Annotated in this window: 53 protein-coding genes and 1 tRNA gene (1 of these 54 running past the window's edge); 16 read left to right on the top strand and 38 right to left on the bottom strand. The window is 64.9% G+C overall.

The window, feature by feature from the left end; genetic code table 11:
- The 5 genes from DFK10_RS07320 to DFK10_RS07300 all read right to left on the bottom strand — a co-directional run.
- A protein-coding gene (locus DFK10_RS07320; protein WP_109388152.1) for a DMT family transporter crosses the window boundary here: on the bottom strand, window positions 1-796 show its 5' portion. The gene continues 107 nt to the left of window position 1, outside the view; 796 of the gene's 903 nt are visible here — the first part of the coding sequence; it begins with the start codon at window positions 794-796; its stop codon lies beyond the left edge, outside the window.
- Window positions 793-1,701: a hypothetical protein gene (locus tag DFK10_RS07315; RefSeq protein WP_109388150.1), complete on the bottom strand. Its 909-nt coding sequence runs from the start codon at window positions 1,699-1,701 to the stop codon at window positions 793-795. The genes DFK10_RS07320 and DFK10_RS07315 overlap by 4 nt, the downstream gene beginning before the upstream one ends.
- Window positions 1,698-2,648: a hypothetical protein gene (locus tag DFK10_RS07310; protein ID WP_109388148.1), complete on the bottom strand. Its 951-nt coding sequence runs from the start codon at window positions 2,646-2,648 to the stop codon at window positions 1,698-1,700. Before DFK10_RS07310 ends, DFK10_RS07315 begins: the two co-directional genes overlap by 4 nt.
- Window positions 2,645-4,021: a signal recognition particle-docking protein FtsY gene (ftsY, locus tag DFK10_RS07305; RefSeq protein WP_109388146.1), complete on the bottom strand. Its 1,377-nt coding sequence runs from the start codon at window positions 4,019-4,021 to the stop codon at window positions 2,645-2,647. Before ftsY ends, DFK10_RS07310 begins: the two co-directional genes overlap by 4 nt.
- A 65-nt stretch (window positions 4,022-4,086) precedes the next feature.
- Entirely contained in the window at window positions 4,087-4,722 is a 636-nt protein-coding gene (locus DFK10_RS07300) for a lysoplasmalogenase (protein ID WP_235866791.1), read from the bottom strand.
- Window positions 4,723-4,818: 96 nt separating this feature from the next.
- Between DFK10_RS07300 and DFK10_RS07295 the strand changes: the two genes are divergently transcribed.
- Both DFK10_RS07295 and DFK10_RS07290 read left to right on the top strand, forming a co-directional pair.
- Window positions 4,819-5,865, top strand: a complete 1,047-nt coding sequence (locus tag DFK10_RS07295) for an alkane 1-monooxygenase (RefSeq protein WP_235866790.1) — start codon at window positions 4,819-4,821, stop codon at window positions 5,863-5,865.
- A 5-nt stretch (window positions 5,866-5,870) separates the two neighbouring features.
- A complete protein-coding gene (locus DFK10_RS07290) occupies window positions 5,871-6,254 on the top strand; it encodes a hypothetical protein (protein ID WP_109388142.1) in 384 nt (127 codons plus the stop codon).
- 11 nt (window positions 6,255-6,265) lie between these two features.
- Here DFK10_RS07290 and xseA read toward each other — a convergent pair whose 3' ends face one another.
- Window positions 6,266-7,819 (bottom strand): exodeoxyribonuclease VII large subunit, encoded by a 1,554-nt coding sequence (xseA, locus tag DFK10_RS07285; RefSeq protein ID WP_109388140.1) that lies wholly within the window; start codon window positions 7,817-7,819, stop codon window positions 6,266-6,268.
- A 63-nt stretch (window positions 7,820-7,882) separates the two neighbouring features.
- Between xseA and purD the strand changes: the two genes are divergently transcribed.
- The gene (gene purD / locus DFK10_RS07280; RefSeq protein WP_109388138.1) at window positions 7,883-9,148 is read left to right on the top strand and encodes a phosphoribosylamine--glycine ligase; all 1,266 of its coding nucleotides are present in this window, start codon (window positions 7,883-7,885) and stop codon (window positions 9,146-9,148) included.
- Between the two features lie 78 nt (window positions 9,149-9,226).
- Here purD and DFK10_RS07275 read toward each other — a convergent pair whose 3' ends face one another.
- The 7 genes from DFK10_RS07275 to DFK10_RS07255 form a co-directional block, all read right to left on the bottom strand.
- Window positions 9,227-9,730, bottom strand: a complete 504-nt coding sequence (locus DFK10_RS07275; RefSeq protein WP_109388136.1) for a CarD family transcriptional regulator — start codon at window positions 9,728-9,730, stop codon at window positions 9,227-9,229.
- A gap of 259 nt (window positions 9,731-9,989) precedes the next feature.
- The gene (gene fdxA / locus DFK10_RS07270) at window positions 9,990-10,325 is read right to left on the bottom strand and encodes a ferredoxin FdxA (protein WP_109388134.1); all 336 of its coding nucleotides are present in this window, start codon (window positions 10,323-10,325) and stop codon (window positions 9,990-9,992) included.
- A gap of 61 nt (window positions 10,326-10,386) precedes the next feature.
- Window positions 10,387-10,758 carry an RNA-binding S4 domain-containing protein gene (locus DFK10_RS07265; protein WP_109388132.1) on the bottom strand — a complete coding sequence of 124 codons (372 nt, stop codon included), beginning with the start codon at window positions 10,756-10,758 and terminating at the stop codon, window positions 10,387-10,389.
- Complete coding sequence (locus DFK10_RS16215) at window positions 10,755-11,192, bottom strand: PIN domain-containing protein (RefSeq protein WP_146193241.1); 438 nt, start codon at window positions 11,190-11,192, stop codon at window positions 10,755-10,757. Before DFK10_RS16215 ends, DFK10_RS07265 begins: the two co-directional genes overlap by 4 nt.
- 34 nt (window positions 11,193-11,226) lie before the next feature.
- Window positions 11,227-11,529: a hypothetical protein gene (locus tag DFK10_RS16210; protein WP_146193240.1), complete on the bottom strand. Its 303-nt coding sequence runs from the start codon at window positions 11,527-11,529 to the stop codon at window positions 11,227-11,229.
- A gap of 27 nt (window positions 11,530-11,556) precedes the next feature.
- Window positions 11,557-14,388: a helicase-related protein gene (locus DFK10_RS07260; protein ID WP_109388130.1), complete on the bottom strand. Its 2,832-nt coding sequence runs from the start codon at window positions 14,386-14,388 to the stop codon at window positions 11,557-11,559.
- Between the two features lie 27 nt (window positions 14,389-14,415).
- Window positions 14,416-14,874, bottom strand: coding sequence for a tetratricopeptide repeat protein (locus tag DFK10_RS07255; protein WP_235866789.1), 459 nt, complete (start codon window positions 14,872-14,874; stop codon window positions 14,416-14,418).
- 176 nt (window positions 14,875-15,050) lie between these two features.
- Here DFK10_RS07255 and DFK10_RS07250 point away from each other — a divergent pair, with 176 nt between their 5' ends.
- From DFK10_RS07250 to DFK10_RS07230, 5 genes are all read left to right on the top strand, one after another.
- Complete coding sequence (locus DFK10_RS07250) at window positions 15,051-15,341, top strand: SCP2 sterol-binding domain-containing protein (RefSeq protein WP_109388126.1); 291 nt, start codon at window positions 15,051-15,053, stop codon at window positions 15,339-15,341.
- A gap of 6 nt (window positions 15,342-15,347) precedes the next feature.
- Window positions 15,348-16,292: an alpha/beta fold hydrolase gene (locus DFK10_RS07245; protein ID WP_109388124.1), complete on the top strand. Its 945-nt coding sequence runs from the start codon at window positions 15,348-15,350 to the stop codon at window positions 16,290-16,292.
- A 39-nt stretch (window positions 16,293-16,331) separates the two neighbouring features.
- Window positions 16,332-17,342 (top strand): ligase-associated DNA damage response exonuclease, encoded by a 1,011-nt coding sequence (locus DFK10_RS07240; RefSeq protein ID WP_109388122.1) that lies wholly within the window; start codon window positions 16,332-16,334, stop codon window positions 17,340-17,342.
- On the top strand, window positions 17,339-18,925 hold the full coding sequence (locus tag DFK10_RS07235; RefSeq protein WP_109388120.1) for an ATP-dependent DNA ligase: 1,587 nt from the start codon (window positions 17,339-17,341) through the stop codon (window positions 18,923-18,925). The genes DFK10_RS07240 and DFK10_RS07235 overlap by 4 nt, the downstream gene beginning before the upstream one ends.
- Before the next feature lie 61 nt (window positions 18,926-18,986).
- Window positions 18,987-20,801: a M3 family oligoendopeptidase gene (locus tag DFK10_RS07230; protein WP_109388118.1), complete on the top strand. Its 1,815-nt coding sequence runs from the start codon at window positions 18,987-18,989 to the stop codon at window positions 20,799-20,801.
- Between the two features lie 138 nt (window positions 20,802-20,939).
- Here the strand turns inward: DFK10_RS07230 and DFK10_RS07225 are convergent, their stop codons facing one another.
- The 8 genes from DFK10_RS07225 to DFK10_RS07190 form a co-directional block, all read right to left on the bottom strand.
- On the bottom strand, window positions 20,940-21,209 hold the full coding sequence (locus DFK10_RS07225; protein WP_109388116.1) for a DksA/TraR family C4-type zinc finger protein: 270 nt from the start codon (window positions 21,207-21,209) through the stop codon (window positions 20,940-20,942).
- Window positions 21,209-22,039 carry a TolB family protein gene (locus DFK10_RS07220; RefSeq protein ID WP_109388114.1) on the bottom strand — a complete coding sequence of 277 codons (831 nt, stop codon included), beginning with the start codon at window positions 22,037-22,039 and terminating at the stop codon, window positions 21,209-21,211. The genes DFK10_RS07225 and DFK10_RS07220 overlap by 1 nt, the downstream gene beginning before the upstream one ends.
- The gene (locus DFK10_RS07215; RefSeq protein WP_109388112.1) at window positions 22,036-22,491 is read right to left on the bottom strand and encodes a VOC family protein; all 456 of its coding nucleotides are present in this window, start codon (window positions 22,489-22,491) and stop codon (window positions 22,036-22,038) included. The genes DFK10_RS07220 and DFK10_RS07215 overlap by 4 nt, the downstream gene beginning before the upstream one ends.
- Window positions 22,491-22,805 (bottom strand): DUF4389 domain-containing protein, encoded by a 315-nt coding sequence (locus tag DFK10_RS07210; protein ID WP_109388110.1) that lies wholly within the window; start codon window positions 22,803-22,805, stop codon window positions 22,491-22,493. The genes DFK10_RS07215 and DFK10_RS07210 overlap by 1 nt, the downstream gene beginning before the upstream one ends.
- A gap of 24 nt (window positions 22,806-22,829) precedes the next feature.
- Window positions 22,830-23,804 (bottom strand): Gfo/Idh/MocA family protein, encoded by a 975-nt coding sequence (locus DFK10_RS07205; RefSeq protein ID WP_109388108.1) that lies wholly within the window; start codon window positions 23,802-23,804, stop codon window positions 22,830-22,832.
- A gap of 226 nt (window positions 23,805-24,030) precedes the next feature.
- The gene (gene rpoH / locus DFK10_RS07200) at window positions 24,031-24,927 is read right to left on the bottom strand and encodes an RNA polymerase sigma factor RpoH (RefSeq protein ID WP_109388431.1); all 897 of its coding nucleotides are present in this window, start codon (window positions 24,925-24,927) and stop codon (window positions 24,031-24,033) included.
- 218 nt (window positions 24,928-25,145) lie between these two features.
- Window positions 25,146-26,177: an RluA family pseudouridine synthase gene (locus tag DFK10_RS07195; protein ID WP_109388106.1), complete on the bottom strand. Its 1,032-nt coding sequence runs from the start codon at window positions 26,175-26,177 to the stop codon at window positions 25,146-25,148.
- A gap of 72 nt (window positions 26,178-26,249) precedes the next feature.
- Window positions 26,250-26,326: transfer RNA gene (locus tag DFK10_RS07190), tRNA-His, on the bottom strand.
- A gap of 139 nt (window positions 26,327-26,465) precedes the next feature.
- Between DFK10_RS07190 and DFK10_RS07185 the strand changes: the two genes are divergently transcribed.
- Window positions 26,466-26,654: a DUF6324 family protein gene (locus DFK10_RS07185; RefSeq protein ID WP_109388104.1), complete on the top strand. Its 189-nt coding sequence runs from the start codon at window positions 26,466-26,468 to the stop codon at window positions 26,652-26,654.
- 9 nt (window positions 26,655-26,663) lie between these two features.
- Here DFK10_RS07185 and DFK10_RS07180 read toward each other — a convergent pair whose 3' ends face one another.
- Window positions 26,664-27,266 (bottom strand): riboflavin synthase, encoded by a 603-nt coding sequence (locus DFK10_RS07180; RefSeq protein WP_109388102.1) that lies wholly within the window; start codon window positions 27,264-27,266, stop codon window positions 26,664-26,666.
- 124 nt (window positions 27,267-27,390) lie between these two features.
- Between DFK10_RS07180 and DFK10_RS07175 the strand changes: the two genes are divergently transcribed.
- The 3 genes from DFK10_RS07175 (at window position 27,391) to DFK10_RS07165 (ending at window position 32,067) form a co-directional block, all read left to right on the top strand.
- The gene (locus tag DFK10_RS07175; protein WP_109388100.1) at window positions 27,391-28,698 is read left to right on the top strand and encodes a capsule biosynthesis protein; all 1,308 of its coding nucleotides are present in this window, start codon (window positions 27,391-27,393) and stop codon (window positions 28,696-28,698) included.
- A gap of 203 nt (window positions 28,699-28,901) precedes the next feature.
- The gene (locus DFK10_RS07170; protein ID WP_109388098.1) at window positions 28,902-30,038 is read left to right on the top strand and encodes a polysaccharide biosynthesis/export family protein; all 1,137 of its coding nucleotides are present in this window, start codon (window positions 28,902-28,904) and stop codon (window positions 30,036-30,038) included.
- Between the two features lies 1 nt (window position 30,039).
- On the top strand, window positions 30,040-32,067 hold the full coding sequence (locus DFK10_RS07165; RefSeq protein ID WP_109388096.1) for a capsular polysaccharide biosynthesis protein: 2,028 nt from the start codon (window positions 30,040-30,042) through the stop codon (window positions 32,065-32,067).
- Here DFK10_RS07165 and ribD read toward each other — a convergent pair.
- The 5 genes from ribD to DFK10_RS07140 all read right to left on the bottom strand — a co-directional run bounded on the left by ribD (window position 32,046) and on the right by DFK10_RS07140 (window position 36,228).
- A complete protein-coding gene (gene ribD, locus DFK10_RS07160; RefSeq protein WP_109388429.1) occupies window positions 32,046-33,128 on the bottom strand; it encodes a bifunctional diaminohydroxyphosphoribosylaminopyrimidine deaminase/5-amino-6-(5-phosphoribosylamino)uracil reductase RibD in 1,083 nt (360 codons plus the stop codon). The genes DFK10_RS07165 and ribD overlap by 22 nt on opposite strands.
- A gap of 23 nt (window positions 33,129-33,151) precedes the next feature.
- A complete protein-coding gene (nrdR, locus tag DFK10_RS07155) occupies window positions 33,152-33,631 on the bottom strand; it encodes a transcriptional regulator NrdR (RefSeq protein ID WP_109388094.1) in 480 nt (159 codons plus the stop codon).
- A gap of 136 nt (window positions 33,632-33,767) precedes the next feature.
- Entirely contained in the window at window positions 33,768-34,256 is a 489-nt protein-coding gene (locus tag DFK10_RS07150; protein ID WP_217810095.1) for a hypothetical protein, read from the bottom strand.
- A 20-nt stretch (window positions 34,257-34,276) separates the two neighbouring features.
- Window positions 34,277-35,821 (bottom strand): zinc-binding metallopeptidase family protein, encoded by a 1,545-nt coding sequence (locus tag DFK10_RS07145; RefSeq protein ID WP_109388090.1) that lies wholly within the window; start codon window positions 35,819-35,821, stop codon window positions 34,277-34,279.
- Window positions 35,818-36,228, bottom strand: a complete 411-nt coding sequence (locus DFK10_RS07140; protein WP_109388088.1) for a secondary thiamine-phosphate synthase enzyme YjbQ — start codon at window positions 36,226-36,228, stop codon at window positions 35,818-35,820. The genes DFK10_RS07145 and DFK10_RS07140 overlap by 4 nt, the downstream gene beginning before the upstream one ends.
- Window positions 36,229-36,333: 105 nt before the next feature.
- Between DFK10_RS07140 and DFK10_RS07135 the strand changes: the two genes are divergently transcribed.
- Window positions 36,334-37,887, top strand: coding sequence for a tetratricopeptide repeat-containing sulfotransferase family protein (locus DFK10_RS07135; RefSeq protein WP_109388086.1), 1,554 nt, complete (start codon window positions 36,334-36,336; stop codon window positions 37,885-37,887).
- A 32-nt stretch (window positions 37,888-37,919) separates the two neighbouring features.
- Here DFK10_RS07135 and rpoD read toward each other — a convergent pair whose 3' ends face one another.
- The 5 genes from rpoD to DFK10_RS07110 all read right to left on the bottom strand — a co-directional run bounded on the left by rpoD (window position 37,920) and on the right by DFK10_RS07110 (window position 44,650).
- Window positions 37,920-39,914 (bottom strand): RNA polymerase sigma factor RpoD, encoded by a 1,995-nt coding sequence (gene rpoD, locus DFK10_RS07130; protein WP_109388084.1) that lies wholly within the window; start codon window positions 39,912-39,914, stop codon window positions 37,920-37,922.
- A gap of 134 nt (window positions 39,915-40,048) precedes the next feature.
- A complete protein-coding gene (gene dnaG / locus DFK10_RS07125) occupies window positions 40,049-42,019 on the bottom strand; it encodes a DNA primase (RefSeq protein ID WP_109388082.1) in 1,971 nt (656 codons plus the stop codon).
- Window positions 42,020-42,061: 42 nt separating this feature from the next.
- Window positions 42,062-42,958: a DMT family transporter gene (locus DFK10_RS07120; RefSeq protein ID WP_235866788.1), complete on the bottom strand. Its 897-nt coding sequence runs from the start codon at window positions 42,956-42,958 to the stop codon at window positions 42,062-42,064.
- Window positions 42,959-43,148: 190 nt separating this feature from the next.
- Window positions 43,149-43,754, bottom strand: a complete 606-nt coding sequence (locus DFK10_RS07115; protein ID WP_109388425.1) for a LysE/ArgO family amino acid transporter — start codon at window positions 43,752-43,754, stop codon at window positions 43,149-43,151.
- A 146-nt stretch (window positions 43,755-43,900) separates the two neighbouring features.
- Window positions 43,901-44,650: a YebC/PmpR family DNA-binding transcriptional regulator gene (locus tag DFK10_RS07110; RefSeq protein WP_109388080.1), complete on the bottom strand. Its 750-nt coding sequence runs from the start codon at window positions 44,648-44,650 to the stop codon at window positions 43,901-43,903.
- Window positions 44,651-44,835: 185 nt separating this feature from the next.
- On the opposite strand from DFK10_RS07110, the gene DFK10_RS07105 reads away from it, so the two are divergent.
- The 3 genes from DFK10_RS07105 to DFK10_RS07095 are packed head-to-tail and all read left to right on the top strand — an operon-like array spanning window position 44,836 to window position 48,146.
- Window positions 44,836-45,582, top strand: coding sequence for a 1-(5-phosphoribosyl)-5-[(5-phosphoribosylamino)methylideneamino]imidazole-4-carboxamide isomerase (locus DFK10_RS07105; protein ID WP_109388423.1), 747 nt, complete (start codon window positions 44,836-44,838; stop codon window positions 45,580-45,582).
- 53 nt (window positions 45,583-45,635) lie between these two features.
- The gene (locus DFK10_RS07100) at window positions 45,636-47,414 is read left to right on the top strand and encodes an SLC13 family permease (RefSeq protein WP_109388078.1); all 1,779 of its coding nucleotides are present in this window, start codon (window positions 45,636-45,638) and stop codon (window positions 47,412-47,414) included.
- 3 nt (window positions 47,415-47,417) lie between these two features.
- Complete coding sequence (locus tag DFK10_RS07095; RefSeq protein ID WP_109388076.1) at window positions 47,418-48,146, top strand: glutamine amidotransferase; 729 nt, start codon at window positions 47,418-47,420, stop codon at window positions 48,144-48,146.
- On the opposite strand, the gene DFK10_RS07090 is transcribed toward DFK10_RS07095, so the two are convergent.
- From DFK10_RS07090 to DFK10_RS07065, 6 genes are all read right to left on the bottom strand, one after another.
- Window positions 48,143-49,030: a DMT family transporter gene (locus tag DFK10_RS07090; RefSeq protein WP_217810094.1), complete on the bottom strand. Its 888-nt coding sequence runs from the start codon at window positions 49,028-49,030 to the stop codon at window positions 48,143-48,145. The genes DFK10_RS07095 and DFK10_RS07090 overlap by 4 nt on opposite strands.
- Before the next feature lie 11 nt (window positions 49,031-49,041).
- Entirely contained in the window at window positions 49,042-50,823 is a 1,782-nt protein-coding gene (locus DFK10_RS07085; protein WP_109388072.1) for an SLC13 family permease, read from the bottom strand.
- Window positions 50,820-51,767, bottom strand: a complete 948-nt coding sequence (locus DFK10_RS07080) for a DMT family transporter (protein WP_109388069.1) — start codon at window positions 51,765-51,767, stop codon at window positions 50,820-50,822. The genes DFK10_RS07085 and DFK10_RS07080 overlap by 4 nt, the downstream gene beginning before the upstream one ends.
- Window positions 51,764-52,579: a TIGR00282 family metallophosphoesterase gene (locus tag DFK10_RS07075; protein ID WP_109388067.1), complete on the bottom strand. Its 816-nt coding sequence runs from the start codon at window positions 52,577-52,579 to the stop codon at window positions 51,764-51,766. The genes DFK10_RS07080 and DFK10_RS07075 overlap by 4 nt, the downstream gene beginning before the upstream one ends.
- Window positions 52,580-52,760: 181 nt before the next feature.
- A complete protein-coding gene (locus tag DFK10_RS07070; RefSeq protein WP_109388065.1) occupies window positions 52,761-55,466 on the bottom strand; it encodes a restriction endonuclease in 2,706 nt (901 codons plus the stop codon).
- A 4-nt stretch (window positions 55,467-55,470) separates the two neighbouring features.
- Window positions 55,471-56,013, bottom strand: a complete 543-nt coding sequence (locus tag DFK10_RS07065; protein WP_109388063.1) for a hypothetical protein — start codon at window positions 56,011-56,013, stop codon at window positions 55,471-55,473.
- Window positions 56,014-56,207: the final 194 nt, after the last annotated feature.

The raw sequence follows: 56,207 nt of genomic DNA, 5'->3' as shown, positions 1-56,207 counted from the left end.
CCCAGACCGTCGAGGTTTCGCGCAGAACCGCCGCCTCGCCCACCTTGTCCAACCGCGTGGCCAGCATGACGCCGCCGAAGCTGATCCAAGCGATCACCGCCCCCGCAAAGCCGCGCCGCAAAAGCGATGCTACCCCGCCCGGCGCGCCGAGGCGGCGATAGCGGACCCAGGCCAGGATCGGGAAATCCAGCGCGGTGATGAAGAAGAACCAGGCCAGGAAGGTGAAGGGATCCGCCGATTGCCGGATGCCCCAGGCGTCGTAGACGGTATAAAGCGCCACGGTCAGCCCGCCGATCAGGGCCCAGACCAGCCCGCGCCGAACGCCCTCGGGATCCACGGCATCGGCGGCCATGTTGCGCAGCGCCAGAAGGGCCATTCCCCCCGAAAGGCAGGCCACGCCCAACCACTGAACCGCGGTAAAATGCTCCTGAAACAGCAGGCTGGCGGCGATCACCGTGACGAGCGGCCCGGTGCCGCGGATCATTGGATAGACCACCGTATAGGCCGCCCGTTCATAGGCCAGCGCCACGCTCAGCTTGTAGAAGAAGTGGATGCCCAGCGCCCCCGCCAGGATCGCGAAGGTCTGCGTCGTGGGCCAGGGCACGAGGAAAAGCGCAACCGGGGCGGAGATCACCACCAGCCAGCCGTCAATCGCCCCACGCATCATCCACGGATCGTGGCGGCCCTTCTGCAAGGCTCCGAAGCCGGCATGGGCGATGGCCGAAACCAGCGCCAGAATCGACGCCCAGAACGCCCCCTGCGGCGTTCCGGCGATGGAGAGAATCCAGTCGCTCACTCGGTCTGGTTCGGGTCGGGCGTCCAGATCACATCAACGTGGACCCCGTCCAACAGCGCCGTCGCGGGATCGGCGGTGTCGAGGGCGCGACCGAAAAGGAACAGCGCGCCGACCCCGGAAAACATCATCCCGCTATCCGAGCGCAGGCCCAGTTCGAGCGTGCCGCGCGGCGCGGGCAAGGCGTCGAGAAAGGCATCGAGGTTTGCCCGTGCGGCCGTGTCGAACAGGTGGCCGGGCAGCAGGTCGATCCCGTCGCGAACCATCCGCCGCACGGCCTGTGGGTCGCCCTCGATCTCGAGACTCGGAAGAACCCGGTTTTCCACCCAGCCATTGAGCGTCGCGCGGGCATTCAGGCGGCCAAGGGCCACGCTGCCCAAGCTGACCTGGGCCATCGCCGCGGAACTGAAATCGACGCGTTCAAAGACGGCGGTCAGGAACAGTTCGTCGCCCGCATCGGACCCGATCCGCAGGCTTTCGAGGATCAGTTGGCGGCTGTCCTGAACATGGCGCAGCGAAAGGGTCGCGTCCACCGGTGCCGGGCGCCGGGTGGCGCCGCGCGTCAGCGGATCGCCGGGTTCGGTCCGCCAATCCTCGATGCGGATTTCCAGTGCCTCGGGCGGGCGGCCCTCGACCATCAGCCGCGAAATACCCTCGGCCCGCCAATCCAGCGTGGCGAAGGGCGCGCCGCCAAGCATCGGGTCATCCCCGAACAGGCGGCACCAGCCATCGGCGGTGACGACGTGGCGCGCATTATCGGCGGCGTAGATGTCGGCCTGGTCCAGCCCGATGGCCGCCGCCCCGGCCGACAGCGCATCGCGACAGTCGCTGCGCGGCATCCTTTCATAAGCCTGTGCCGGGAAGGCCAGCACCAAACCGACAAGCCCGGCCAGCGCCGCCCTTATCATTCTGCGCCCCTCTGGGGCGACCAGTTCACGCCCAGCCGCAGCTGTTCGAGGTGACCGACAAGCACGTCCGACAGGGCGTCCTGCGGCGGCATGGCAAGCGCAGACGCCACAATCTTCCCGATGGGAAGCGGCTCTTGCGCCTGCATCTGGACCCGCAGGGTGCCGCGTGGGCGCGGCAGGCTGTCCAGCGCCGCCTCAAGCGCGGTCCTTGAGCGCGGCGGCAGCAGGCTCTCGTTCAGATCGGCCAGACGCGCCTTGGCCGAGGCGATCAGCCTTGCCACCTGCGCCTCGGGCGGCGGTCCCTCGGGGTCCAGAAACGCCTCTGCCAAGGGAACCGCAAGATAGCGTTCGGGGAAACCGTTCGCCGTCACCTCCAGGGTGACGGTCTCCAGCGCCACGCTCGCCGTGCTGCGCATCATCGCCTCGCGGTCGGAGAGGTCCACCCCCGACGCCCGCGCGTTGAGTTTCAGGGCGCCCAGGTCGCCGAAATCCAGGCTCAAGTCCTGCAGGGTCAGCGCTTTGGCAACCCCGTCCCATTGCAGACGGAGCGCTGCCGACCCTTCGAATTGCGGGCCTTGCAGGCGATAGGCGTAATTGCGCACCGCGTTGCCGATATCTGGCCAGGTCGCGACGCGGCCGACTTTCACCTCGATCGACCGTGGCGGCAGACCCTCTTCGATCAGCCGGGCCGGATCGCCCAGCCGCCAGCGCAGGTCGGTCAGCTGCACCTCCAGGGCGAAGGCCCCGGTCCAGCGCAGATCGGCAATGCCGCACCAGCCGTCATCGGTCGCGCGGGGGGCATCGTGGCGGATGACCTCATCCGACCAGGCGGCGGCATCAGACAGAAGTGTCCAGCTGGCCGCACAGGTGTCGGTGCTCATCCGGTCCTGCGCGGCGGCCGGGCCGGTCAGCCCAATGGCCAGAAATGCGGCGGCCAGGGCCCTCATCGGTCCAGCCCCGTCAGGGCGGCGGCGAACTCCTCGGGGTCGAAGGGCGCAAGGTCGTCGATCTGTTCCCCCACGCCGATGGCATGGATGGGCAAACCGAACTTGTCGGCCAGCGCAACCAGAACGCCGCCCTTCGCGGTGCCATCGAGCTTGGTCATGACAAGTCCCGACACATCCGCCAATTCCTGGAAGGTCTTGACCTGGCTGAGGGCGTTCTGCCCCGTGGTCGCATCCAGCACCAGCAGGGTGTTATGCGGCGCGTCCGGGTCCTTCTTGCGGATCACACGGACGATCTTGGCCAACTCCTCCATGAGGTCGGCGCGGTTTTGCAGGCGGCCAGCCGTGTCGATCATCAAGAGATCGGCGCCGTCCTTCTGGGCCTGCTCCATCGCGTCCCAGGCGAGGCTGGCGGGGTCCGATCCCTCGGGCGCGGTCAGCACGGGCACGCCCGCCCGCTCGCCCCAGACCTGCAATTGTTCGACAGCCGCCGCGCGGAAGGTATCGCCAGCGGCGATCACCACCGATTTGCCGGCGGCACGGAACTGGCTGGCCAACTTGCCGATGGTCGTGGTCTTGCCGGACCCGTTGACGCCCACGACCAGCACCACCTGCGGCTTGGACGGATAGAGCGGCATGGGCCGGGCCACCGGCTCCATGATGCGCGTGACTTCGGCGGCCAGCAATTCCTTGATTTCCTGCGTCGACAGCTTCTTGCCGAAACGGCCCTCGGCCATGTTCGCGGTAACGCGCAGGGCCGTATCCACGCCCATGTCGGCGGTGATCAGCAATTCCTCGAGCTGTTCGAGCATGTCGTCGTCCAACTCGCGCCGGATGACGGTTTTCTTGTCGCCGCGGCCCAGCAGGCGGCCGAGGAACCCCGGCTTGCCTGTTGGTTCCAGTGTTTCGGTGGCGGTCGCGACATCCATCGCCTGTGGCATCTCGGGCGGCGTGCTGTCGGGCAGTTCGACCGGGGCCGGCTCGGGCGTGGGGGCCGGTGCCTGCGGCACTTCCTGCGGCGGGGCGGGCGGTGCCGGCTCGGGATCGCGCACCGGCACCTCCTGAGGGGCCGGGTCGGGTTGGGGATCGGGCTGCGGTGCAGGTTGTGGATCGGGCACGGGAACCGGCTCGGGTTCCGGTTCCGGCACGGGCTCTGGCTCTGGTTCGGGCTCAGGCTCAGGCTCTGGCTGCGGCTCCGGTTCCGGCGCGGGCACAGGGTCCGGCTCCGGGGTTGGTGCAGGCTCCGGCTGCGGCTCAGGCTCTGCCGCTGCAACCTCTTCCGCAACCCCGCCATCCTCGACGATGGCGTCCAGCCCTTCCTCGATCTTGGAAGAGGATTTGAAAAGGCGGTCCTTGAGTTTCTTGAAAAAGGCCATCGGGCGCTCCACACGTCTTCGACCCACACTTAATCACATGTGCGCCAAAGGTTAAGGGCGCGTGATCAATTGATTGCACCATGGGTCAGCCCCCAGAGCAGCCCCGCCTGCGCCAGCCAGTATGTCGGCCAGACAAGGAATGGCAGAACGCGCCGTGCCGGATGGACCTGCGGCACAAGGAACAACTCGGTCGCCAGAAAGCTGTCGGAAACGACGAAAAGAAGTGCCGCCAGCGTGACGAGCCGCGACCAGGGTGCATCGCCAAGCGCGAGGGCCACGACCCCCATGGCCAGGATCACCGCGACATAGGCGAGAACCGGCCCGCGCAGCGCCCCCGCCCGGCGCCAAAGCAGCCACGCCATGAAAGCCCCGAACAGACCAAGCACGATCATGGCGGGCCAGCGTCCGGGCAAAGCGACCCCGTCGAGCATCAGCACGGTATAGGCCAGATGCGCGGCGCCAAAGGCCGCCATCCCCGCGAGGAACCAGCGTGCCCCGACACGGGACAGGCAGAAATCGCCCAACGCGCCAAGGGCCAGCGCGGTAGCCAGCATCGGCAAACCCTGCCCCGCTGCGGCCAGCGCGAGCACTGCGACCGACCCGGTCTTGATGGCGCTTCTGGGCCAGCTGGGGCCGCGCCAACAGTAAGCCCCCCAAAAGACGAGGGCCAGGCCGGCGCCGATCATGGTCAGGACCTGCACGGGTTTCTCCTCTGCCGGGTCTTATGTCTGGTTGATTGCCTTGCTAAAGTGTCGCCAGAACGCAGTTTGCAGGCAAGCCTTCCCATGCGGCATCCGATGATCCTCTTCGCCCTGGCAACGCTGGCTGCCCCGATCCTGCCGGGGCTGGGCGCTTTATGGGGCGGGGCCTGGATATATCTCGGGCTGGCCTGGATAACCCTCCTCGCGGCGGTGCTGGACGAGGCGGTGGCGCTGACGCTGCCCGCAGAAGAAGAGGCCGCCGAGTTTCCCCGCGCCGATGCCTTGTCCATCGCGCTGGTGGTCGCCCAGTTGGCGTTGCTGGCGCTGGTCGTGGCCATCCTGGGCCGGGGGGCGTTGTCCTGGGCCGAGACGCTGGCGCTGGCGCTCGGCACGGGCCTGTTCCTGGGGCAGGTCGGCAATTCCAACGCCCATGAACTGATCCACCGCTCGTCGCGGCTGCTGCACCGGGCCGGTGTTCTGGCCTACCTGTCGGTGCTCTACGGGCAACACGTCTCGGGCCACCTCTTGGTGCATCATGTCCATGTGGGCACAAAGGCCGACCCGAATTCCGCCCGCTGGGGCGAGGGGCTCTACCGGTTCCTGCTGCGGGCCTGGCCGGGCGAGCTGCGCCGCGCCTTCGCCGCCGAACGGGCCCGCAACCGGACCTCGGGCCGGCCGGCCTGGCGCAATCCCTTCGTGACCTATGCCCTCGGCGGGCTGGCCTTCTGCTTGGCCGCACACGCCCTTGGCGGCCCTGCCGGGTTGGCCTGGTTCCTCGGGCTGGCCATCTTTGCGCAACTGCAAATGCTGACTTCGGATTACGTGCAGCATTACGGGCTGCGCCGCAGCACCGGCCAAAGCGGCAAGCCCGAACCGGTGCGCTCCGCCCATTCCTGGAACGCGCCCCACTGGTTCAGCTCGGCTCTCATGCTGAACGCCCCGCGACATTCCGACCACCACGCCCACCCGACCCGGCCCTACCCGGCCCTGCGGCTGGACGAGGACATGCCCCGCCTTCCCTACTCCCTGCCAGTCATGGCCTGCATCGCCCTGTGGCCACGGCATTGGCGGCGGTTGATGGACCCGTTGGCCACGAGCTGGCAAAACCGGATGGACGAACGCCCCGACCATCTGCCAGACTGAGCCTCATGAGACGGATCGCAGCCGCCCTAGCCTTTCTGCCAATGTCCGCATTGGCCGAAACACCGATGACCGGCGACGAGTTCGACGCCTACATGACCGGCAAGACCCTGACCTTTTCCGCCAATGGCCTGCCCTACGGGATCGAGTATTACGCCCCTTCGCGCCGGGTGATCTGGTCCTTCATCGACGGCGATTGCGTGATGGGGGAATGGTATGAAGCCGATGGTGCGATCTGCTTTGTCTACGAGAACGACCCCGAGCCGAAATGCTGGGAAGTCTTTCGCGACCCCGGCGGCATCCGCGCCGAGTTCCTCGATGGCCCCGGCGCCTCGGTGATCTACGAGGTCGAGGAGAGTGAGCCGTTGATCTGCGACAACATGGGGGCCTGAGGCCGGCCCGGTTAGAACAGGCTGCCCTGATCCGGCGGCGGGGTCTTGGGCTTGGCCTTCTTCGGCCTTGGCGCATCGCCCTTGCCCACAGCCAGCTTCCCATCGGCGAATTCCAGTTCCAGCGACCCGGCCTTGCCCGCCGCTTTGGCGGTCATAACCACGTCGCCATCACCCCGCACCACGGCATATCCGCGCTTGAGCGTTTCGGTATAGCCCAGCGTCCGGCGCAGACTGTCCAGCGCCTCGAGCCGGGCCTGCCGCCGGTCCTGCGCCGTGCGCGCGACCAGCCGCAGCCGGTCCAGCCGCGCCCGCACATCGTCACGCCCCTTTGAAATCGCCCGTTCGATCTGGACCGGACTCAACCGTCCGGCCTGATGAGCAAAGGCCGTGCGCTTGTCCCGCGCGGCGCGGGCCAGCGCCGGCGCCAGCCGCGCAGACCACCCGGTCTGCCGCTCGCGGGCGCGGTCCAGCCGCCCCTGCAACAGACCCGGCCGCAGGCTGCCCGCCGCCCGGCTGAGGCGCAGTTCCCCGGCGCTGACACGCCCCTTCAGGGCCAGGTCCAGCCGTTCCGACCAGTAATCGAACCGCTGCCGGGCATCTTCGACCAGCATGTCGGGCCTGGGCAGAAGCCGCGCCAGGTCACTGACGCGTTGCTTGCGCCCCCGCACGCCTTCGGTCACCGCCCGGGACAGGCGGCTGTCCAGTTGGTCAACGTCGTTGATCAGTTCAAGCCGCACGGGCACCGCGATTTCCGCTGCCGCCGAGGGCGTGGGCGCGCGTCTGTCCGCCACGAAGTCAATCAGCGTCGTGTCGGTTTCGTGCCCCACCGCCGAGATCAGCGGGATCATGCTGGCCGCGGCCGCGCGCGCCACCTCTTCCTCGTTGAAGCCCCACAGATCCTCGATCGACCCGCCACCCCGCGCCACGATCAGCAGGTCGGGCCGGGGCAACGCGCCGCCCGGCGTCATCGCGTTGAAGCCCGCGATGGCCCGCGCCACCTGCGGCGCGCAGTCCTTGCCCTGCACCGCGACGGGCCAGACCAGCACCTTGCGCGGGAACCGGTCACGCAGCCGGTGCAGGATGTCGCGGATCACCGCGCCCTGCGCCGAGGTCACGACGCCGATCACGTCCGGCAGGAAAGGCAGCGCCTGCTTGCGTTCGGGCGCAAAAAGCCCCTCGGCCTGCAACGCCTTCTTGCGCTTTTCCAGCATCGCCATCAGCGCGCCGACCCCCGCCACGGCCACCTCGACCGCGTTCAGCTGGTATTTCGACTGGCTGCCGAAGGTGGTCATCCGACCATGGGCCACGACCTCCATGCCTTCCTCGGGGATTACGCTCAGCCCCGGGATCTGGCCTTTCCAAGTGGTGCAGGCCAGCACGTTGCGGTCATCCTTGAGGTCGAAATAGAGGTGCCCCGATCGTGCCCGGACGACCCGGCCCACCTCGCCCTTGACCCGGACATGACCGAATTCTCCCTCGATGGCGCGCTTGACCGCCCCCGACAGCTCGCTGACGGTGAATTCCGGCGTGTTGCCCGCCTTTTCCGGCTCGTCGATGAGGTCCATGGGCTGCCCTTGTGCTGTGTTTCCTGCGACCATAAAAGGCCGCAAGCGAAAGGAAAAGCGACCATGAACATCCTGATCCTCGGAAGCGGTGGACGTGAACATGCCCTGGCCTGGGCCGTCCTTCAGAACCCCAAATGCGACCGGCTGATCGTGGCCCCCGGCAATGCCGGCATCGCCCAGATTGCCGAATGCCCCTCGCTCGATATTCTCGACGGCGATGCGGTGGCGGGGTTCTGCGCCGAAAACGCGGTGGATCTGGTCATCATCGGCCCCGAGGCGCCCCTGGCGGCCGGGGTTGCCGACACGCTGCGCGCCGCCGGGATTGCGGCTTTCGGACCTTCGGCTGCCGCCGCACGCCTGGAAGCGTCGAAATCTTTCACAAAAGAGATCTGCGACGCGTGCAACGCGCCCACGGCCGGTTATGCCCATTTCACCGATGCCGAGGCCGCCAAGGTCCATATCCGCGCCGAGGGGGCACCCATCGTGGTCAAGGCGGACGGGCTGGCCGCGGGCAAGGGCGTGATCGTCGCCATGAATGAAGCCACGGCACTGGCCGCAATCGACGACATGTTCTCTGGGGAATTCGGCGCCGCCGGGGCCGAGGTCGTGATCGAGGAGTTCATGACCGGCGAAGAGGCCTCGTTCTTCGTCCTGTGTGATGGGGAAACCGCACTGCCCGTGGGCACCGCCCAGGATCACAAACGCGCCTTCGACGGCGACGAGGGCCCCAATACAGGCGGCATGGGCGCCTATTCCCCGGCCCCCGTGCTGACAGACGCGATCGCGCAGAAGACGATGGACGAGATCGTGAACCCCACGATTGTGGAAATGGCGCGGCGCGGCACCCCTTATCAGGGCGTGCTATATGTGGGCCTGATGATCGAGAACGGCCAACCGCGCCTGGTGGAATACAATGTCCGTTTCGGCGACCCGGAATGCCAAGTCCTGATGATGCGGCTTGGCGCCCAGGCGCTGGACCTGATGCAAGCCTGCGCCGAGGGCCGCCTGGACGAAATGCAGGTGAATTGGGCCAATGATCATGCCATGACCGTGGTGATGGCCGCCAAAGGCTATCCCGGCCCATACGAAAAAGGCAGCGTGATCAATGGGCTGGACGATCTGCCCGAGGACAGCGCACACATGGTCTTTCACGCGGGCACGACGGAACGCGATGGCCGGATCACCGCCAGCGGCGGCCGGGTCCTGAACGTTACAGCCCGCGGCGCGACCCTGGCCGAGGCCCGCGACCGCGCCTATGCCATGATCGACCGGATCGATTGGCCCGAGGGGTTCAATCGATCCGATATCGGCTGGCGGGCGCTGACCTGACGGCCCACCCCACCAAGAAATGAGAAAGCCCCGTTCGGCGGAACGCGGCTTTCACGATTGTTTTCCGGCTGGCCGTAATCAGGCGGCGCGGCTGATCAGAACCTCGTCGATTTCCTTGGCCGCGTCGGTCTCGTCACCATTGTTCACGGCAGCGATCTCGCGGGTCAGGCGTTCCAGCGCAGCCTCGTAGAGCTGACGTTCGGAATAGCTCTGCTCGCGCTGGTCATCGGCGCGGTGCAGGTCGCGCACGACCTCGGCGATGGCAATCAGATCGCCGGAGTTGATCTTCTGTTCATATTCCTGCGCCCGGCGGGACCACATGGCCTTCTTGACCTTGGCCTTGCCCTTGAGCGTTTTCATCGCGTCGGCCACCACGTCCGGGCTGGACAGGGACCGCATGCCGACCTCGTCGGCCTTGTTGGTGGGCACGCGAAGGGTCATCTTGTCTTTCTCGAAGGAAATCACGAACAGCTCCAGTTCGAAGCCTGCGACCTCCTGCTTTTCAATCGACACGATCTTGCCCACTCCATGGGCTGGGTACACCACGAATTGGTTTGGTTTGTATTGCGCTTTCTTGCTCATGGCATCCTTCCAAAGCGCCACCGGACCCGCTTTGCGCGGGCAAGGTGGCTGAACACAGGCGACAGAAAACCCGCCGAAACCCGGAAGGTTCCGTCGGGCAATCAGTCATATCTCGGGTCAACACTTCTGCAGCATCAACAATTTTATAACACAAAAAACACATTCACGGAAGCGCCGCAGCGCAGCACACATCACCGCCCCTTTTTTCAAAGGCAAAGGCGGCGTTTCGCAGGCGTCAAACGGCGGCGCGAATCAGCGCCTAGCCGCCTTCGCCGGGCTTTTCCGAGAACAGGTCGATCTTGCCCGGCTTTCCGTCCATCTCCTCGGCGTCCGGCAGAGGATCTTTCTTGGTGATGATGACCGGCCACATCTCGGAATACTTGCGGTTGAACTCGACCCATTTTTCCATGTCCGGCTCGGTATCGGGCCGGATCGCGTCGGCGGGGCATTCAGGCTCGCAGACACCGCAATCGATGCATTCATCGGGGTGGATCACAAGCATGTTCTCACCCTCGTAGAAGCAATCCACGGGGCAGACCTCGACGCAATCGGTGTATTTGCAGGCGATGCAGTTGTCGTTGACGATATAGGTCATGGGTCGGTCCGAAACTTGTCCTGAGCCCTAGCTAGTCCACCGGCGAGCCATCCGCAAGCGGTCAGGACCCGATGTCGCGCAGGAAAGCCGCGCGGTTCTCGCGGTCGCGTCGCGAGGGGCGCCCCTTCCCGTCAAAGCGCGGCGTTTTGGGAGATTTTTCTTCCGCCGGAGTCAGATCCTCGTAGAGGCCCTGCGCCTCGGGGGCCGGGCCCCTTCGCTCGCCCAGCGCCACGATCCTGACCACCCTGACCCGGTCGGCCTGGGGAAAGGTCAGAACGATGCCCGGCCCGACGGCGCGGGCCGGCTTGGAGACAGGGGTGCCGTCCACCCGAACCTTTCCCGACTGGACCACCCTGGCGGCCAGGCTGCGTGTCTTGAAAAACCGCGCTTGCCAAAGCCACTTGTCCAAACGGATCGTATTCGCGGGACTCAACGTTCAGGTGTCCTCCAATGCATGATGTTCACACAATCCACATCAAAACTACAAAGCCTTCCATGTAATTCGTAGTCTTGGGTGAAGACGCGGACGCGTTGTTCCAACAGTCTTGGTGTGCAAGCGATTATTGAGGCATCGGTTAGTCCGACACTGGGGTATTCGGGACGTGCAACCACTTCCTCACTAGGATGAAATATTTCCTCGACCTTGGAGATATATGCAGAAAGTGCCTCTGCGGCATGAGGAACGGCAACTTGTTTGCCCGAACCAAGATGATTGGACGCTTCTGACAGAACGTTGGGAAGAGAGACATGTGCACTAGCGCTGTCCAACTCCAACTTGAGACGTTGGAACATTTGCAGGTTGTGTTGCTTAGTCTTTCCTGTTCCGATCAAATCTGGTCGTAAAGCGCCCGCCAAGAAGAGGACCAATGGGCCACTATCCAACAAAACACGATACAATGAATTAGCTCATACGCAGAAATTCGCCTTCTTCACCCAAATGAAAGTGGCGTACTTCTCGAACTGTTTTCGTCGTTTTCTGACCAAATCCGCTAAGGGCCGCCATAGCCCCAGTCGAGGACGGTTCGCTGATCTCCTGACGTTTACCATCGAACCCAATGGAAACCAGCCATCCTTCATCAGTAGGTTCCAGCTGTTCTAGCAAGACGTTTGAAAGATTGGTGTCTCTTTGCACGAAACGCGCAAATAAGGCAAAAGCACGCTCGATCGCTTCATCAGCAGTTAATTTTGCTTTAGAGTCGGTCAAAATGAGCTCCTTTGAATTGGCTCCAAACTATTTCCCTGACTTGAGCCCCGCAAGCGCCTGCGCAAAGGGGTTGTCCGGGTCGATCTGCTTTTCCTTGCGGGGCGGCTTGGCCTCGAAGCGCTGGCCCTTGCCGCCGCCCTTGCCGCCCTGCGGCTTGCCACGCTTGCCCTTTGGGCCGCCCGCCTTGCCTTGCGGCTTGCGGTTCTGCTGGTTGCCCCGGCGGCCCCCGCCCCATGTGAAGGTGTAATAGACCTCGACCTCGGGTTCGGCGACACCCGCATCGGGCGCCTCGCCCACCGGCGTTTCTCCCTCGGATGCAGCCGGGATATCGGGCGCCACCTCGGCGGTCTCGGGGGCGGTTTCGGCCACGGGGGCGACGCCCTCATCGGGGATTTCCTCGGCCTTGTCCGCCGCGGTTTCAGCGGGCAGGTCCGCCTTGGCCACAACATCCGGCGCTTCGGCCACGGCCTGATCGACCGGCTTGACCTTTTCGCGTTCACCGCGCTCCGCCTTGTAGCCGAGGCCCTGCATCAGCCCGGCGAATTGTTCCAGCGTCATGCCCGTGATCGACAGCATATCGGCGGTTGCCTCGAAGCCGCCGCGCGTATCCTGATCTCGCAGCATATCGGCAAGGCGTTCCAGCATGTCGATCCGGATCGCCCGTTCGCCCGCGGCGCGGTAGCCGGACATCGCATAGGTGCCCGGTGCCGCGCCTTCGACCGTGGGAACGGTCACAAGCCCCGGCGGCGGGGATTCGGGGAAGGTGTCGAGCCCCTTGGCCAGAGACCACAGCACCAGCCGCAGCCGCGTCGGCGCCGGCTTCAACAACAGCGGCATGAAGATGGTGAACTGACCGAAGCGAACGCCGTGCTTGCGCAAGGCGCCACGCGCCTCCTGGTCCAGCGCCTTCACGTCCTGTGCAACCTCGCCACGCGGGATCACGCCAAAGCCTTCGACCATGCGGAAGGCAAAGCCCTTTGCCAGCCCGGTCAGCGTCTCGTCCTTCTGCATCGCCAGCATCGGCTCGAAGAGGGCGGCGATCTTGCGGTCGATGAAATGCTGCAAGCGGCGCTGGACCTTCTGGGCCACGTCCGGCCCGGCCTCGTCATCCACGAAGGCCTCGACGCGCGGCTTGAGCGGCTCCTCGCCGGCCACCAGCTTGCCCACGGCCTGCTCGCCCCACATCAGTCCGCCCTGCTCGGTGAAATCAAGCTCGGTATCGGGCGCATTGTAGAACCGGTCGGCGCGCAGGCTGAATTGCGGCTGAAGCGCCTGCAGCGACGCCTGCCGGAGGGTCTTGGCCTCGTCGGGACTGGCGCTCTGGTCCTGGCGGAACCGGAAGCCTTCCAGTTTGCCCACAAACTGCCCCTCGACAGTCACTTCACCCTGTTCGTTCACGTCGGCCACAAGGCCCTCCTTCTGCTTGAGCCGGCGAAGCAAGACAGATGTCCGCCGGTCCACAAATCTTTGGGTCAGCGCATCGTGCAACGCGTCTGACAGGCGATCTTCTACAGCGCGCGTCGCGTCGCGCCAATGAGATTCGTCGGCAACCCAGCCCTTGCGCTGCGCCACGTAGGTCCATGTGCGGATATATGCCAAGCGCTTCGACAACGTGTCGATATCGCCGGTCGTGCGGTCGATTCGCTTGACCTGGCGCGCCATCCAGTCGTCGGGCACCCGGCCACTTTCGTGCAGGAAGCCGTAGATCTGGGTCAGCATCTGGGCATGCTCGGCATGGCTGATCCCCCGGAAGTCGGGGATGCGGCAGACATCCCACAGCAACCGGACGGACTGGCCATCGCTGGCCCGCGCCTGCACTTCTGCATCCTGGGCCAGCGACTTCAGCGCCAGCAGGTCGTCGCTGTCGCGCACGCGGGTCAGCCACTCGTCCTCGGTGCGTTGTTCCAGCGACCGGATCAGCCGATCGGGCGAGCCGAAATCCAGCCGCGCGTTGCGCCATTGCAGTTTCTTGACGGGCCGGAACTGGTGGTTGGTGATCGCGTCGACAACCGGTTCGTCGATCTCGGGCGCCTCTCCGGTCACGCCGAACGTGCCGTGGTTCATGTGCCGCCCGGCCCGGCCCGCGATCTGGGCCAACTCGTCGGGTTGCAGGTGGCGCATGCGGCGTCCATCGAATTTCGTCAGCGACGAGAACGCCACATGGTCGATATCGAGGTTCAACCCCATCCCGATCGCATCCGTGGCGACAAGGTAGTCCACGTCGCCGTTCTGATACATCGCCACCTGGGCGTTGCGGGTGCGCGGGCTGAGCGCCCCCATCACCACCGCCGCCCCGCCCTTCTGGCGGCGCAGCAGCTCGGCAATCGCATAGACATTATCGACCGAGAACCCCACGATGGCCGACCGTCCGGGCATCCGGCTTATCTTTTTCGAACCTGAATAGGTCAGCTCGGAGAACCGTTCCCGTTTCATGAATTGCGCCCGCGGCACCATCGCGGCGATGGCCCCGCGCATGGTCTCCGAACCCATGAAAAGCGTTTCGTTCAGCCCGCGTGCCCGCAGCAGGCGGTCGGTAAAGACATGGCCACGTTCGGGGTCGTTGCACAGCTGGATCTCGTCCACCGCCAGGAAATCGCAGCCCATCCCCTCGGGCATGGCCTCGACCGTGCAGACCCAGTATTGCGCCCGGTCCGGCACGATGCGCTCCTCGCCGGTGATCAGCGCCACGACCGACGGGCCGCGCACCGCGACGATGCGGTCATAAACCTCGCGCGCCAGAAGGCGCAGCGGCAGGCCGATGATGCCGGTCCGGTGCGCCAGCATCCGTTCGATGGCGTAATGGGTCTTGCCGGTATTGGTCGGGCCAAGGACCGCCGTGATCCGGGCAGGCTCGGGCATGAATTGGCCCCCTTGAATGGGACGGGTCTAGATCGAGGATCCGTCCAATTGCATTTCCAGCTGTTCGATCGCTGGCGCCAGGTCCGGCGAATTGGGACTTATCTGTTCGATCCGCCGATAAACCTCAAGCGCCTGTCTCGGACGTTCCAACTCCTGAAGGATGACCGCAAAGCCGGTCAGCGCCCCGAAATGGCGCGGGTTGAGAACCAAGGCTTGCCGCAGATCGTCCAGGGCGGGGCCGTAGAGCTCCAGCGCGAAATGGGCACTGGCGCGCGCGTGATAGGCCTCTGCGAAATCCGGCGCATGGTCGATAAGCGCGGTCAGGTGTTCAGCCGCGACCTGCGGCTCGCCAGCCTCCAGCGCCTCTTCGCCCCGGCGCAGCAACAGGTCCATCGCGGGCGAGCCGCTTTTCGACCATTCAGAACGAATCTGCCCTTCGAGCCGGGCGGCCTGCTGCGTATCCGCCCCCTTCAACTCATCGAACAAGCGGTCGAGCCGATCGCTTTGCGCCGCGCAAGGTGTGGAAAACCCGACTGCGAGAGCAAATGCCGCAACGATATGTTTGAAGCTGTTTCTGTCCGTGGCCATATTCTCAATGTAACCCAGAGTGCGCCCGATACCAGAGGCGGGTGATCACAAACGAGCAAAAGGACCCGACAGACATGAGCGACGTAATCTCCGAAGCCGTCACCGCGCTGAATGCCAAGATGGACGGCGCCGATTTCGACGGCACCGCCAAATTCGTCATCGAGGACGAAGGGGCCGTGATGATCGATTCGGACGGTGCCCGCGCCGCCGATGACGAGGCCGACGTGACCCTGACCGCCAGCGCCGAGACCTTCAAGGCGATTTTGGAAGGCGACGAGAACCCGACCGCCGCCTTCATGACCGGCAAGCTGTCCGTGGATGGCGATATGGGCATGGCCATGAAGCTGGCGGGTGTGCTGGGCTAAACAGGGATGGAGCAGGCCCCGTATAATGGGCGCACGGCGCGCAACGAAAGCGGTATCGCCCACTGGGTGATGACGCCGGACGGCGTGCGCCTGCGCATCGGCCATTGGCCCGTCGACGGTGCACGGGGGACGGTGATCATGTTCCCCGGCCGCACGGAATACGTGGAAAAATACGGGCCTGCCGCCGCCGATTTCGCCACGCGTGGCTATGCCTCTCTTGCGATCGACTGGCGCGGTCAGGGGTTGGCAGACCGGCTGCACAAGAACCCGGCCGTCGGCCATGTCGGCAGGTTCAGCGACTACCAGATCGATGCCCGTGCCGCCGTGGCCCATGCCCGGACGCTTGGCTTGCCGGAACCCTTTCACCTGCTGGCCCATTCCATGGGCGGGGCGATCGGCCTCAGGGCGCTTTACGAAGACTACCCCGTTGAAACCGCGGCTTTTTCCGCCCCGATGTGGGGGATTTCCATCGCTCCCTACCTGCGGCCGCTGGCCTGGGGACTGAGCACCGTCAGCCGCCCCTTGGGGTTTTCGCATGTCTTCGCGCCGGGCCAGCAGGCCGAAACCTACGTGCTGCGCGAAGGCTTCGAGACGAACACCCTGACCAACGACCCGGAGATGTTCGCCCTCCTCAAGGAACAGATCGAGGCCGAGCCGGGCCTCGCCCTTGGCGGTCCGTCCCTGCACTGGCTGAACGAAGCCCTGCGCGAAGCCCGCAACCTGGCGCAGCGGCCATCGCCTGCCGTGCCTTGCCTGTGCTTTCTCGGATCGCAAGAGGAGATCGTCGATCCAGCCCGAATCCGCGAGCGCATGGCCAGCTGGCCGGGGGGAGAACTGGTAGAGCTTGAGGGCGGCAAGCACGAGGTGATCCTCGAGGTGCCCGAAATCCGCGCGGCCCTGTTCGATCGTTGCGTCGAGATGTTCGACGATCCCCGGCGCCTGGCCGCCTGACCCGCTCGACCACTCCCCTCGCTGCGCTAGACTAGGGACATGAGCGGGGTTCTGACCTTTACCGAGGCGGGCATCTACTGTCCGGCGGGCGATTTCTGGATCGACCCATGGCGGCCGGTGCCGCGCGCCCTGATCACCCACGGCCATGCCGACCACGCCCGCGCGGGAATGGGGCGCTACATGGCGACCGAGGCCGCCGCCCCGGTGATCCGGCACCGTTTGGGCGGCAGTATTGCCTTGCAGACCACCACTTACGGCGCACAGACCCGCATCGGCGATGCGACCGTCTCTTTTCACCCGGCCGGTCATGTCCCCGGCTCGGCACAGATCCGGGTCGAGACGGGCGGCGAGGTCTGGGTCGTGTCAGGCGACTACAAGACCGTGGATGACGGATTGTCGGAACCGTTCGAACCCGTCGCCTGCCACAGCTTCATAACCGAATGCACCTTCGGCCTGCCGGTCTTCAACTGGACGCCGCAGGAGGTGCTGGCCGACCAGATCAACAGCTGGTGGCGCGACAATGCGGCAGCGGGGCGGTTTTCGCTTCTGGGGGCCTATTCCCTGGGTAAGGCGCAACGTCTGCTGCGGCTTGTCGACCCGGAGATCGCCCCGATCCTGACCCATGGCGCGATCGAGAATACAAACGCGGTGCTGCGCAGCCAGGGGATTGCCCTGCCCCATACCGAATTGGTCACCCCGGAAATCGACCTGACATCCCGGACCGGTGCGTTGGTCCTTGCCCCGCCCTCGGCGCTTGGCTCGGCCTGGGCGCGTCGGTTCAAACCCCAGTCCAGCGGGTTTGCCAGCGGCTGGATGGCCCTGCGCGGAGTGCGGCGCAGGCGGGCGGCGGACAGGGGGTTCATCGTGTCGGACCACGCCGACTGGACCGGCCTGAACGACGCGATCCGCGCCACCGGGGCGGACCGGGTCTTCGTCACCCACGGCTATACCGGTCCTTTCCGCCGCTGGCTGGCCGATCAGGGCTATGACGCGCATGTTGTCAGCACCGAGTATGATGGCGAAAGTCTGGACGGCGGAGAGGACGAATGAAGGGTTTCGCCCGGCTCTTCACCACGCTCGACCAGACCACCCGCACCACGGTCAAGGTGGCCGCCATGGCCGAGTTTTTCCAGACGGCGCAGGATGCGGACAAGCTGTGGTGCGTGGCGCTGTTTTCCGGCCGCCGCCCGCGGCGTGTCATCACCACCACGCGGCTGCGCGAGTGGGCCGCCGAACGGGCCGGCGTCCCGCTCTGGCTGTTCGAGGAAAGCTATCCGGTGGTGGGCGACCTGGCCGAGACCATCGCCCTTGTCCTGCCCCCTCCCACCACGGAAACCGGCAAGCCCCTGTCCCACTGGATCGGCGAGTTGCAGCGCCTGTCCAAGCTGGACGAGGACGCCCGGAAGGCCGGCATCCTCGCCGCCTGGGACAGCCTGGACCGGACCGAACGCTTCCTTTTCACCAAGCTGCTGACCGGCGGTTTCCGTATCGGCGTCAGCCAGAAACTGATGACCCGCGCCCTGGCGCAGGCCACCGGGCAGGACGACGCGGCGCTGACCCACAAGTTGATGGGGTCGTGGACGCCGGAAACCACCAGCTGGTCCTCCCTGATAGAGGCGCATGACCCCCGCGCCGATCTCAGCCGCCCCTACCCGTTCTACCTGGCATACCAGCTTGAGGACCGCGATGCGCTCGGCCCGCCCTCCGACTGGTTCATCGACCGCAAATGGGACGGCATCCGCGCGCAACTGGTGCTGCGCGGCGGTGAACACCACCTGTGGTCACGGGGCGAGGAGTTGATGACCGACCGTCTCCCGGAACTGGGCCGGCTGGTCGATTTCCTGCCCCCCGGCACGGTGATCGACGGCGAGCTTCTGGCCTGGCGCGACGGCCCACTGCCCTTCAACGCCCTGCAGAAACGGATCGGGCGCAAAAGCGTGCCCAAGAAACTGCTGGCCGAGGTGCCGGTTGTCTTGATGGCCTATGATCTGCTGGAGCAGGACGGCCGGGACATCCGCGAGAAGCCCTTGACCGACCGCCGCGCGCAGCTCGAAACGCTGGTGGCGGACTTGCCGCCCGAGGTGCCTCTGCGCCTGTCGCCCGAGGTCACCGGCGACAGCTGGAACGCACTGGCCCGCATCCGGGCCGCCTCGCGCGATCACAATGCCGAAGGGCTGATGCTGAAACGGCGCAGCTCGCCCTACCTGGCGGGCCGCAAGAAGGGCGATTGGTGGAAATGGAAGGTCGACCCGCTGACCGTGGACGCGGTGATGATCTATGCCCAGGCCGGCCACGGCCGGCGGGCGAACCTGTTCACCGATTTCACCTTCGCCGTGCGCGACGGCGACGGGTTCACCCCCTTCACCAAGGCCTATTCCGGCCTGACCGATGCCGAGTTCCGCGAGATCACGAGGTGGGTCCGCAAGAACACGCTGCAACGGTTCGGCCCCGTCCGGCAGGTGCCGCCCGAACTGGTTTTCGAGATCGCCTTCGAGGGCATCCAGGAAAGCCCGCGCCACAAGTCGGGCATCGCGCTGCGCTTTCCCCGCATGGCCCGCTGGCGCCATGACAAACCGCTGGCCGAGATCAACACGCTGTCCGACCTGCACGAGATGCTGGCGCAGTACGGCTAGCACTGGTCAAGCGGCCATCGCGCCCATAAGTAGGACAAAACGTCAAAGAAATGAGGCCCACATGACCAAGCAGCCGGTATTCGACGCGAACGCGAACGGGGGGCGGCCCCTGGGAGACCTGCCCGAATGGGACCTGGGCGACCTCTACACCGCCGAGGACGCGCCGGAACTCAAGCGCGACCTGGATTGGCTGGAAGAGGCTTGCCAGAGCTTCGCCACCGATTACGAGGGCAAGCTGGACACGCTGGACGCTACCGGGTTGCTGGAGGCCGTGCAGCGCTACGAACGGATCGACATCGTCGCCGGGCGGATCATGTCCTTTGCCGGGTTGCGGTACTACCAGCAGACCACGGATGCCGGCCGCGCAAAATTCCTGTCCGATTGCCAGGACAAGATCACCGCATACACCACGCCGCTCGTCTTCTGGAGCCTGGAATTCAACCGCCTCGACGAGGCCGCGTTGCAGGACCTGCTGGCCGCGGATCCCGAGCTCGCCCGCTACAAGCCGGTCTTCGACCGCATCCGCAAGATGAAGCCCTACCAGCTGTCCGATGAACTGGAGAAATTCCTGCACGACCAATCCGTTGTCGGTGCCTCGGCCTGGAACAAGCTGTTCGACGAAACCATCGCGGGACTGGAATTCGAGATCGACGGCGAGCCGCAGGGCATCGAGGCGACGCTGAACCTTCTGTCGGAACAGGATCGCACCACCCGCGAAAAGGGCGCACGCGAACTGGCCCGCGTCTTCGGTGAAAACGTCACCCTCTTCGCCCGGGTCCACAACACGCTGGCCAAGGAAAAGGAAATCGAGGACCGCTGGCGCGGCATGCCCAGCCCGCAGACCGGCCGCCATCTGGCCAATGACGTGGAACCCGAGGTGGTCGAGGCCCTGCGCAACGCTGTCGTCGCGGCCTATCCGCGCCTCAGCCACCGCTATTATGCGCTCAAGGCGAAATGGCTCGGCCTCGACAAGATGCAGGTCTGGGACCGCAATGCCCCCCTGCCCATGGAAAGCGACCGCATCGTCGACTGGGATGAGGCCCGCGACACCGTCATGACCGCTTATGCCGGCTTCGATCCCCGGATGGCCGACCTCGCACAGCCGTTTTTCGACAAGGGTTGGATCGACGCGCCGGTCAAGGCGGGCAAGGCGCCGGGTGCCTTCGCACACCCGACCGTCACCACCGTGCACCCCTACGTGATGCTCAACTACCTGGGCAAACCGCGCGATGTCATGACGCTGGCGCACGAGCTGGGTCACGGCGTGCACCAGGTCCTGGCCGCCGAACAGGGGGAGCTTTTGTCCTCTACCCCGCTGACGCTGGCCGAAACGGCATCCGTCTTCGGCGAAATGCTGACCTTCCGCAAGCTGCTGGCCGAGGCGCCGAGCGACGCCGAGCGCAAGGTGCTGCTGGCCGGCAAGGTCGAGGACATGATCAACACGGTCGTCCGCCAGATCGCCTTCTACGATTTCGAGTGCAAGCTGCACGACGCCCGCCGGGGCGGCGAGCTGACGCCCGACGACATCAACACGCTGTGGATGTCCGTGCAGGGCGAAAGCCTCGGCCCGGTTTTCGAATTCATGGACGGCTACGAGACCTTCTGGGCCTATATCCCGCATTTCGTCCACTCGCCCTTCTACGTCTATGCCTATGCCTTTGGCGACGGGCTGGTGAACGCGCTCTATGCCGCCTACGAGGCCGCGCCAGAGGGCTTTCAGGACAAGTATTTCGACATGCTCAAGGCGGGCGGGTCCAAGCACCATTCCGAGCTTCTGGCACCCTTTGGCCTGGATGCCTCCGACCCGGCCTTCTGGGACAAGGGCCTGGCCATGATCGAGGGTATGATCGACGAGCTGGAAGCGATGGAAGACTAGTCCGGCGGCGCGGCCATCCGCGCCCCGCCTTTCCCGCACGGTCAGGCAGCCTCGTCAATGTCACCGAACCGGCCCTTTCTTTGGACCGGAAAATATCCCGGGGTGAATTGGCCGGCAGGCCAAGAGGGGCAGCGCCCCTCACTTCAACTGACTGTCCTTCGACCCGCGCCGATTGATCGCGGCGCGCGGGGCATTTCGGCCATCGCGTTCGGACGCGCAGTCGATGCAGAGTTTCACGCCCGGAATGGCAAGGCGGCGCTTCTGGGGGATTTCCTCGTCGCATTCGGCGCAATGGGTGAAACTCTCTCCGGACGGCCCCTGCCGGGCGCGCAGACGCTCAAGCTCCTCGGCGATCGAGGCTTCGATCTGTTCGTTTTCCGCACCATCGCGGGACCAGCCTCCGGCCATCACGCACCCTCATCCTCGTAGCTGACAAAGGCAAAGCGCCGGCCCTCAGGCGCCCAGCTTGGCACATTGATCGTGCCCTGCCCGCCATGCAGCGCCAGCAAAGTCTTCGGTGCGCCACCATCTGCGGGCAAGAGGCGCAGTTCCACGTCCAAGCCGCCCGGATGCCCCTGCGTGCCCGGCGGATAGGCCAGATAGACCACGCAGTCGCCATTGGGCGAGGGATGCGGAAACCAGTTCACGGCCTCATCCGCAGTCATGCGCTCCAGCCCGGACCCGTCGCGCTGCATCCGCCACAGGTCGACCGCCCCGCCACGTTCGCCGTTGAACCAGATCCACTGACCATCGGGTGTGTAATCCGGCCCGTCGCAATGGTCGAAATCCTCTGTCAGCCGGGTTTCCTCGCCGCCCTCGACCGGCACGGTGAAAACCTGGAACCCTGCCCCGCGATTGCCGACAAAGGCCAGTTCGCGGCCATCGGGACTGACCCCGTGCCAATAGGAGGGCGTGTTCGGCGTAATCCGCAGCGGCCGCCCGCCCTGGGCGGAGAGGGTATAGACGGCGCTGTCGCCATCCTCGCTGCTGTCGGAAATGATCAGTGTCGCGCCACTGGGGGAAATCCCGTGGTCGTTGTTGCAATGCACCGCAAAGCCCGTGTCGATGCGTTGCAACCCGGGCGCTTCCAGCGGCACGCGGTAGAGCAGCCCGCCACCATTCACGATCAACGTGCTGCCGGACGGATCCCAGTTCGGGGCCTCGATATGGCCGTCATGGACCATGAGCGTTTCCGCCCCGCCCCGGTCAAGATCGAAGATGCGCAGGTGGGATTTCATGTGCCTTCGTAGGCGGCTTTCAACGCCGCGATGTCGATCTTTCGCATCTGCATCATGGCTTCCGTCGCACGGGCGCGGCCCTGTTCATCCGGCCCGCCCACATACATCGGCAAGGCTTTCGGCACGACCTGCCAGCTGACGCCGAACCGGTCGACACACCAGGCGCACATGCTTTCCTCGCCACCTTCTGTCAGAGCGTCCCAGAGGCGGTCGGTTTCCGCCTGATCCTCGGTGAAGACCTGGATCGAGGCGGCGGGGGTCAGTTTGTAACGCGGCCCGCCATTGAGAAAGCTGAACCGCGCACCGCCGATGCTAAGCGTCACGATCAGCGCCTTGCCGCCCGGGCCGGGGGTGATCGCGCCCAGTTCGGAACCGGGGATCAGGTCGACATAGAACCGCGCCGCTTCTTCGGCGTCGCCATCGAACCACAGGCAGGTATTGACCGCCCCCATCAATCCAGCTCGGTCCAGGGCCAGGGTTTCTCTTCCGAGGCAAAGGTCTGGTAGCGCGCGGCCTTGGCCACCCACATCCCCAGGGTCGTACCGAACTCGGCCACCCGTTCATTGGGCACCTTGTTGTTGACCAGCGCCAGGATGAACTGAACCAGCGCGAGGATGCCGATGATCGTGCCCACGAAGGACAGCAGGATGCCGATGATGATCATGTAGATCAGCCGCAGGAACAGGTTCTCCTCGACAGGCCCGGAGGGCTCGCGCCGGGCGGTGTTCTCGGGCATCACGTCGTCGAATTCATTGGGGTCGGCCATGGCGATTCCTCCTGTTGGGGCAGTCTAGCCGCGCCCGCCCTTTTCGAAAACAGCGTCGATCATCGCCTGCGTTCCCCTGGCGTCCTCCAGCGACCACGGGTAATCGGCCCCCACGCGGATCGCCTTGCCGAAATTCTCGACCTGGGTCTTGTAGTGCCAGTCCGATGGGAAACGTTCCATGCGTTCGCCCTGGTTGGACCGCACCTCCAGCTTGGCCTCACCGAAGACGATGGGGTTGAACGGCGCGGTCAGCCGCAACCAGCCCGCATCGCCCATGAACAGCATCTCCTGGAAGGGATGCAGGCGCATGGAATTGACGAAATGCGCGGTGAAGCCGTCGAACCGGGCCGCGACGCGTGCGATCACGTCGACGCCGTTCTCGAAGGTCAGGTCGGCATGGGTGATCTCCTGCGGCTCCTGCCCGGTGACCCAGCGGGTGCTGCCATAGGTATAGACGCCGATATCGGGAATGCCGCCGCCGCCCTTGGCCGGGTCGTTGCGGACATTCGCGGTGTCCTCGGCGTTGTTGTAGGTGAAGACGCCCTCCACATGGGTCAGGGTGCCCAGCTCGCCCGATTGCACGATCTCGCGGGCGCGTTGCCATTGCGGGTGGTGGACGATCATGTAGGCCTCGGTCGCCAGCAGGCCTGTCTTGTCGCGCAGGGCGATTAGCGCGTCGATCTCGTCTGCCCGCATGGCGATGGGCTTTTCCGTCAGCACATGCTTGCCCGCTTCCAGCGCCTTCCTCGTCCACTCCACGTGCAGGTGGTTGGGCAGCGGCACGTAGACCGCGTCGATCTCGGGATCCGCAAGCAGCGCGTCATAGCTGTCATGGACCCTCAGGCGTGGCTGCATGGCACGGAACGGCGCGGCCTTGGCCGGGCTGGACGTCGCCAGAGCGGCCAATTCGGCATTGTCTGCCATATGGATCGCAGGGCCCATATGCTCGCTTGCGAAATTGGATGCCCCGAGGATGCCCCAACGGATCGGTTCAGTCATGTCGGTCCTCCCTTTCCTGTTGATGTTAGCGATCACGCACAGCGCGGGAAAGGGGCATGAGCGCCCCTGTTGCGCAGGAACTGCGAGGTTCGTCTTGAAGGATGAGAAATCATTGGGCCGGCAACATCGTCACCCAAAGCCAGGGCTGCGGCGCCAGGCCAGGGCCGACCAAAAGAGCAGCGCCGCCCAACTGGACGGCGCTGCGCAAGAGTATTTGGACACAGCCTCAAGCCGCAGGCAGCATGCCCCGCTCTTTCGCCAGTTGCTGCATCTTCTTCTGCAGCTTCTCGAAGGCGCGGACCTCGATCTGGCGGATGCGTTCGCGCGACACGTCGTATTTGCCGCTCAGATCCTCCAGCGTCACGGTCTCCTCAGCCAGTCGGCGCTGCATCAGGATGTCCTTTTCACGCTCGTTGAGCACATCCATCGCCTCGGCCAGCAATTCCCGGCGCGCGTCCAGCTCGTCTTTTTCCGCGTATTCCTCGGCCTGGTTGGCGTTTTCGTCCTCCAGCCAGTCCTGCCATTGCATGGTGCCTTCGCCCTCCTGGCCGACCGTCGCGTTGAGCGACGCGTCGGAACCCGAAAGGCGCTGGTTCATGCTGATGACTTCTTCTTCGGTCACGCCAAGATCATGGGCGATCCGCTCGACATTTTCCGGGCGCATATCGCCCTCTTCCAGCGCACCGATGCGGGCCTTGGCCTTGCGCAGGTTGAAGAACAGTTTCTTCTGGGCGCTGGTCGTGCCCAGTTTCACCAGCGACCAGGACCGCAGGATGTATTCCTGGATCGAGGCGCGGATCCACCACATGGCATAAGTGGCCAGGCGGAAGCCCTTTTCGGGGTCAAAGCGTTTGACGGCCTGCATCAGGCCCACATTGGCCTCGGAAATCACCTCGGCCTGAGGCAGCCCGTAGCCGCGATAGCCCATGGCGATCTTGGCGGCCAGGCGCAGGTGGCTGGTCACCATCTTGTGGGCGGCCTCGGTATCCTCGTGATCGACCCAGCGCTTGGCCAGCATGTATTCCTCTTCCGGCTCCAGCAGGGGAAATTTGCGGATTTCCTGCATGTAGCGGTTCAGCCCCTGTTCCGGCGATGGCGCCGGCAACTTGGCATAGCTGCTCAGGTTCGATGTTGTTTCTTGCGTGCTCATGTATCGTCCCCTCCCAATGTTTATGGGGTTAACATGAATATGGTCGCTCTGACGGCCTATTCAAGAGTGTAGGACGCAGTTTTACACCCCAAACGCGACCGACGCATCCCGAATCCGCAATTCTTACCCTGCGCTCACGCACATGAGATCACGCATTTGGGATATTCTCGCAAAAAATCGCTTATGGGCGTTCAGGCCGCACCGCGCAACGCAGCCATTAGACCCGCCATATCTTGCGGTAGCGGTGCCTCGAACTGCATCATCTTGCCTGTCACCGGGTGTTCAAAACCGAGCGTGGCGGCATGCAGAGCTTGACGCGGAAATGCGCGCACCGCCTCGACCCCGGTTGCGCCCACTCCGGCCGCCGAGACCTTGCGCCGCCCGCCATAGACGGGATCACCGATCAACCCGTGTCCAACATGCGCCAAATGCACCCGGATCTGATGCGTGCGGCCGGTTTCCAGCCAGCAATCAATCAACGCCGCAACCGGCGGTGTGCCCAGCGGCTCGACGATCCGAACCCGCGTCACCGCATGCCGTCCGCCCGACCGCACAACCGCCTGTTTCTGGCGATCGTGCTTGTGGCGGGCCAGCTCGGTCTGGATGCGCAGGACATTGCCGGTCTCGAAGCTCGTTCCCCGAATCCCGCGCAGGCGCGGGTCATTGGCATCGGGCACGCCATAACAGATCGCACGGTAATGGCGGTCCACGCTATGGGCCTCGAACTGGGCGGCCAGCCCGTGATGGGCACGGTCCGTCTTGGCCGCGACGAGTAACCCGCTGGTCTCCTTGTCGATGCGATGGACGATCCCCGGACGTTTTTCTCCGCCCACCCCGGACAGGCTGTCGCCGCAATGGTGGATCAGCGCGTTGACCAGCGTGCCCCGCGGCGTGCCCGGCGCCGGATGCACGACCATGTCGGCCGGCTTGTTCACCACGATCAGGTCATCATCCTCGAAGACCACGTCGAGAGGTATGGGCTCGCCGGCGATATGGCTTTCCCCGGGCGCTGCCACGGTCAGGACGATCCGGTCGCCCGCCGCCACCTTACCCTTGGGGCTGGTCGCCACGTGTCCGTTCACGGCGACGGCGCCGGTCTCCAGCAGCTTGGTCAGGCGCGAGCGGCTGAGATTGGCGCTGTCCGGCACGTCACGCGCAAGTGCCTTGTCCAGCCGCGCAGGCGGATCTGGCTGAATTTCAAAGCTGATGCGCATTTCCGTCATGGTCTTCCTCGCGGCGGCCCGGATGCATAGCCAAAAGGGTGGCGCTTGTCATCAATCCGTCGGGGAAGGTGATGGTACCGCCTCCCCGGCTCGAACGGGGGACCTCTTGATCCACAATCAAGCGCTCTAACCTACTGAGCTAAGGCGGCACTGGCGGGGGGATTAGCCCCGCCAAGACACAATTGCAAGGGGGATTCGCGCGCCGATCCCGCGCCGCGCGGCAGGCCCGGTCTTGCCAAGCGCCGGACGCGGCGATAGATGCCCGTCAGTCATGGAAGGGGCCGCATCATGGGCATAAATACCGAACGCGACATCGAGGCGAACCTGCAAATCGGGCCGACCGACGCGGGCATGGTGCGGCTGTTCATCGAAGCCGACGGCGCAGAGATTCCTATGGATTTCTCGCCGGAAGAGGCCGAGGAAATCGCCGAGGAAATCCTGGCCGCTGCCAAGGGCGCACGCGCGCTGGCGAAGTAAGGCCGCGCCTCAGCCGCAGTCCCGCAACCGCGCGACATAGCGGGCCATGGTATCGACCTCGAGGTTCACCGCATCGCCTACGGCGACATCGCCCCAGGTGGTCATTTCCTTGGTATGCGGGATGAAGTTGATTCCGAAATCCGCGCCATCGACCTCGTTCACCGTCAGCGATGTGCCATTCAGAGCCACCGATCCCTTGGGGGCGATGAACCGGGCCAGGTCGCCGGGCGCGCGCAGGGTGACGCGGGTGCTGTCGCCCTCGTCCACCATCTTCACGATCTCGGCCACGCCGTCCACGTGGCCCGACACGATATGCCCACCCAGTTCGTCACCCACCTTGAGCGCGCGTTCCAGGTTCAGCCGTTTGCCGGGGGCCCAGCCGGAGCGGCCGATATTCGTGGCCCCCACGGTTTCGGCGGAAATATCCACATCGAACCAGCCGCGCGGCTCGGTTCCCTTGGCCACCACCGTCAGGCAGACCCCGTCACAGGCGATCGAGGCGCCGATGTCGATCCCCGTGATGTCATAGCCGGTGCCGATCCGCGCGCGCAGGTCGCCGCGCTGGTCGACCTCCAGAACCTCGCCGATATCCGTGATGATGCCCGTGAACATGGCTGCATTCCCTTCCTGATGCTCCTTGGCTAAACTCATATAAGGCGGGGGGCAAGGCCGCGCGCCCGGCATGATTGGGCCATATTCCGGCCCCAGGCATCGGTTAACCGACGGATAGTGAAAGATGAGTAGGCCAAACCGCATCGTGACCGACCCGAGCCAGAAGACCTTTCTGTTCCTGCAGGGACCGCACGGGCCCTATTTCCACCGCCTCGGGCGGATGTTGACCCGTGCCGGGGCGCAGGTCTGGCGGGTCGGGTTCAACGCCGGCGACCGGGCGTTCTGGTTCACCCTGAAAAGCTACATTCCCTACCGCGACCCGGTCGAAGACTGGCCCGATCGGTTTCGCGCCATCGTCACGGAAAAGGGCGTGACCGATATCGTGCTCTATGGCGATACCCGCCCGGTTCACGCGCAGGCGGTGGCGGCGGCCCGCGCCCTCGGCCTGACCATCCATGTCTTCGAAGAAGGCTATATGCGCCCGTATTGGGTGACCTATGAACGGAACGGCTCGAACGGGCATTCGCGGCTGATGCAGCTGGGCATCGAGGATATGCGAACCGCACTGGCCCAAAGCGTGCTGGACGTGCCCGAGGCCCCGGCCCAATGGGGGGACATGCGCCACCACGTCTTCTACGGCGCGCTCTATCATTGGTTCGTGCTGTTCCGGAACGGGGATTACCGCAATTTCCGCCCGCATCGCGAGTTGCCGCTGCTAACCGAGACCCTGCTCTACACGCGGCGCCTGCTGCTGATGCCCGCCTTCGCGCTGGGCCGTATCCTGGCCACGCTGCGGATCAAGCATGGCGGTTACCCCTATCACCTTGCTCTGCTGCAACTGGAGCACGATTCCAGTTTCCAGCAGCATTCGCCGTTCTCCAAGATGTCGGAGTTCCTGGAGGTGGTGATCGAGGGCTTTGCCAAGGGGGCACCGCGCCATCACCACCTGGTTTTCAAGGCGCACCCCCTTGAAAACGGGCAAAGCCCGCTCAAACGCATCATCCGCGAGCTGGGCCGCGCCCACGGCGTCGCAGGCCGGGTGCACTACGTGCGGGGCGGCAAGCTGGCGCAACTGCTCGATCATGCCCGCACCGCGGTCACGGTCAATTCCACCGCCGCTCAGCAGGTGCTGCACCGGGGTATCCCGCTCAAGGTCTTCGGCGAGGCGGTCTATGCCAAGCCCGGGCTTGTCTCCGATCTGCCGGTCGAGACCTTTTTCGCCCAGCCCGGTCGCCCCGACCTGGCCGCCTACAAGGATTTTCGCCGCTTCCTTCTGGAGACCAGCCAGGTGCCGGGCGGGTTCTACTCGGCCCGCGGGCGGCGGCAATTGCTGCGCCAGGTGGTCGACATGATGCTGGATTCCGACGATCCCTACGATGCGCTCAAATCGGGCATGGCCCCTCCGCGCCAGCAATTGCGCGTCGTCAACTGACCCGGCCGCGGCTTCCGCTCGTCTTCGGGGCGTCGACCGCATGTTGAGTCGCCCCGCCCCGTCGCCACAAGACCTTGCGCGGCCCGTGCAGGACCGCAACACCCGCCGGGGCCTCCGCCTTTTTTGTGGATTTTGCGCCCGGATTCCCGTAACTTCCACGCAAAACTTGAGGCAGATAATAACAGGTCGAGGAGACCGAAGCAGTGAAACCCCTTAGCTTGCGCCTGGCGAAAGGCGTGGCCCTTCTTGCCGCGCTTGTCCTGGTCTCGTCCTGCGGCCTGCCGCGGTCGGGCCCCAACAAAAGCGAAATCTTCGCCGGATCGGTGATGCGCGAGGGCGATGCCTTCGTCCTTCTGGTCGATGACCGAGTGAACCGCATTGCCAGTGTCACACCGGCCCTCGGTTTTGCCGAAAGTTTCGTCAATGCCGGGCAGTTGGGCAGCGACACGATCAGCCCCGGCGACACGCTGAGCCTGACGATCTGGGAAAACGTCGAGGACGGGTTGCTCGTGGCCGAAGGCCAGAACGCCACCGTTCTCGAAGAGGTCCAGGTCGACGGCGCGGGCTTCATTTTCGTTCCCTACGCGGGGCGTATCCGTGCCGCTGGCAACACACCCGAGGCGATCCGCCGGATCATCGTCGAGAAACTGAACGAACAGACGCCCGACCCGCAGGTCCAGGTGCGCCGATTGGCCGGCAACGGCGCGACCGTCTCGATCACCGGCGCCGTGGGCGCGCAGGGTGTCTACCCGATCGAACGCCCCACCCGCACCCTGGCCGCCATGCTGGCCGCGGCCGGGGGTGTGACCGTGCCGCCCGAGATCGCCCAGGTCACCGTGATCCGCGGCGACCACTCCGGTCAGATCTGGTTCGACGATCTCTATGCCCATCCGGGCCATGACATCGCGCTGCGGTCCAACGACCGCATCTTCGTCGAACAGGATCGCCGGTCTTTTACCGCGCTCGGGGCCACCGGCACCCAGAACCGCGTGCCCTTCGAAAGCCAGACCATCAGCGCCATCGAGGCCATCGCGCAGGTCGGCGGCCTGAACCAGGCATTGGCCGATCCCACAGGCGTCTTCGTTTTCCGCAACGAACCCGAGGCCATCGCCCAGCAATTGGTCGGGCGCACAGACCTTCAAGGCGCGCAGCGCGTTGTCTACGTGCTCGACCTGACGGGCCCCAACGGCATGTTCATGGCCCGCGATTTCGCCATTCGTGACGAGGACACTGTCTACGTCACCGAGGCGCCGTTCAGCCAGTTCAACAAGACCATCGCGGCCATCACCGGCACGCTGGGTCAGACCACGGCCGCGGCGGACACGCTGGCAGGCAACTGACGTGGTCGGACAGGACGATAACGCCGCGGGGGAAACCTCGCGGCGTCTTTACGTCTATAACTGCGGGTTCCTGACACAACCGCGCATCCGGCGCATCCTGACCCTTTCGGGCTATGATATCCGGCTGGGCAAGCCCGGTCCGGACGACCTGGTCGGCGTCTGGGGCCAATCCCCCACAAGCTGGCGCGGCGAGGCCGTTGCGGATCGCATGGCCGCACCGGTTTTGCGGGTCGAGGACGCCTTTCTGCGCTCGGTCCTTCCGGGCCGTGCAGGCGAGCCGCCGCTGGGCCTTCTGCTGGACAGGCGCGGCGTGCATTTCGACCCTGCGACCCGCTCGGACCTGGAGGTGCTGCTGGCCGAACACCCGCTCGACGACACAGCCCTGCTGGACCGTGCGCGCGCCGGTATCGCCGCGCTCGCGCGCACGCATCTGTCGAAATACAACAGCTTCGACCCGGCCGCCCCCTGCCCCGAGCCGGGCTATGTTCTGGTCATCGACCAGACCGAGGGCGATGCCAGTGTCAGCGCCTCGCGCGCGGATCGAAACACCTTCCTTGAGATGCTTTTCTGCGCGCGAGAGGACCACCCCGGCGCCCGCATCCTGATCAAGACCCACCCCGAGACACTCGCGGGCCACAGGGGCGGCCATTTCCGCGACGGCGACCTGTCCGAGGGCGTGGAGTTCCTTTCAGATCCGGTCTCGCCGCATGACCTGCTGGAAGGCGCCATCGCGGTCTATACCGTGTCCTCGCAAATGGGGTTCGAGGCCATCCTGGCCGGTCACAACCCCGTCGTGTTCGGCCAACCCTTCTACATGGGCTGGGGCCTGACCCAGGATCGCATGCCGCTCGATCGTCGCCAGCGGGACCTGACCCGCGCGCAGATGTTCGCCGCGGCAATGATCCTTTACCCGCACTGGTATGACCCCTATCGCGACCGGCTTTGTTCCTTCGAAGACGCCACGCAGGCGCTGGCCGCGCAGGCCCGCGCCTGGCGCGAGGACCACGCAGGCTGGGTCGCCAGCGGCATGCACTTGTGGAAACGCGCACCTCTTCAAAAGGTCTTCGGCCAGCATCGCAAGGTCGTGTTCGAGGACCGCGCTGATCGCGCCGCCCTGCGCGCACGGCGGGACGGGCGGCGGCAGATGGTCTGGGCCTCGAAGGCCGAAGGGCATGACGCCGCCTTTCGCGTCGAGGACGGGTTCCTGCGGTCGCGCGGGCTGGGCGCCGACCTGGTGCCGCCGCTGTCGCTGGTGCTGGATGACCTCGGGATCTACTATGACCCGCGCACGGAAAGCCGGCTGGAACGCCTGATCGAAGCCAGCCCGCACCTGCCCGAGGACGAAACCGCCCGGGCCGACCGGCTGATCGCCCGGCTGACCCGATCGCGGCTGTCGAAATACAACATCGAAGGTGCGGGCTTGCCACCGGGCCTGCCTGCCGGACGGCGCATCCTCGTGCCCGGCCAGGTCGAGGACGACGCCTCGATCCTCACGGGCACAGAGGACATCCGCACGAACCGTGCCCTGCTAGAGGCCGCCCGCACGGCCAACCCGGCCGCGGTGATCCTCTACAAGCCCCACCCGGATGTCGAAGCGGGCCTGCGCGATGGCGCGGTCGCGGACGCGCAGCTCTTCGCCGATGCCGTGCTGGACCGCACCGATGCAATGGCCACACTGGACACGGTGGACGAGGTCTGGACCATGACATCCCTTATGGGTTTCGAGGCGCTCTTGCGGGGCAAATCCGTGACGTGCCTTGGCACACCCTTCTATTCCGGCTGGGGTCTGACCGATGACCGGGCCATGCCCTGCCCGCGCCGCACCGCGCGCCCGACTTTGGCACAGCTGGCCCATGCGGCCCTGATCGGCTATCCGCGCTATTTCGACCCGGTAACGGGCCTGGCCTGCCCGGTCGAGGTGGTTGTGGATCGCCTGTCAGAGGGCGCGGTGCCCCGGCCCTCGCGCCTGAACCGATTGCTGGCCAAGGCGCAGGGGCTTGCCGCCGGTCAGTCCTGGCTGTGGCGCTGAACCCGCCAGCGGTGCATCAGGTCCGGTCCGATGGCGCGGCTTTCCACCAGGTCGAAACGCGGCGCCTCGGCCAACGCCTCCAGCCCCATGGCGCCAAGCCCCGGTGTGCCCTCAGCCCCCAGCATGACCCCCGCGGTAAAGCCCAGGACCTCGTCCACCAGTCCCGCTGACAGAAGCGAGGCCGCCAACGCGCCGCCGCCCTCGCAGAAGACCGAGGTCAAGCCAGCTGCGCCCAGCTGGGCCAGCATATCGGCGGGATCGATCTGGCGATGTTCCACGCCGCATTCAAAGAGACGTGCCCCCCGCTCTTCCCAGATCGTGCGACGATCACGCGTCGCATCCCCGCCATGGCACAGCCAGACCAGCGCCTGGTCCATGGTAGCGGCAAGGCGCCCGTCGGGCAGGTCGAGCCGCCGCGAGGCAACCACGCGCACGGGCTGCGGCATCGGCCCCAAGCCGCGAACGGTCAACGCCGGGTCATCGGCCCGCATCGTACCTGCCCCGACCAGCACCGCGTCATGGCGCGCCCGCATGGCATGAACCGTCCGACGCGCCAATGGCCCGGTGATCCAGCGACTCTCGCCCGTGGCGGTCGCGATGCGGCCATCGAAGGAACTGGCCAGTTTCAACGTCACGAAGGGCCGGCCCGCGCGTCGGTTGAGCAGATAACCGGCCAGGTCGCGCTCGGCCGCGTCACGCAAAACGCCTTCTGTCACCTCGATCCCGGCCGCACGAAGCCGATCGAGCCCGGCGCCTGCAACGCGGGGGTCGGGATCCCCTGCTGCCACCACGACGCGCCCGACACCGGCCGCAATCAGCGCCTCCGCGCAGGGCGGGGTCTTGCCGTGATGAGAACAGGGTTCGAGCGTGACATAGGCGGTCGCGCCGCGCCCCGCCGCGCCGGCCATGGCGAGCGCCTGGGTTTCCGCATGGGGGCGCCCCCCATCCGCGGTGCGGGCGCGGCCCACGACCCGCCTGCCCTGCACGATCACGCACCCCACGGACGGGTTCGGCCAGACACGTCCCAGGCCCCGCCGCCCAAGCGACAGGGCCTGTTTCATGAACCGCACATCAAGGCTGTCGGTCACTCCGCCTCGTCTTCGGCCGCCTTGGCCTGGGGCCGCAGCTCGCTGACGAACTTGTCGAAGTCATCCGCGGCCTGGAAGTTCTTGTAAACGCTGGCAAACCGCACATAGGCGACGGTGTCGATCCGGGCCAGCGCCTCCATCACGATCTCGCCGATCTGCTTGGAGGGTATGTCGGTCTCGCCCATGCTTTCCAGCCGCCGCACGATGCCGGAAATCATCTGGTCGACCCGCTCGGGTTCGACCGGGCGCTTCTGCATCGAAATCCGCACCGAGCGTTCCAGCTTGTCGCGGTCGAAATCCTCGCGGCGTCCGTTTGACTTCACCACCACAAGGTCGCGCAGTTGCACGCGTTCATAGGTGGTGAACCGGCCACCACAAGCCGGGCAGAACCGCCGCCGCCTGATGGCGACATGATCCTCGGCCGGGCGGGAATCCTTCACTTGGGTATCGACGTTTCCGCAAAACGGGCAGCGCATTGTCCTGTCCTCTTGTCTCTGCCTCATGGGGTCTTTTGCCCCACTTATCCACAGCCACTATAGGACGACCCCGAGGTTTTGGGTAGTGGTCATTTGACGCCGCTAGATGCGGGGTCCATTGCGTGGCGCGCGGGACTCACTCGGTCGCCGGGACCCAGCGCTGCACCTGCCGGTCAAAGGTCAGGCCCATTAGGCGCTTGGCATCGCCGATCGCTTCACTCCAGGGGAAATCGACCGTGCCCTCGGCGCAGTGGAACGCGGCAAGCGGGGTCTCGTCAGCGCCCAGCAGGACGGACACGCCGCCGAACCGGGTCGGGATGATCTCCCCGGTGGTGGCATCGTGTTCTCGCTCGATCCCACCGAAGACGACATAGCGGTAATCGCCGCTGCGAAAGGTCAGTTCTTCGTAGATCGTGCGGCCGATCCCGGGCCAAGGCGTGTAGTCGATGGCGGTAACCGGTGCGCTGAGCGTGAGTTCCGGAGCGCCGGGCGGACCGAAGCGATAGGTCAGGTTTTGGCTGGCAAGACAGACCTCCAGCCGTCTTTCCGACCCTTCGATCCGGCAGGCCAGGAAGGTATCCGCCCCGTCAGCGCATTGGGCGAAGGCCGGGGATGTGAAAGCCAAGAGGGCAAAAACCGCCCGCATCATGCCCCCCATGTCGGAATATGCCAATCGCGCCCCCGCGGGGTTTCGACGTATTCCGGCCATTTGAAATCAACCGGCGGGGCGTAATCGGCCAGAGGCGGGATCGGCGCCGCATCCCGACGGCGGGTGAATTCATCCCATGCGGCCTGACGCGCCGTGTCGTCCTGCAGCACGCGCAGGGCGGACAGGGCCAGCACCCTGGCCGCGGTCTGCACGGTCGGGTCGATGGTTTTTGGCATGCCGCCGAGCGCGTTCATCGCCCAGGGCGGATATGGCCCGCCGTTCAGCGCCGGACGGGCGATGTAGAAGCGTGCCGTTGGGGCGTGCCAGGACATGTCGGTATAATCGTCGGATGTGCTGTTCATCTGCGACGGCGGCAAGTCACGGCGCAAGATCGCCTCGGCCTCGGCGGGGTCCATCAGCGCCTCGCAGGCGGGCAGGATCGGATCGCCCTCATCCTTCACTCCGCAATTGCGCCGCACCTCGGCCATCAGCGACTTGGCCGCGTCATCCCAAACCGGCGGGCCGACCTGTTGCAGGGCGTCCCATACCACATCCGCCATCGCGTGATTGCTCAGGCCCGGGCGCGATTTGCTGACCCAGTGCCGTTCCACCCGGCATCCGGTCATCGCGGCGCAATGTTCGGCGATCTCGTCCAGCCGGGCTGTGACGGTCTCGGCCATCTCGACCGTGGGCACACGGACCAGATACTGCAGCTCGGCCAGCCCGGCGGGCAGGTTGTCCGCGGTGGCCTGCCCGGTCGAGAGGATCGCCTCTGAGATCGACCAGCCCCCCTGGTGGCTCAGCATCGCGTCGCGCAGCATCCGGCCCTGGGAATACATCATCACCAGCGCGTCATTGGCACCGGGCGCGCGCACGTCCGAATGGCTCTGCGGGATGGGGGCACCATCGGTCGCCCCCCACCGGTGCGGGGCGTCGCAGATGAAGCGGTAGATCATCGAATAGGCCGCGCCGCACTGGGTATCGCGGCGCACCGTGTTGCACAGCGGCAGCATGTAGAACGGGTGATAGGACAGCATGGCTGCAAGCCCGTCATAATAGCCCTTGGCGGCGTGGATGGGCTTGGACCCGCGCACCTTTTCCGCCGGTTCTCCGGTAAAGCGCAAACCGCCCCTGATCCCATGCGCCTGCATCGCCGCCTTGGTGGCCAAAAGCCCGCCCAGACTGCCGATGCCCAGAGCCGAATGCGGGTCGGTATGCCCCGCCGCATGGGGCGACAGCCCCTCGCGCGGGGCTTCATGCGGCGCGGCGGCCTGGCAGTTTCCCGGCACCGCGTCGTATTCGGCATACATCCCGATCACCGGCCCGTCGCCGTTGGACCACTGGGCGCAGAAGGCGGTTGGCATCCCGCCGGAGCCTTCTTCGACGTCAAAGCCCTCGGCACGCAAACGGGCCACATACCAGTCGGCGGACCGATACTCGCGCCAGGCCGGTTCGGCGAAATCGAAGATCGTCGCGCAATCCCTTGAAAGCACGGCCTTGTTCGCCTGCACCCAGGCGCGGGCTGTGTCTGCCGCGCTCATGCGGGAACCAGCATGGCAACGACCTGCCGCCGATGCGGGCGCCGGCGATATTCGAACAGGTAGATCCCCTGCCAGGTTCCCAGCGCCATCCTGCCCCCAGTCACCGGAATCTGCAGGCTGACCGGCAGCATCGCCGCCTTGATATGGGCGGGCATGTCGTCGGGGCCCTCATAGGTGTGCGTCAGATAGGCCATGTCCGGATGATCGGAGGGCGGTACCAGCCTGTCAAAGAAATTGCGCAGGTCCGTTTGCACCTCGGGGTCGGCGTTTTCCTGGATCAGCGGCGAACAAGAGGTGTGCCGGACGAACAGCGTCAACAGCCCGTCCCCCTGCACCCAGTCGCTGACCTGCGGCGTGAACGCATACAGCCCCGGTCCGGTCGTCGAAATCTCGAATGTCTTGTGCATGGGGAACCATGGCCCCGGCGGCGGTCCGCTTGCAAGCCTGCCGCGGACGTGATTTTCAACCCGGGCAGGCACGACAACGCACGAGGCGCAGAGAGGGGCGCAGGGATGGACCGCATTTCACAACTGCTACAGGCGGGACGGGTGGCCGAGGCCGTGGCCCTGATCAAGCGCGGGCTGGCCCAGCGGCCCCGGGACGCAACGCTTTTGCTGGCCCTGGCCCAGGTTCACAATCGCGGCAGCCGCGACTATGCACAGGCGCATACGGCATTGAAAAAGCTGTTGAAACTGGCACCCAAGAATGCCGCCGCCCATGCGGAAATGGCGCAGGTCCTGGGCAACATGCAAGACCGTGAAAAGGCTATCCAGCACGCCAAACGGGCCGTGGCCCTGGCGCCGAAATCTCCGGACCACTTGTATGTGCTCGGCACGCTCTACCATCAGACCGACCGCCTGCAAGAGGCCCGCGCCGCCATCCGCAAAAGCCTTGCCCTGCGGCCCGACCACGTGCAAACCCGGCTGTTGCTGGCGACGGTCCTGCGGTCCGGAGGCGATATGGACGCCGCCCGGACCCTTTGCACCGAGATTTTCGAGGACGAACCGAACAACCTGTTCAATTTCTCGGTCTACAGCCTGACCGGCAAACTGGACGCCGACGACCCGATGATGCGGCATTTCACGGATGTCGTGATCCCGGCCGCAGAACAGGCTGGCGGCCCGGCCTATATCACCGCGCTTGGCGTTCTGGCCAAGCTCCGGGACGACACCGGCGATCATGACGCGGCATTCACCATCCGGACCCAGGCCAAGGCCGCCGAAGGTATTAGACATGACAATCGAAAATATGCGGGCTTTGTTCAGGCGCAGGTTCAGGGCCTGACCCGCGCCGATTATTTCGGCGGCGGCGGATCGGACAGCGAAACCCCGGTCCTGATCGTCGGCATGCCCCGGTCAGGCAGCACCCTGCTGGAGCAGGTGATCTCGAGCCATCCGAAGGTTCAGGGCGTGGGCGAAAACCCGGCGCTTGCCAACCTGTTGCGAGGGGCCCGCGTTCCCGATCACGATGGCCCCGCCCTGGTCCGCTTTGTCAAAGGGCTGGACAGCAAACAGGCCGCCGCCCTGGCCCGGTCCTATCTGTCAGCGGTGACCCCCGGCGCCGGCAAGGCCAGCCGCATCGTCGACAAGAAGCTGCACAATTTCGAATTGCTGGGCCTTTTCGCCAAGCTATTCCCGAAGGCACGCATCCTGCATGCCACCCGCGACCCGATGGATTGCTGCGTGTCGTGCTATTTGCAGAACCTGTCGCCCTGGCACAGCTATACCCGCGATCTGGGCGACCTGGGCCGCTACTACAAGCAATACCGGCGCCTGACCCACCATTGGCAAACCGCGCTGCCCAATCCGATCATGTCGGTGGCCTACGAAGATATGGTCGCGGACCTCGAGGGCACGGCCCGCGCGGTCATCGGTTTTCTGGGCCTGGACTGGGACGACGCCTGCCTGAACTACCAGCAGACCGACAACCGGGCCCGAACCCTGTCGGTCTGGCAGGTGCGGCAACCGGTCTACAAGACCTCTGTCAAACGCTGGAAACGCTACGCGCCGCACCTGGGGCCGCTCATGGACGAACTGGCCCCGCTTTACCCTGATGGACTGGACTGACGGCCTGGACTGGCGGGCCCGGCTGATCCGACCTACTGGTCGAGGAAACTGCGCAGCTTGCGGCTTCGGCTGGGATGCTTCAGTTTGCGCAGGGCCTTGGCCTCGATCTGGCGGATGCGTTCGCGGGTCACGCTGAACTGCTGGCCCACCTCTTCGAGCGTGTGGTCGGTGTTCATGCCGATGCCGAAGCGCATGCGCAGCACGCGTTCCTCGCGCGGGGTGAGCGACGACAGCACGCGGGTGGTGGTTTCCTTGAGGTTCTCCTGAATGGCCGAATCCAGCGGCAGGACGGCGTTCTTGTCCTCGATGAAATCGCCCAGCTGGCTGTCTTCCTCGTCGCCGATGGGGGTTTCCAGCGAAATCGGCTCCTTGGCGATCTTCATCACCTTGCGAACCTTTTCCAGCGGCATCTGCAGCTTGGCGGCCAGTTCCTCGGGCGTCGGCTCGCGGCCGATCTCGTGCAGCATCTGGCGGCCGGTGCGGACCAGCTTGTTTATGGTCTCGATCATGTGGACCGGGATGCGGATGGTGCGGGCCTGGTCGGCGATCGACCGGGTGATCGCCTGGCGGATCCACCAGGTCGCGTAGGTCGAGAACTTGTAGCCGCGGCGATACTCGAACTTGTCCACGGCCTTCATCAGGCCGATATTGCCTTCCTGAATGAGATCAAGGAATTGCAGGCCACGGTTCGTGTATTTCTTGGCAATCGAGATCACCAGCCGCAGGTTGGCCTCGACCATTTCCTTCTTGGCGGCGCGGGCCTCTTTCTCGCCCTTCTGGACCTGAGCCACAATGCGGCGGAATTCCGAAATGTCGACGCCGACATACTGGCCCACCTGGGCCATCTCCGCGCGCAGCTCCTCGATCTTGTCGGTCGAACGTTCGATCAGAGATTGCCAGCCGCGCCCCGACTTGGCACCCATTTCCTCCAGCCAGGTCGGGTCCAGTTCGCGGCCTCGATAGGCCTCGATGAACTCCCGGCGGTTGATGCGGGCCTGGTCGGCCAGCTTCACCATCGAGCTGTCGATGGCCATGATCCGGCGGTTGATCCCGTAAAGCTGGTCGATCAGCGCCTCGATGCGGTTGTTGTGCAGGTGCAGGGAATTGACCAGCTGCACGATTTCCGAGCGCAGTTTCTGGTATTTCTTCTCGTCCTTGTCGCTGAACGATCCGTCCTCGTTGATCGTCGCCGACATGCGGGCGTCCTGCATCTCGGACAGCTTGGCAAAATCGGCGGCGATGGTGTCCAGCGTTTCCAGAACCTGCGGCTTGAGCGTCGCCTCCATCGCGGCCAGCGACATGTTCGCGGCGTCTTCTTCCTCGTCGTCGTCATCGTCCTTGGCGATGGGGTTGCCGTCTGCGTCGAGTTCGGGGCCGGCGTCCTTCTTCTCGCTCTTGGCGGCCTCGGGGTCGACCACCGGCGCGGTTTCCGCCCCTTCCTCGTCAAGCTGGTTGCCGAAGGTGGTTTCCAGGTCGATCACGTCGCGCAGCAGGATTTCCTCTTCCAGCAATTCATCGCGCCAGATGGTGATGGCCTGGAAGGTCAGCGGGCTTTCGCACAGCCCGAGGATCATGGTGTTGCGCCCTGCCTCGATCCGCTTGGCGATGGCGATCTCGCCCTCGCGCGACAGCAGCTCGACGCTGCCCATTTCGCGCAGATACATGCGGACCGGGTCATCGGTGCGGTCCAGCTTTTCGGTGGTGCCGCCACCGAGCGCCACGTCGCGCGCACCGGTCGTGGCAACCTCGGTCGACTTGGACTTGTCATCCTCGCTGTCGACCGATTCCTCGCTTTCCTCTTCCTCTGTGACCTGGATGCCCATTTCGTTGAGCATCGACATGACATCCTCGATCTGGTCCGAGCTGACCTGGTCGGGCGGAAGCACCGCGTTGAGCTGATCGTAGGTGATGTAGCCGCGCTCGCGCGCCTCGGCGATCATCTTCTTGACCGCGGTCTGGCTCATGTCGATGGAAATATCGCCATCCGCGCCGTTCTCGCTGCGATCGTCGGTGTCCTTGGCTGCCATGCGTGTCCCCTCTGGCTGTCTCGCAGTGATTCGGCTGATTCGCGCGTGTCCCGAATCAACCCTGCGCGTGCGTGATTCGCAATGCCCCTACGCCTTGTTTTCAGGGGCTGTTGCGCAATGCCCCAACCGCCCCTCTAGCGCGATCGGCGCCCCTTGGCAAAGTCGATACTTCCCAAAAGATCGTCAAAGGCGCTGCGTTCGTCCCGTTTCATGCGGGCCCCGTTCGGCGCGGTGTCGTATTCGGCTTTGTCATCGTCATCCTGTTTGCCGGCGCGGTTCATCGCCGCCGTCGATTGGGCGAGCCGTGCGGTAAGACGTTCATCGACCACGTCAGAGGACAGATCCTCGATCGCCTCCTCGATCTCATGAGCGTGGCCGCGTCGGGCATTCAACTTGGCCAGCTCCTCGGCCAGGCACATGGTCGCGACCTCGCCATTGTCAGGCTTGCGCACGGCAGGCGTTATGGCGACGTGGGCCTGCGCAAAGAGTTTTTCAAGTGCACCGGCACCGATTTGCGCCGCGATCTGCGCCTCGACCTCGGAGCCTTCAGCACCAAGTAGCGCATCTCGTATTAGGGCATGATCAGGTGTCGTGCACTCCATCCGTTCAAGCTCGTGCAGGAAATCCGGCAGCAGGGCCGGGTTCCGGATCAGCGTGGCCAGGATCACGCCCTCGCGCAGCTGGTCCTCGACCGGGCCACCGGTGACCAGCAGCGAGGACTTGCTCGACGGCATCGGCGGCGCGATTTTCCATTCAGGCAAAAAGCCCCGCCCGCCGGGCTGCCAGGGGCGCGGGCGTCGGCCTTGCCCCTGCTTGCGCGACGGACCGAACAATTGCCAGCGCAACTCCTTGATCGCTTCGCCGTAATGGCCACGGATCGACGGATCGCGGATCAGCTTGATCTTGTCGCGCAGGGCCTTGTCCAGCGCGGCGCGGCGTTCGGGGCTGTCGAAGGCACGGCCCTCGATTTCACGCTGCCAAAGCAGCTGCACCATGGGCAGCGCCGCATCGAGCAGCTTGCGCATCCCGCCCGCCCCCTGGGCGCGCAGAACATCATCGGGGTCCAGGGTGTCGGGCATGACGGCGAACCGCAAGGATTGTCCCGCCTCCAGAAGCGGCAGGGCCAGGTCCATGACGCGCCCCGCCGCGCGCTGCCCGGCGGTGTCACCGTCCAGAGTGATGACCGGCTCGGGCGCGATGCGCCAGATCATCGCCAGCTGCTGTTCGGTCACAGCGGTGCCCAGCGGCGCAACCGCGGCTTCGAACCCCGCCTCGGACAGGGCGATCACGTCCATGTAGCCCTCGGCCACGATCAGCGTATGCCCCTTGCCGGCGGCCTCGCGGGCGCGCTTGATGTTGAACAGGCTGCGGGACTTGTCGAACAGCTCGGTTTCCGGGGAATTGAGATACTTGGCGCTGTCGTCCGGGTCCATCGCCCGCCCGCCGAAAGCGATGCAGCGGCCGCGGGCGTCGCGGATGGGAAAGATGATACGGTTGCGGAACACGTCATAGGGCGCGCGGCCCCTGTCGCTTTCCCGGGCCAGCCCGGCACCGAGGATCAGATCCTTTTCGATGCCCTTGCCCGAAAGGTGATCCCACAGGTTCGACCAGCCCGGCGGGGCAAATCCTATCTCCCAACGCGCCAGCGCGTCGTCCTTCAGGCCGCGGCCTGCCAGGTAGTCGCGCGCCGCAGCACCCTGGCCGGTCTTGAGTTGCAGCCGGAAAAACTGCACGGCCATCTCCATGACCTCGGCCAGCTGCGTGCGGCGGTCAGCCTTTTCCTGGGCGCGCGGATCGCGCTCTGGCATCGGCATGCCCGCCTCACCGGCCAGGATCTCGATCGCTTCCATGAAGCCCACATTCTCGGTCTCGCGGACAAAGGAAATGGCGTCACCCTTGGCGTGGCAGCCGAAGCAATAATAATAGCCCTTCTGGTCGTCGACGTGGAAACTGGCGGTCTTTTCCTGGTGGAACGGGCACGGCGCCCACATGTCGCCCTTGGCCTGGTTGGACTTTCGGTTGTCCCACATGACCTTGCGGCCGACGACCTGGGCGATGCTCAGGCGGCTGCGCAGTTCATCAAGGAAACCGGGGGGCAGACTCATAGGCGGAATATAGGCCCTGCCCGGCCCGACTGCGAGTCCCGATCAGACCTTGGGCGCATTGGGCGAGGGCGTCACCATGCGGCGCGCCCGCGCCTCGCGCCAGGAAATGAAACTGACCGAGGCGACGATGACCACGCCGCCGAGGATCACCCAGCCATCCACCCCCTCGCCGAAGACCACGGCGCCCAGGGTCACGGCCCAGATCAGCTGCAGGAAGGTGACGGGCTGGGTTACCGTCAAGGGCGCCGAGGCAAAGGCCAGGGTCATGGTGTAGTGCCCGGCGGTCGCAAAACAGGCCACGCCGAACAGCCACAGAAGCTGCGTGCCCGTCACCGGCACCCAGACCGCGAACGCAAAGGGCGCAAGGCCGATGGTCACGGTGATCGACAGCATGCCCACGATCACTGCAGCCGACACTTCGCCCGACAATCGCTTGGTGATCATGTAGCCGATGGCGAAGGCGATGGCAGTGAAGATCATCGCCAAGTGGCCACTGTTCAATTCCCGCAGCCCCGGCCGGAGGATGATCAACGCCCCGATCAGCGCCATGACAACCGCCGCCAGGCGGCGGGGCGGCAACTCCTCGCCCATGAACAACGCCGCGCCGATGGTGACATAGACCGGGTTGAGGTAGTTCATCGCCGTGACCTCGGCGATCGGGATGCGGGTCATGGCGTAGAACCAAAGGATCACCGCCAAGGTATGGGCCGCCCCGCGCAGGGTGAACAGTTTCATCTGCCGGCGCGTCAGACGCGCCCGCAGGATCGGGCGGATCATCGGCAGCAGGAAGACCAGCCCCAACACGTAGCGCAGGAAGGCCGATTGCGCCGCGGGAATGTCGTTGCCCACATGTTTTACAAGCGCCGTGACGGCGACGAAATTCAGGCCGGTCACGATCATCCAGAAGATTCCGGCCAGGGGGCGATGCTGTTCTGCCATGGCGCCACATGACCCCAGTTCGACAGGCATCGCAAGGGGGCTCTGCCCCCTCCGCCTTCGGCATTCACCCCCGCGGTATTTCTGACCCAAGGAAGCGGGATTGCGCGAAAAGCGAATGCTTCTTTGGGGTGCAAATACCGCGGGGGAGTCGAGCTTGCTCGACGGGGGCGGAGCCCCCGGACACACTGGTTCAGTGACCGAAGACCAGGCTGTAGGCGATCGCCCACATCACACACCCGATCCCCAGCTCCAGCACTTGCCAGGCCCGGGGCCGCACCATCAGTGGCGCCAGAAGCCGTGCGCCATAGCCCAGCGAAAAGAAGAAGGTGAAGGAGGCCGCTACCGCCCCCGCCCAGAAGGCCCCGGCCTGGTCTGCATGGCGCGAAGCGACCGAACCGATCAGGACCACGGTATCAAGGTAGACATGCGGGTTGCCCCAGGTGATCGCGAGGCAGAAAAGCAGCGCCGCCCGCAGGCTGGTTGCCGCCCCCTGCGCGGGGTCCAGCGCCTCGCCGCCGGCCAGGGCCCGCCGGAAGCTCAGCGCCCCATAGACCAGAAGGAATGCCGCCCCTAGCCAGCGCATCAGGGGGGCAAGCCCCGGCAGCCACTCTGTCAGCGCGGCGAACCCGAAGACCCCAACGGTAATGAGGATCGCGTCCGAGATGGCGCAGGTCAGCACGATGGGAAGCACATGTTCGCGGCGCAGCCCCTGTTTCAGGACAAAGGCATTCTGCGCCCCGATGGCGAGGATCAGGGAAAAGCCGAGGCCGAAGCCGGTTGTGAACGCGCCGAACATCGCTCGGGTTTGCCGCGCCGGCCCCGGCGGCACAAGCCCAATTTCTTGTGCGCCCTCGGGCCCCTGTCCCGAAAACCAGCGAGGGCCGCGCGCCGGAACGGCGGGCGGCCCTCTCAATTGGATCAGGAATGGATACCCCTCATGGCCTATTCGGCGGCGTAGGCTTCCATGACCTCGTCGGGGGCCTCGAAATTCGTCGTAACTGTCTGGACGTCGTCATCGTCTTCAAGGGCTTCCACGAGTTTCATGACCTTTTGCAGCCCCTCCAGGTCCACCTCGGTCGTGGTCTGGGGCTGCCAGATCAGTTTGGTGGACTCGGCCTCGCCCAGCTCGGCCTCCATTGCGGTGGAGACCTCGTTGAGATCGGTGTCGGCACAGATGATGACGTGACCGTCCTCGGTGCTTTCGCAATCCTCCGCGCCGGCCTCGATCGCGGCCATCATGACGGTATCGGCGTCACCGGCCTCGGCGTTATACATGATCTGGCCCTTGCGTTCGAACATGAAGCCGACCGACCCGGTCTCGCCCAGGTTTCCGCCGTTCTTGGAAAAGGTCGACCGAACGGTCGAGGCGGTCCGGTTGCGGTTGTCGGTCATCGCCTCGACGATCACAGCGACGCCGCCCGACGCGTAGCCCTCATAGCGGATTTCCTCGTAATCCTCGGCATCGCCGCCCTGGGATTTCTTGATCGCGCGTTCGATCACGTCCTTGGGCACCGATTGCGACTTGGCCTCTTTCACCGCCAGCCGCAGGCGCGGGTTCTTCTCGGGGTCGGGGTCGCCCATCTTGGCGGCGACGGTGATTTCCTTGGCAAGCTTCGAGAACAGCTTGGACCGCGCGGCGTCCTGGCGCCCCTTGCGGTGCTGGATGTTTGCCCATTTTGAATGGCCGGCCATGATCCGGTTTCTCCCCTTGGGTTTCTGGCGTCTGGCGGACCTCATACCCAAGGCCGGGCCGGTGGGCAATGGCGCGGGCGGATTCGCGCGTTCCCGGGATGCATGATGCCGCTTTCAAGCCATCGGCGCGGGGGCAACATCGCTAGAATCAACCCACTGTAGAAGCCCAAGGGATGGAGGACGGCATGCAGATCTACCCGACACTGGAATTGCAGGGCGGCCGCTGCGTTTCGCTGCGCCGGGGCAATCTGGACGAGCCCGCGATCTGGCATGTGGACCCGGTCGAGACCGCCAAGGGGTTCGTGGAGAAGACCGGCTGGGTGCATGTCACCGATTTCGACGCTGTCTCGCGGTCTGAAACGGACAACAGCGCCCTGATCGAAGAGATGATCCGCACGGTACCCGGCTCGGTTCAGCTGGGTGGCGGCATGAACACGATGGACCGGATCACCCAATGGGTCGAGGCCGGCGCGGGCCGGGTCGTGATCGGGCAGACCGCACTGGTCAATCCCGACCTCGTGAAAGAGGCGGCGCTGGCCTATCCCGACCAGATCGTTCTGGCCCTCGATGTCTACCAGGGCAAGGTCATGTCGCGCGGCTGGCGCGACACCACGGCCTTCGACCCGCTCGACGTTCTGGGCTGGTTCGAGAATGATGCGCTTGCGGCCATCGTCGTGACCGATATCGACGCGGACATCGAAGAGACCGAGGCCTCGGTGTCCTTGATCACCCGCGTGGCCGAGGCCTCGCGCACCCCGGTCATCGCCCGCGGCACCGTCCGCACGCTCGACGATATCAGCACGCTCAAATACGTCCCGCAGGTGGCGGGCACGATCATAGGGCGGGCCCTGTTCGACAAGAGCATCGACCTGGACGAGGCCGTGGCCCTGGCCCAGCCCGAGCCCGAGGAAACGGTCGCCCCCTTCGTCTGAGCCGGGCAAAACGGCCGATGGACGCCGCGCGTCCAGCGCAATAGGGTCTGGTCATGACCAGTGACCAGACCCTTCTTTTCGCCCTTTTCGCCCTGATCTTCGCGCTGCTGCTCTGGGGGCGCATCCGCTATGACCTCGTGGCCTTCGGGGCCCTCATGATCGCCGTCCTCCTGGGGGTGGTGAAGGTAGATGACGCCTTTTCGGGATTCGGTCACCCGGCCACGATCATCGTGGCGCTGGTGCTGATCGTATCGGCGGGGCTGGTGCGCTCGGGCGCGGTCTACCTGATCACGCGGACCATGATCGACAGCACCCGAAGCCTGGGCGCGCATATCACCATCATGGGCGGAATCGGCGGTGTCCTGTCGGCCTTCATGAACAACGTGGCCGCGCTGGCGCTATTGATGCCGGTGGACATCCAGACCGCGCGCAAGGCCGGGCGCGCGCCGGGTCTGTCGCTCATGCCGCTGAGCTTCGCGACCATTCTGGGCGGCATGGCCACGCTGATCGGAACGCCCCCCAATATCATCATCGCTTCGATCCGCGAGGACAGCCTCGGCGCGCCCTTTGCCATGTTCGATTTCGCGCCGGTGGGTGCGGTCACGGCGCTGGCGGGGCTGGTCTTCGTCGCCCTGATCGGCTGGCGATTGATCCCGGCCCAGAACGAGGCCACCGCCGGGTCCATGGCAGAAAGCTACGCCGATTACCTCGCAGAGCTGATCGTGCCCACGAACAGCAAGCTGATCGGCCAGCGCCTTGGCGAGCTTTACGAGACGGCCGAGAAGAACGACGTGGCCATCCTGGGCCTGATCCGAGACGGCAAGCGCCGCTATGGGTCAGCTTCGAACGCGGTGCTCAAGGGCGACGATATCCTTGTGCTGGAAGCCGCACCGGCGGCGCTGGACGAATTCCGCACCGCGCTTTCGCTGAAGTTCACCACCAAGGAAAATGCCGACAAACTGGAAGCCGATGGGGACGGGCTGACCGTGATCGAGGTCGTGGTTCCCGAGGGCGCGCGCATCGCCGGCAAGACAGCGCAGGCCTTAGGGCTGCTTTGGCGGCACCAGACGGTCCTGCTGGGCATGTCCCGCAAGGGCCGCGCTATCCGAACCCAGATGCGCAAGACCGTGGTCGAACCGGGCGACATCCTGTTGTTGCTGGCCCCCTCGGCGCGCGCCATGGACGTGGCCGACTGGCTGGGGTGCCTTCCGCTGGCCGACCGGGGCCTGTCGGTGACCGCCGACAGCAAGATGTGGCTGGCCATCGGCGCCTTTGGCGGGGCGGTCGCGGCAGCCTCCTTCGGGCTGATCTACCTGCCCGTGGCGCTGGGGATCGTCGTGACGATCTATGCCCTCGCACGCATTGTCCCCCTGTCAGAGCTTTACGATCACGTGGAATGGCCCGTGGTCGTCTTGCTGGGCTCGATGATTCCGCTGGGCGCGGCACTGGAGGACTCGGGCGGAACCGAGTTGATCGCGAACGCCCTGACCGGACTGACAAGCGATCTGCCGGCTTGGGCGATCCTGACGGTTCTGATGGTCGTCACCATGACCCTGTCGGATGTTCTCAACAACACCGCCACGACCATTGTCGCCGCCCCGGTCGGGATCGAGATGGCGCGCACGCTGGATGTTTCGCCCGACCCGTTCCTGATGGCGGTGGCCGTTGCGGCCTCGTCGGCATTCCTCACGCCGATCGGGCACAAGAACAACACCCTGATCCTCGGGCCCGGCGGCTACAAGTTCGGGGATTACTGGCGCATGGGCCTGCCTCTTGAACTTCTGATCGTGGCGGTGTCTATCCCGGCCATCCTGACCTTCTGGCCGCTGTGACACATGACCAAGCCCTTCCTGATCCTGCAACTGCGGCCTGAAACCGAGGCCAGCGATGACGAGTTCGCCGCGATCCTGCGCAAGGGCGGGCTGACCGCCGATCAGGCACACCGCGTCCGGCTGGATTGCGAGGCGCTGCCCGACGATCTGAATCTGTCCGATTACGCCGGCGTCATTGTCGGCGGGGGGCCGGGCTGCGTCAGTGACGCGCCCGAGGACAAGTCACCGGTCGAGGCCCGTATCGAGGCCGCCTGCCTGTCCCTCATGCCCGAGATCACCGCGCGCGATATCCCCTTCATGGGCTGCTGCTACGGCATCGGCATTCTGGCCCATCACCTTGGCGCCGAGGTCTCGAAGGACAGATATGGCGAGCCGGTGGGCGCAACGACTTGCCGAGTGGTGGGCGACGACCCTTTGCTCGACGGGCTGCCCGAGGTCTTCGACGCCTTCGTTGGCCACAAGGAGGCCGTGCAGCACCTGCCCGAGGGCACGGTGCACCTGCTGGAAAGCGGCCCCTGCCCGTTCCAGATGATCCGCTATGGCCAGAACGTCTATGCCACGCAGTTCCACCCCGAGGCCGATGCGGACGGGTTCGAAACCCGCATCCGCATCTACAAGGATCGCGGCTATTTCCCGCCGGAAACCGCCGATGATCTGATTGCGATGTGCCGCGCGGCGGATGTGACCGTGCCCGAACGCATCTTGCGGAATTTCGTTGCGCGCTACGGCTAGGTCCGCCGGGCAAGCCGCCTGTCACGCTGCCCGCGCGCCAGCAGCCACAGGTTGCTGACCACCATCGCGCCCAGCACGATGGCCCCACCCAACAGGGTGCGCGGGCCGGGGTCTTCGCCCAGCACCCACCAGACAAGCAAGGGGCCGAACACCGCCTCCAGCAGCATCAGAAGCCCCACATCGGCGGCGGGCAGGTAGCGCGGGCCGGTAGTCAGGCAGGCAAAGGCAACGGGCACCACCCAAAGCCCCATCAGGCCCATCCAGATCCGGTCGCCTTCGGGGATCATAACGGTGGGGGCCAGCGCCCCGGCGGTCAGCCCCGCCAGGATTGCCCCCGCCCCCATGGCGGGCACCATCGACCGGCCCTTCTGCCGCCGTGCGATGGAAAAGGTCACCGCGAGCGCTATCGCGGCCCATAGCGCGGCCAGGTCGCCTTCGATCGTGCCGCCACCCCCGCCCAGCGACCCGCTGGCGATCACCGCGATGCCCACGATCGTCGCCGCGATGGTCAGCACCGTGCGCATCCCCACGGCCTCTTTCAGGACGAAGCGCGCGATGAGGGCGGCGAAGATGGGCGATGTCGATAGCAGGAACAATGTGTTCGCAACCAGCGTATGGGTCGCCGAATAGACAAAGGCGATATTGCCCGAGCCATAGACGACGGCCATCAGCAGATCAGCCCGCGTCGGGCGCAGCAGCGGCTGCAACCCGCGCCCGCGCGTCACAACGGCGATGCCCACCAGCACCGCCAGCCCGCTCAGCGTGCCGCGCCAGAAAAGCTGCGCCCAATGGTCCGCCTCGATCAGGCGGATCAGCAGCGTATCCGGCGAAATGACCAATACGCCGAACAGCGTGATAAGGAAGCCGCGCAGATAGGGGGACATTGTTTCGGACATCATAGCGGCCAGACCAAGGGGATCACCGCCGAGGCCAGCAGCCCTACGGTCAGGTTCAGCGGGATGCCGACGCGCAGGAAATCGGTGAACTTGTAGCCGCCCGGACCATAGACCAGCGTATTGGTCTGGTAGCCGATAGGCGTGGCGAAACTGGCCGAGGCGGCAATCATCACCGCCACGACCAGCCCGCGCGGGTCGATTCCCATGGCCTGCCCCAGCCCGATGGCGATGGGGGTCACGACCACGGCGACGGCGTTGTTGGAAACCAGTTCCGTCAGGACGCTGGTCAGCAGGTAGATCGCCCAGACGATCAGGAAGGGCGGCAGGGATTGCAGCCCCGGCGCCACGGCGGAGACGATCAGCTCGACCGCGCCCGAGGCCTGCAAGGCCGCGCCGATGGCCAGCATGGCGAAGATCAGCGCCAGAAGCCGCCCCTCGACGAAGGAAAACGCCTCTTCGGCGTCGATGCAGCCCGTGACCAGGACGACCGCCACGGCCACGACGGCCAGGAACAGGATCGGCGCGACGCCCAAAGCGGCCAGGGTGACGATGGCCAGAAGCGCCCCGATGGCGATGGGCGCGTGGCTGCGGCGGAATTCCTTGGCGGACGGGGTGGAGACATCCACGAGGTCCTGGTCGTCGGCCAGGCGCTTGATATCCTCGGGCGCGCCTTCCAGAAGCAGCGTGTCGCCCACCCGCACGGTCAGGTCGTCCAGTTGCCGGCCGATATTCTGGCTGCGCCGGTGCACCGCCAGCACGTAGACGCCATAGCGCCGGCGCAGGCGCAATGCGCCAAGGCGACGGCCCACCATCTTGCAGCCCGGCGTGATCAGCACCTCGACCGTCTGGGTTTCCACGGCGCTGACCTGATCGACCCGGCGCAGCGACTTGTTGCGTTGCAGGCTGAGCAGTTCCGTCATCGCGGTGCGCAGAACCACCCGGTCGCCGACCTGCAATTCGACGCCTTGCAGATCGCGGCGCAGCGAGGTGTCGCCGCGGACCACGTCGATCAGCCGCACGCCCTCGCGCTTGAACAACTGCACGCCCGGCACCTCGCGCCCGATCAGGTTACTGTCGGGGGGGATCACCGCCTCGGTGAAGAAGCGCATCTTGGAGCGGTCGGACAAAAGGTTCGCCATGCTGTCCCGCTCGGGCAGCAGGCGCGGCGCGATCAGGGTCAGGTAGATCAGCCCCCAGCCGACCACCACCAGTGCCACGGGTGTGACCTCGAAAATCGTGAAGGGGGCCAAGCCCTGTCCGCGCGCCACACCGTCGACCAGCAGGTTGGTCGAGGTGCCGATCAGGGTCAGCGTGCCCCCCATGATCGCCGCATAGGACAGCGGGATCAGCAGCTTGGAGGCAGACAGGCCCAGCGTGCGGGCCAGTTGCACGAAGACCGGGATCATCACGACGACAACAGGCGTGTTGTTCATGATGGCGCTGGCAATGATGACGAAACCGAAGACCAGCACCATGGTCTGGCGCGGATTGGTGCGCACCCGGCGGTCGGCCAGCGTGGTCAACGCATCGAGCGACCCGGTCCGCACGAGCCCGCCCATGACAAGGAACATCGCCGCGATGGTCCAGGGGGCGGGGTTGGACAGGACCGTCAGCGCCTGCTCGTAGGGCAGGACGCCGGCCACCAGCATCAGCGCGACCCCGGCAATGGCCACGACCTCGGTCGGGAAGGTTTCGCGCAGGAACAGCAGGAACATGACCACGACGATGGTCAGGGTCACGATGGCATCGGCGTTCCCGCCCAGGTCAAAAAACTCGATCATGTCTGTCCCGCGCCCGCTGCCGGACCAGTGTCATCACTCGGCGGCAGCGCATCAACCGGTTTTTCCACCTGGCGCGGGCGCACCAGCGTCAGGCCCAGAAGCATCGCCGCCAGCGCGGCCCAGACCCAGCCGGAATAGCTTTCGCCCAGCAGCACCATCGCCCAGATCACGCCGAACCCGGTGACCAGATAGGCCACCTGCCCCGCGAACACCGCCCCGGCCCGACCCACCAGCCAGATATAGCCGGCATAGACCGCCACGTGGACGACGCCGCTGGCGATCAACGCCTGGCCCTCGCGGGTCAGAAGGCCGGCGGGCGCGATCCAGTGGCCGCTGGCCAGCGCCAGGGGCAGCGCGACCGCGGCGCCCAGGATCGACGCGAGGCAGAGCAGCCCCACCGCAGAGAGGCCGGCCGTGCCCATGCGGTTGACCGCATTGCCTTCCAGCGCGTAGCAGAGCGGCGCCACCAGGGCGACCGGGATCCAGGCCAGCATGGCGGGATCCGGCAGGCTGCCGCGCGGCAGGGCGATCAACGCCACCCCTGCAAGACCGATGGCCAACCCGGCCAGCCGGCGCATGGAAAACCTGTCGATCCCAAGCATCAGCGCCACGGGAAAGGCGAACATCGGCACGGTGGCGATGATGATCGACATCACCCCAGACGGCAGGTGAAAGGCGGCCTGGTAGCTGGTCGTGTTGGGCAGGAGCGTACCAAGGGCCGCAACGAGGATGACGATGGGCAGGCGTTCCCGGGTCAGCCGCGGCAGGGTGCCGCGCGCGGCCAGCAGGCCGCCGGTGAGCAGCGCGCCGAGCGCCATCTGCCAGAAGATCAGCCCGAAATGGCCATAGCCCGAGGACACGGCGATCTTGGTCAGCGGTTGGGTCAGCCCCCAGCCTGCGCCCATGACCACCAGCGCCAGGCTGAGTCCGAACCGCGATATCATTCGGGCCCGGCGGGAGACAGGCGCCCGCCCTCGCGCAAGGGCACGGCCCGCACCGCCTTCCCCGTCCTGTCATCGGTCTCGACATAGAGTCCCGACAGGGTGGCCGCACCGTTGGCCGGCTCGAACCGGGCCTTGGGCATGCCGGTGAGGAAGCGGCGCATCGGCTCTTCCTTCTGCATGCCGATGACGCTGTCGTAATCGCCGCACATGCCGGCATCGGTCTGATAGGCTGTGCCCCGCGGCAGGATCGTCACGTCGGCGGTGGGAACATGGGTATGGGTGCCCACCACGACGCTGGCCCGGCCATCGCAGAAATGCCCCATCGCCATCTTTTCCGAGGTCGCCTCGCAATGCATGTCGACAAGCGCGGCATTGACCACGCCGCCAAGGGGGTGGGTCTTGAGCGCGGTCTCGACCGCCGAGAATGGATCGGCGAATGCGCGTTTCATGAAGACCTGGCCCAGCACCTGCGCCACCAGGATCTTGCGCCCGCCGGGCACATCGAAGACCCGTGCGCCGCGGCCCGGTGCGGCCTTGGCATAGTTCAACGGGCGAAGGACGCGCGGCTCCGCCTCGCAGAATTGCAGCATGTCCTTCTGGTCGAACGCGTGATCCCCGAGGGTAAGGACATCGGCCCCGGCCTCCAGCAGCAGCTTGGCATGGGACGCGGTCAGACCCATCCCGTTCGACGCGTTTTCGCCATTGACGACGACGAAATCGAGTTTGAGCCTGTCGCGCAGCGCGGGCAGGGTTTCGGTGATCGCCCGGCGCCCGGCCCGGCCCATGACATCGCCAAGAAAAAGAAGTCTCATGACCGCCTTAAGACCAAGCCGGGCCGCGAGAGGCAAGCGTTTTCAAACGGGGGTCGTGAGGTAGTTTCACTCCTCAATGCTATGGAAACTTGCTTGTCACAGAATCTGGCCTGACTTGAGTATCAGACTCACGTCCTGTCACGTTAGCTTGCACGCACGCCGCTTAAAGTGACAATCAGCATCAAACACCGCCGTCAGGTAGCTCAGAAGCATTGGTGACTACTTTGTAGCTGACCCCCAAAGCGTCTCTGAAATGACGCTGCCCACACTTGATTTTGGCTTTCTCATCTGGCCTCAATTCGCCAAGTTCAAGTGTTCCCTTGGTCTCCCGTACCAAGTACAGGTTCTCCCCGCCGTTGTCAGGGTCATCCATCACCACTGCCCAGTCCGGATTATACCGCCCAATCGGTGTATCGACGGTAAACCAGTCTGGAAGCTTTATGTAGAGTTTGACATCAGCCCGTTTCTCAAGGTCGAGCACAAACTGTTTTTCGATTCCCTCGGAGTCCCAGCGGACTCCATCGTAGATATGCGTGCCTCCCACGCCACCAGTCTCGATGCTAGGAACAACATAGTCTTCCCAAGTTTGAATTTCTTCCGCGAACTGGCTCTGCTCAAACCAAGTACCATCTTTCTCGTACTTGATGCCTTTCACCATTTGGTCGGCGAGCTTGGATTTAAGGATGTTTACCGCATTAACGGCAAAATCATGCGGGTTTTCGGTGGCTTCGTCGCGCTTTGAGGTCCTTTTGAAAACCTCGAGCAACGTGCGTCGGGATAGCCTCATCGGCGGAGAGGTGTTCTCCATCAGGCTTTCCATGACTTCGATCAGGTTGGGAAGAGGATAGCGCCCAGCAAGGTCGACTGCAGTTCTCGCACCGCTCAGAACGATTGGTTCGAAGAAGTCCTCGGCTTCATCAACACGGATATTGGCCTTCGAGACCGTGATGCGCGGCTTGCTGATTGTCGTCTCATCCAGCTCCGCAACTGCGTCCTCGATTAGTTTCGCCGTGTCGATTTGGACCGAATACCGCGTCCTATGTTTGATTTTGTCCCAAAGCTCTTTGAACTCGGGTTTCAACATGAACTGCTTGCGCAACTTAATGATCGTGCGCTTGCGTTGGTTGGGTGGCGGGGGTGGCAGGGCGTCCTTGCCATACTCTCTTTCGATCTCGCTCTGCAGGCCCGCGACAAAGCGCTCGTAGGTCTCGCTGGCGACCACGGTGAGTACATTGATCTGTTCGTCTTGGATACGGTCGCCGTCCTGATTGACAGGCAAGCGGACACCTCGCCCAACTTGCTGGCGACGTTCTGTATCACTGCCTACCTCGCGCATGGTGCAGATTTGGAAGACATTCGGATTGTCCCAGCCTTCGCGAAGTGCCGAGTGCGAGAATATGAACGCAACCGGTTCTTCAAAGGAAAGTAGGCGCTCCTTCTCACGCATGATGAGGTTGAAGGCCTCGTCGTCCTGCTTGGTCTTGCCTGTGCTGTCCAAGACTTCCGTCTCGCCCGTCTTCTTCGTCTTTGTGGCGAAATAGGCCTTTTGCACATCGGCGGCACTGACAGTTTTCCATTCGTCGTACCGCTGTTTGATCTCGTCAAACGCTTTGACGAATATCATCTTCAACTTGCCATCATCGGGGGAGTAGTTGTCCACCTTGTCGATGAAGAACAGGGACAAGACCTTGATGCCGTGCTCCTTCAACCGCCGCTGTCGGCGGAAATGCTCTTCGATGGTGAAGGCGATTTGCGCCTCGAAGATCGCATCACGGTCGGAGCCTTGTTCACCGCCAAGGGCCAGCTCCTGATTGTTTGCGAAGCGGATGAAACCCGATCCGGGATTGATCTCGTCCACGACGAAACCTTCGTACTCAGCGCGCCCGGTTTTCTCGACCAGACTATCGCCGCTTCGAACCGTGATGGGCTTCTCTTGGATCTTCCCCGTCGCCATCAGCTTGTGGACGCTCAGCTTGGCGCTGACGGTTCGCTTGGTGGCATTCAGCTCTTCAACCCGCACAAACGGCATGTTTTCGTTGTCTTGCTGAACCACCGATGCGACCTCTATCCGCTTCACTAGCCCTTGGCGATAGGCGTCGAACGGGGTCAGGCGATAAACCACATTGTATGCGTTTCGATGGGTCGCGCTATAGCGCAGGGCGCAGATTGGGTTGAGAGAGGCCAGTGCGGAAACCGACAGATCGCTTTCCATGTTTTGCGGCTCGTCCAAGATCAACACGGGCCGCGTTTCTTGAAGCTGGTAGATTGGCGGGTCTAGCCCTTCACGCGATTGGCGAATGACTGTCTCTGCGCGTTTGAAGGCGTCGATGGTCATCACCATTATCTCGATCCCGTCAGAGAGGGCGAACCCGGATACCTGACTCTTGCGGGCGGAATCGTAGACGGTGAAGTGATATGGTGGCTTGCCAAAGAGCTTGTCGAAGTGGGTTTTGGTTACTTCCAGCGTTTTCTTCACGCCTTCGCGCACGGCGACCGATGGCACGACGATGATGAACTTGCGCAGCCCGTAGGTCTCATACAGACGCAACGCCGTACGGATGTACACGTAGGTCTTGCCGGTGCCCGTCTCCATCTCGACCGAGAAGTTGGGGAAGGTAATGTCTTCCTCGCCGCGCAAGGTATCGACCTTGGCGGTCAGAGTTTCCAGCTTGTCGTCTTGGTCCAGCCCCCGGTCGTTTTGCACCTTTTGCAGGTGGGCGAGGAGCTGCTCGGGCGTCAGGTCTAGCCGGTTGGGAACAACCTGAAAGGCCGCCCCGGTCGGCACGGTGAGTTGATTACGCACGAAGGCCTGACCGTCGAACAGGCCGACAACGCTCTCGACCGCATCGACCTGATATTCCTGCTCGCTGTCGAACTTGAACTTCATGCCCTCAGATCACCTTCAACCGACATTGCAGGGCGAGGTTGGCGGCGAGGGTGTCGTCCAGCGCGGTGTCGCGGCAGACGAAAATGTCGTCCTTGGTCAGGTCCAATGGGGCGACGGCATCGAGGGTCAGGGCCTCGTCGAGACAGATGGTGAAACTGCGATCCTCATCTGACACGCGCCAGAAGGTCGGGCCAGTGCCGATGTCCAGCTCTTCAACCTTGGCGGTCAGGCTGTAGCCTTCGCGCAAGCCGACCTCCCAGATCACGGCTTGCGGCTGCCAGCCAGGGGCGAGGCTGTCGGTGAAGGCCTCTAGCTGCGCTGCGTAGGTGTCAGGGTCTTTTTGCTCGATACCAGTCCAGCGCATCATATTACTTTGCGTGAGCTTGAAGGCACGAAACCCTTGTTCAGTCTTATGCTCCGGTAGCCGAAAGACTCGTCGCATCCGTTCTCTGGCGATATCTGCAATGGTGTTCAGGCCCATGCTGAGTGCATTGTTCGCAGCTTCTGCACCTTCGATCACCGGCTCGGGAAACTGAACCGCGATCATTTTCCGTGGCGTGTGCTCACCTGTATTGGTTCGCAAAAGCCCATGAAAAGAAGAGCCGGACCCGGCGAGGGAATGTCCCGCTTGATGTTGAAACTTGCCTGAGTGGCGCAGCTTGATGCGAGGTTATGCGGCGTCCTTGATCTGGTCAAGCTGGTCCTTTTGGCGGTGGTCGATAAGGGCCTGCTTTAGGATTG

Source organism: Salibaculum griseiflavum (assembly GCF_003129565.1).
GTDB classification, from domain to species: Bacteria; Pseudomonadota; Alphaproteobacteria; order Rhodobacterales; family Rhodobacteraceae; genus Salibaculum; species Salibaculum griseiflavum.
This window is presented reverse-complemented; position numbering and strand designations above follow the sequence as displayed.

What these genes read in the sequence shown, in the direction of transcription:
- DFK10_RS07195 (WP_109388106.1), bottom strand. Translation starts at nt 26,177, where the DNA reads ATGACGGAAATGCGCATCAGCTTTGAAATTCAGCCAGATCCGCCTGCG.
- DFK10_RS07175 (WP_109388100.1), top strand. Translation starts at nt 27,391, where the DNA reads ATGAGTAGGCCAAACCGCATCGTGACCGACCCGAGCCAGAAGACCTTT.
- DFK10_RS07240 (WP_109388122.1), top strand. Translation starts at nt 16,332, where the DNA reads ATGAGCGGGGTTCTGACCTTTACCGAGGCGGGCATCTACTGTCCGGCG.
- DFK10_RS07180 (WP_109388102.1), bottom strand. Translation starts at nt 27,266, where the DNA reads ATGTTCACGGGCATCATCACGGATATCGGCGAGGTTCTGGAGGTCGAC.
- DFK10_RS07315 (WP_109388150.1), bottom strand. Translation starts at nt 1,701, where the DNA reads ATGATAAGGGCGGCGCTGGCCGGGCTTGTCGGTTTGGTGCTGGCCTTC.
- DFK10_RS07065 (WP_109388063.1), bottom strand. Translation starts at nt 56,013, where the DNA reads ATGATCGCGGTTCAGTTTCCCGAGCCGGTGATCGAAGGTGCAGAAGCT.
- purD (WP_109388138.1), top strand. Translation starts at nt 7,883, where the DNA reads ATGAACATCCTGATCCTCGGAAGCGGTGGACGTGAACATGCCCTGGCC.
- xseA (WP_109388140.1), bottom strand. Translation starts at nt 7,819, where the DNA reads ATGGACCTCATCGACGAGCCGGAAAAGGCGGGCAACACGCCGGAATTC.
- dnaG (WP_109388082.1), bottom strand. Translation starts at nt 42,019, where the DNA reads ATGAGTCTGCCCCCCGGTTTCCTTGATGAACTGCGCAGCCGCCTGAGC.
- DFK10_RS07105 (WP_109388423.1), top strand. Translation starts at nt 44,836, where the DNA reads ATGCAGATCTACCCGACACTGGAATTGCAGGGCGGCCGCTGCGTTTCG.
- DFK10_RS07080 (WP_109388069.1), bottom strand. Translation starts at nt 51,767, where the DNA reads ATGATATCGCGGTTCGGACTCAGCCTGGCGCTGGTGGTCATGGGCGCA.
- DFK10_RS07110 (WP_109388080.1), bottom strand. Translation starts at nt 44,650, where the DNA reads ATGGCCGGCCATTCAAAATGGGCAAACATCCAGCACCGCAAGGGGCGC.
- fdxA (WP_109388134.1), bottom strand. Translation starts at nt 10,325, where the DNA reads ATGACCTATATCGTCAACGACAACTGCATCGCCTGCAAATACACCGAT.
- DFK10_RS07250 (WP_109388126.1), top strand. Translation starts at nt 15,051, where the DNA reads ATGAGCGACGTAATCTCCGAAGCCGTCACCGCGCTGAATGCCAAGATG.
- DFK10_RS07230 (WP_109388118.1), top strand. Translation starts at nt 18,987, where the DNA reads ATGACCAAGCAGCCGGTATTCGACGCGAACGCGAACGGGGGGCGGCCC.
- DFK10_RS07310 (WP_109388148.1), bottom strand. Translation starts at nt 2,648, where the DNA reads ATGAGGGCCCTGGCCGCCGCATTTCTGGCCATTGGGCTGACCGGCCCG.
- DFK10_RS07085 (WP_109388072.1), bottom strand. Translation starts at nt 50,823, where the DNA reads ATGATCGAGTTTTTTGACCTGGGCGGGAACGCCGATGCCATCGTGACC.
- DFK10_RS07235 (WP_109388120.1), top strand. Translation starts at nt 17,339, where the DNA reads ATGAAGGGTTTCGCCCGGCTCTTCACCACGCTCGACCAGACCACCCGC.
- DFK10_RS07205 (WP_109388108.1), bottom strand. Translation starts at nt 23,804, where the DNA reads ATGACTGAACCGATCCGTTGGGGCATCCTCGGGGCATCCAATTTCGCA.
- DFK10_RS07095 (WP_109388076.1), top strand. Translation starts at nt 47,418, where the DNA reads ATGACCAAGCCCTTCCTGATCCTGCAACTGCGGCCTGAAACCGAGGCC.
- DFK10_RS07225 (WP_109388116.1), bottom strand. Translation starts at nt 21,209, where the DNA reads ATGGCCGGAGGCTGGTCCCGCGATGGTGCGGAAAACGAACAGATCGAA.
- DFK10_RS07070 (WP_109388065.1), bottom strand. Translation starts at nt 55,466, where the DNA reads ATGAAGTTCAAGTTCGACAGCGAGCAGGAATATCAGGTCGATGCGGTC.
- DFK10_RS07245 (WP_109388124.1), top strand. Translation starts at nt 15,348, where the DNA reads ATGGAGCAGGCCCCGTATAATGGGCGCACGGCGCGCAACGAAAGCGGT.
- DFK10_RS07185 (WP_109388104.1), top strand. Translation starts at nt 26,466, where the DNA reads ATGGGCATAAATACCGAACGCGACATCGAGGCGAACCTGCAAATCGGG.
- DFK10_RS07100 (WP_109388078.1), top strand. Translation starts at nt 45,636, where the DNA reads ATGACCAGTGACCAGACCCTTCTTTTCGCCCTTTTCGCCCTGATCTTC.
- ribD (WP_109388429.1), bottom strand. Translation starts at nt 33,128, where the DNA reads ATGAAACAGGCCCTGTCGCTTGGGCGGCGGGGCCTGGGACGTGTCTGG.
- DFK10_RS07145 (WP_109388090.1), bottom strand. Translation starts at nt 35,821, where the DNA reads ATGAGCGCGGCAGACACAGCCCGCGCCTGGGTGCAGGCGAACAAGGCC.
- DFK10_RS07135 (WP_109388086.1), top strand. Translation starts at nt 36,334, where the DNA reads ATGGACCGCATTTCACAACTGCTACAGGCGGGACGGGTGGCCGAGGCC.
- DFK10_RS07260 (WP_109388130.1), bottom strand. Translation starts at nt 14,388, where the DNA reads ATGCCCGAGCCTGCCCGGATCACGGCGGTCCTTGGCCCGACCAATACC.
- rpoD (WP_109388084.1), bottom strand. Translation starts at nt 39,914, where the DNA reads ATGGCAGCCAAGGACACCGACGATCGCAGCGAGAACGGCGCGGATGGC.
- DFK10_RS07115 (WP_109388425.1), bottom strand. Translation starts at nt 43,754, where the DNA reads ATGTTCGGCGCGTTCACAACCGGCTTCGGCCTCGGCTTTTCCCTGATC.
- DFK10_RS07090 (WP_217810094.1), bottom strand. Translation starts at nt 49,030, where the DNA reads ATGTCCCCCTATCTGCGCGGCTTCCTTATCACGCTGTTCGGCGTATTG.
- DFK10_RS07220 (WP_109388114.1), bottom strand. Translation starts at nt 22,039, where the DNA reads ATGAAATCCCACCTGCGCATCTTCGATCTTGACCGGGGCGGGGCGGAA.
- DFK10_RS07075 (WP_109388067.1), bottom strand. Translation starts at nt 52,579, where the DNA reads ATGAGACTTCTTTTTCTTGGCGATGTCATGGGCCGGGCCGGGCGCCGG.
- DFK10_RS07275 (WP_109388136.1), bottom strand. Translation starts at nt 9,730, where the DNA reads ATGAGCAAGAAAGCGCAATACAAACCAAACCAATTCGTGGTGTACCCA.
- DFK10_RS07295 (WP_235866790.1), top strand. Translation starts at nt 4,819, where the DNA reads ATGATCCTCTTCGCCCTGGCAACGCTGGCTGCCCCGATCCTGCCGGGG.
- nrdR (WP_109388094.1), bottom strand. Translation starts at nt 33,631, where the DNA reads ATGCGCTGCCCGTTTTGCGGAAACGTCGATACCCAAGTGAAGGATTCC.
- ftsY (WP_109388146.1), bottom strand. Translation starts at nt 4,021, where the DNA reads ATGGCCTTTTTCAAGAAACTCAAGGACCGCCTTTTCAAATCCTCTTCC.
- DFK10_RS07210 (WP_109388110.1), bottom strand. Translation starts at nt 22,805, where the DNA reads ATGGCCGACCCCAATGAATTCGACGACGTGATGCCCGAGAACACCGCC.
- DFK10_RS07290 (WP_109388142.1), top strand. Translation starts at nt 5,871, where the DNA reads ATGAGACGGATCGCAGCCGCCCTAGCCTTTCTGCCAATGTCCGCATTG.
- DFK10_RS07120 (WP_235866788.1), bottom strand. Translation starts at nt 42,958, where the DNA reads ATGGCAGAACAGCATCGCCCCCTGGCCGGAATCTTCTGGATGATCGTG.
- DFK10_RS07215 (WP_109388112.1), bottom strand. Translation starts at nt 22,491, where the DNA reads ATGGGGGCGGTCAATACCTGCCTGTGGTTCGATGGCGACGCCGAAGAA.
- DFK10_RS07140 (WP_109388088.1), bottom strand. Translation starts at nt 36,228, where the DNA reads ATGCACAAGACATTCGAGATTTCGACGACCGGACCGGGGCTGTATGCG.